This is a genomic window from Streptomyces javensis (genome assembly GCF_039525925.1).
GTDB lineage: Bacteria > Actinomycetota > Actinomycetes > Streptomycetales > Streptomycetaceae > Streptomyces > Streptomyces asiaticus.
This window is the reverse complement of the sequence record NZ_BAAAIF010000032.1, coordinates 57,672-109,841: the sequence shown is the minus strand read 5'-3', so window position 1 is coordinate 109,841 and position 52,170 is coordinate 57,672. Positions and strand designations below refer to the sequence as shown.

Below are 52,170 nucleotides of genomic sequence, written 5' to 3'. Positions count from 1 at the left end.
GGGAGGCCGTGGTGCCGGGCGCGGCTGGGCCGTCGGTGGCGCAGGACGGGCCCGGCGCCGGGCCGCGGGTGCGGGTGGAGGCCGAGGGACGGCCCGGGGCCGGGCCGCCCGGTGAGCTGTCGGGCGCGGTGGTGCGCGAGTACGGCCCCGCGCCCGCGCCCGCGCACGGAGGCGGGGGCGGGGACGACGGTCCGGCGGGACGGGGACGGGGCGTACGGCTGACGGTCGAGGTGGGCGTGGCCGACTCCGATGGCCTGCTCCGCACCCTGCTGACCGCCGACCCGCCCTGGCACATCCGCGCGGTGACGGCCATCGACGACAACGACCCCCAGGAGCCCGCCCGCGGGGCGAAGGAGAAGGCATGACCGCGCTGCTGCGCTATCAGGCGGCCCTGCTGGCCCGCTCGCACCGCTGGCTGCCGCCGTTGCTGCTCTACGGCGCGTTCCTGGGGATCGGGGTGCAGAGCGGGCAGCCGATCCTCGACTCGCTCGGCTACGCCGCCGCCGCGCTGCTGCCCGTCGCCGCCTGGCTGGTGCGGGTGTGCGTCACCCAGGAGCCCGCCGCGGCCCGCGACTGCGCCTCGGCTGCGGTGGGGCCGGGCCGGGTGCACCTCGCCTCGGTGCTGACCGCGCTGGGCGCGGCGCTGGTGCTCGGCACCGCCGGGACGCTGTTCGTCGCGGCGGTCAGCGATCCGTACACCGCGGATCACCTGCACGAGATCCCCGTGCCCGAGGCGACCGTCTCCGGGCTGCTCACCGCGGTCGCGTGCGCGCTGCTCGGCACGGCCGTCGGCGCGCTGTGCAACCGGCCGCTGCTGCGCCGCCCCGGCTGGGCGATCCCGGCCACGCTGCTCGCCGCGCTGCTGGTGTCGGTGGCCGGTGCCTCGCCCGCGAACGCCGCGGTGTCGGGGCTGGTCGACGGCTCGCACAGCGGCACCGTGCCGATGCCCCTGCTGCCCCTGGCCCTGACCGGCGCGGCCGCCGCCGGGGCGACCGCGCTGGCCTGCGCGCTGAGCTCCCGCCGGTCGTAGGGTTCGGGTCATGGACGACCGTAAGGACCTTGACCGTAAGGACCTTCCCGAGGGCCCGCCGTACGCCGACTGCGTGCAGTGCGGCGAGCCCACCGAGTACCCCGCCGCGCGCCCCGGAGCGACGCTGTGCCCCGTCTGCGAATGGCAGGAGGCCCAGCGCACGGCGTGCTCCGGCTGAGCGCTCGCCGGAAGTGCCCTGACCTGCCGTCGATCGTCTGCGGCGCGGTCGTGGCTGATCGCGCCCACGCGGCGGAGCCGCATAGCGACACGGCCCCGCGCCCCTTCGGGGCGCGGCCGAACGTCCGCCGATCTGCTTGGCGCGCTGTCCGGACACAGGCGCTAGCGGCGCCAGGGCCCCGTCACCGCGAACGTCGTGCCCGGGGTGTAGCAGTTCACGTACATCGTGCGGCGGTCCGGTGCGAAGGTGACGCCCGCGAACTCACCCCACTCCGGCTCCTCCGGTGTGCCGATGTTCTGCCGCCCCCGCGCCATCGCGTAGACCTCGCCGCGCCGGGTCACCCCGAAGACATGCTGCGCGCCGTTGCCGTCCTCGCAGACCATCAGGCCGCCGCTGGGCGCGAGCGTGATGTTGTCGGGGGACTCGCCGGGGAGCTGGACATCCGTCTCGGGGCCGAAGACGATCACCAGCGTGAGGCGCCGCCGGTCGGGGTCGTAGCGCCAGATCTGGCCGAAGTGGTCGGCCGCCGAGCCGTCCGCGCTCTTGGCGAAGCTGGAGACGAAGTAGACCGACGTACCGCCCCAGTAGCACCCCTCCAGCTTCTGGGCGTGGGTGATGCCTCCGGCCCCGAAGTCCTGGAAGCGGATGGGGGTTTGGCGGGCCAGCGGATCGGGGACGTCCACCCACTCGACGCGGTCGAAGGCGGTCCCCGGCTCCTGGATGGTGGACAGGTCGGGCACCCCCGGCACCCGTAGCGCCTGAAGCTCACCGCCCGCGCGCAGCGAGCCGATGCCGCCGAGCGGCTTCTTCGGCCGGAAGCGGTAGAAGAGCCCGAAGGGCTTCTCGAAGGCGTCTTCGGTCTCGTAGACGACGCCGCTGCGCGGATCGACCGCGATGGCCTCGTGCTGGAAACGGCCCATGGCGGTGAGCGGGACGGCGCCGGTGCGGCGCGGATCGTGGGGGTCGACCTCGAAGATGAAGCCGTGGTCCTTGGTGTAGCCGTTCGTACCGGCCCGGTCCTCGGTTTCCTCGCAGGTCAGCCAGGTGTGCCAGGGGGTGGGGCCGCCCGCGCAGTTGACCGCCGTGCCCGCGATGGCCACCCGCTCGGACAGCACGTGGTTGCCGGAGTCGAGCTCCAGGGCGGTACAGCCGCCCAGGCCCATCGGGTCGTAGGTGAGGCCCTGCACGGCCGGGACGCGGATCGCGGCGTCCGGACGGTTCTCGTGGTTGCGGACCAGATGCGTACGGCCGCGGTGGCCGCCGGCGCGGCCCGGGAACGCGGCCATGCCGTCGCAGTGGCTGGGGACCTTGCCCTCGCCGGAGCGGAGTTCGTCGCCCTCGCGCGAGAGCACCCGGTAGCGGAATCCCTCCGGGAGGTCGAGCAGTCCGTCGGGGTCGGGGACCAGGGGGCCGTAGCCGTCCCGGCCGAGTGGTGGGGAATCCGGTTCGGCGGCCGCGGCCGTCCCGGCGAAGAGCTCGGAGACGCTGCCGGTGAAGGCGATCGAGGCGATGGTGGCCCCCAGCGCGCCGGTGCGGCCGAGAAGCTGACGTCGTGTCGCTGACATGCGGTAACTCCCTGCTGGCGGACAGAGAAGATGACCGGACGTGTGTATCACGCGCGCGAGCGCGCGGGAACCATTCGATCAGGATGCGCGTCGATCAGCGATGCGTCTCGATCAGCGATGCGTCTCGATCAGCGATGCGCGTCGATCAGCGATGCGCGGGAACCATCCGGTCAGCGCTCGTGCGACGCGTCGGCCAGTCCCTTCGCGTCCCGGGCCAGGGCGGTGAGCCGGGATATCGCCCGGAAGTACTTCTTCCGGTAGCCGCCGCTCAGCATCTCCTCGCTGAAGAGCTGGTCGAACGGCACCCCGGAGGCCAGCACCGGCACCTCGCGGTCGTAGAGCCGGTCCGCCAGCACCACCAGCCGCAGCGCGGTCGACTGGTCGGGGACCGGGGTGACCCCGGTCAGGCAGACGGCCTGGATGCCGTCGCACATCGCGCCGTAGCGGCTCGGGTGCACCTGAGAGAGGTGGTCCAGCAGGGCGGGGAAGTCGTCCAGGGAGGCGCCGGGGACGTGGTGCGCGGCCCGGGTGACCGTCTCGTCGGAGTGCGGCGCCGGGGCCGCGGGGAGGCCGCGGTGGCGGTAGTCCTCGCCGTCGATGCGCAGCGTGCGGAAGCGGGCGGACAGCCCCTGTATCTCGCGCAGGAAGTCGGCCGCGGCGAACCGGCCCTCGCCCAGCTTGCCGGGCAGCGTGTTGGACGTCGCGGCGAGCGCCACGCCCGCCTCGACCAGCTTGCCCAGCAGCGTGGAGACCAGGACGGTGTCCCCCGGGTCGTCCAGCTCGAACTCGTCGATGCACAGCAGCCGGTGCCCGCTCAGGGTCCGCACGGTCTGCTGGAAGCCGAGCGCGCCGACCAGGTTCGTCAGCTCCACGAAGGTGCCGAACGCCTTCAGCTCGGGGGCGGCCGGGGTGGCGTGCCAGAGGGAGGCCAGCAGATGGGTCTTGCCGACGCCGTAGCCGCCGTCGAGGTACATCCCGCGCGGGCCGCCGCTCGCGGCGGGCTTGGCCTCCCGGCGGAACCAGTGCCTGCGGCGCCCGCCCTTCGCGTCCGCTTCGCCCCCGAGCCGGGCGGCGAAGGCTCTCAGCGCCTCGACCGCCTCGGCCTGGCTGGGCTGGCCGGGGTCGGTGATGTAGTTGTCGAAGCTCACGGTGGCGAAGCGGGGCGGCGGCACCATCTCGGCGACCAGACGCTCCGCCGGAACCTGCGGCGCACGGGCGGTGAGGGCTGCTGGGGCTTCGGTGGCTTCGGCGGCTGTACGGCCTGCCGAGCCGGATGCGGTGGTTGGTGCAGACACGGATGTCCAGGGTAGTCGCTCTTCACCCGACCACTGTCCGAGAGGGAGGCATGTCACACTGCGGCCTATGCGACGCCTGTTCCCCGTGCCTGTTCCCGCGCCTGCCGAAACACCTGCCGAAACGTCCGCCGCGACGCCTGCTGAAACGCCCGCCGAAACGCCCGCCGAGGACCGCGAATGGGCCCTTGACGAACTGGCCGACGCCTATGCGTACCCGGAGCCGCCGCACGGCCCCTCCGGCGCCTATCTGCGGGCCAACATGGTGTCCTCGCTGGACGGGGCGGCCCATCACGACGGCCGGTCGAAGCCCCTGTCCTCCGACGCGGACATGCGGATCTTCGGGGTGCTGCGCGGGCTCGCCGACGCCGTGGTCGTGGGCGCGGAGACGGCGCGCCGCGAGGGCTACCGCCCGGCGCGCGCCCGGGAGGCGTTCGCCGAGCGGCGGGCGGCGCTCGGCCAGTCGCCCGCGCCCGCGATCGCCGTCGTGAGCGCGAGCCTGGACCTGGACTTCTCGCAGCCGCTGTTCACCGAGCCGCTGGTGCCGACGATCGTGATCACGGGCGCGACGGCCGCGGGGGCGCGGCTCGAAGCGGCCCGTGCGGCGGGGGCCGAGGTGGTCTTCGCCGGGGCGGGGCCCTCCGGGCGGGTGGACGCGGCGGCGATCGTGACCGCGCTCGCGGAGCTCGGCCACACCCGGCTGCTCACCGAGGGCGGCCCCACGCTGCTGGCGGAGTTCGCGGCGGCCGGGGTGCTGGACGAGCTGTGTCTGGCGGTGGCCCCCCTGGCCACCGCGGGGGACGCGAAGCGGATCATGAACGGCCCCGTGCTGGGGGAACCGGAACGCTTCACTCTCGCTTCCGTGCTGGAGGAAGCCGGGTTTCTTTTCACCCGCTACCGTCGGATTTACCAATAACTCATAAAAACGTCTGTAAACCCGCGAATGGGATTGCGAAGGAGAAGGGCATCCGCCGTGTTCACGAGCGTATTGATGATTGAGAAGCCCCTGACCCCCGCCGACGTGGAATTCGTCACTACCCTGCACGGCGATGACCCGATCTCCTTCGTCGTCCTGATGCAACCCCGGGGGAGCAAGGACCGGCTGCTGCGCGCGATCGACGACATCGCCCTCGGCGAGCTGGAGCAGGCCGCCCAGGAGGGGGAGGAGCCGGAGGGCAAGGAGGCGCTGGAGCCCGCCGAGCGGGCGCTGACCCACTCGGTGGCGGCGCTCGAGGCGGCCGGGAGCCGGGCCCGGGGCCATGTCGTCCAGCGCCATCCGCTGGAGGTGCTGCGCGGAGTGGTGGAGGAGACCCGGGCGGATGAGGTGATCGTGCTCACCGCCCCGCACTTCGTGGAGGAGTTCTTCCACCGGGACTGGGCCTCGCGGGCGCGCCACAAGGTGGGGGTGCCGGTGCTGAAGCTCTTCTCGCACTCGGTGGACGAGGACCAGCCCTCGGCCGGCGGCTGAGCCGCGGTCCCGGCCCCACTGGTCATCGGCTGAGCCGCGGTCCGGCCCCGGCCCCGGCGGTGATCGGCAGAGCCCCGGCCCCGGCCTCGGCGGTCCTCGGCTGAGCCCCGGCCCCCGACCCTCGGCCCGCCCCCGCGGCCATCGGCGGGGGCGGGCCGCCGGGGGTGCGAGAATCGGGCCGACAGCACACACCGCGAACCAGGGGAGACCCGTACATGGCACCGGCCGGCACCGCCTCCGACACGCTGGATCGACCGCACTTCATCGGCATCGGCGGCGCCGGGATGTCGGGCGTGGCGAAGGTCCTCGCCATGCGCGGCGCGCGGGTCTCGGGCAGCGACACCAAGGACTCGCCGATCGTCGGGGCGCTGCGTGAGCTCGGCGCGACGGTGCACATCGGCCACTCCACCGAGAACCTCGCCGCCGACGCCACCAGCGTCGTCGTCTCCAGCGCCATCCGCGACGACAACCTCGAGCTGGTCACGGCGCGGGAGCGCGGCATCCCGGTGGTGCACCGCTCCGACGCGCTCGCCGCGCTGATGGACGGCTCCCGGCCGATCGCGGTCGCGGGCACCCACGGCAAGACGACCACGACCTCGATGCTGGCCGTCTCGCTGCGCACCCTCGGCCTGGACCCGTCCTACGTCATCGGCGGCGATCTGGACGCCCCCGGCTCCAGCGCCCTCCACGGCGACGGCGAGATCTTCGTCGCCGAGGCCGACGAGAGCGACCGCAGCTTCCACAAGTACGCGCCCGAGGTGGCGATCATCCTCAACGTGGAGCTTGACCACCACGCCAACTACGCCTCGATGGACGAGATCTACGAGTCGTATCAGACCTTCGTCGGCCGGGTCCGGCCCGGCGGCGCGCTGGTGATCTCCGCCGACCACCCCGGCGCCCGTGAGCTGACCGCCCGGGTCGGCGGGCGCGACGGACTGCGGGTGCTCACCTACGGCGAGGACGCGGGCGCGGACGTGCGGGTCCTGGCCATCGAGCCGCACGGGCTGACCAGCGAGGTCACCGTACGGCTCGCGGAGTCCCTGGGCGGCGCCGAGCTCACCTTCACCGTCTCCGTCCCCGGCCGCCACTACGCGCTCAACGCCGTGGCCGCCCTCACCGCGGGCGCCGCCCTCGACGTCCCGGCCGTCGAGCTGGCCCCCGCCCTCGCCTCGTACACGGGCGTCAAGCGGCGGCTCCAGCTCAAGGGCGTCGCGGCCGGGGTGCAGGTGATCGACTCCTACGCCCACCACCCCACCGAGATCGCCGCGGACCTCGAGGCGATCCGCGGCGGCGCCGGGGAGGGCCGGGTGCTGGTGGTCTTCCAGCCGCATCTGTTCAGCCGCACCCAGGAGCTGGGCACCGAGATGGGCCAGGCGCTCGCGCTCGCCGACGCCTCCGTGGTCCTCGACATCTACCCCGCCCGCGAGGACCCGGTCCCCGGCGTCACCAGCGCCCTGATCATCGACGCCGCGGCCCGTCACGGCGCGGATGTGACCGCCGAACACGACCGGAACGCGGTGCCCGAGCTGATCGCCGGAATGGCGAAGCCCGGTGACCTTGTTCTCACCATGGGCGCGGGCGATGTGACGGACCTCGGTCCGGAGATCCTCGCCCGTCTGAAGAGCCCGGAGAACTGAGGAGGTCCGTCCCCATGGCGTACGAGATCGACAAGCCGGAGGAGCAGTGGCGTGCGGAGTTGACTCCGCAGGAGTACCACGTGCTGCGGGAGGCCGGTACCGAGCGTGCCTTCACCGGTGAGTACACCGATTCCAAGGCGGTCGGCGTCTACGCCTGCCGGGCGTGCGGAGCGGAGCTCTTCCGCTCGGAGACGAAGTTCGAGAGCCACTGCGGCTGGCCCTCGTTCTACGACCCGGCGGACAGCTCGGCCGTGGAACTGATCGAGGACCGCTCGCACGGCATGGTCCGCACCGAGGTGCGGTGCACCCGCTGCGGCTCCCACCTGGGCCATGTCTTCTCGGGCGAGGGCTACCCCACCCCGACCGACCAGCGGTACTGCATCAACTCCATCTCGCTGCGGCTGAGCCCCGAGGAGAGCTGAGCCTCCGGCTCATTGCCGTGAGCCGCAGCGCAGCACGGCGGCGGTCTCGGGCGGCAGTCTCAGCATGCCGTCCGGGCCCGGCAGCTCGATCCGCCGCCAGGCGGCCACCACCTCGGTGACCTCGCCGGTCCGGGGTCCGAGCCAGGTCTTGACCGGCCGGTCGCCCGGGTTGAGCAGGACCCGCAGCGGGCCGCGCTGAAAGCTGAAGCAGCCGTCCGAACCGGAGGACAGGCCCGTGTACGACCAGGTGGGGTCCGTCAGGGCCGGTTCGGTGCGGCGCAGCGCGATCAGCCGTCGGTACCAGTCGAGCAGCGCCCGGTGCGGCTCCCGCTCCAGCTCCCGCCAGTCGAGGCAGGACCGCAGCCGGGTGGCCGGGTCCTGGGGGTCGGGCACGTCCCCCGCCGCCCAGCCGTGGGCGGCGAACTCCCGACGGCGGCCGGACCGCACCGCCTCGGCCAGCTCCGGATCCTGGTGGTCGGTGAAGTACTGCCAGGGTGTGCGGGCACCCCACTCCTCCCCCATGAAGAGCATGGGGGTGAAGGGCGCGCACAGCACCACGGCCGCCGCACAGGCCAGCAGCCCGGGGGAGAGCCGGGCCGAGAGCCGGTCGCCGACCGCGCGGTTGCCCACCTGGTCATGGGTCTGGGCGTAGCCGAGCAGCCGGTGCGCGGGGGTGGTGTGGGTGTTCAGCGGACTGCCGTGGCGGCGGCCCCGGAACGCCGAATGGGTGCCGTCGTGGAAGAAGCCGCCCATCAGCGTCTTGACCAGGGCCCCGGGCCCCTCGGCGGCGAAGTCGGCGTAGTAGCCCTGCCGCTCACCGGTGAGGAAGGTGTGCAGGGCGTGGTGGAAGTCGTCGTTCCACTGTGCGTGCAGACCGTGGCCGCCCGCCTCGCGCGGGGCGGTGGTGCGCGGATCGTTGAGATCGGACTCGCCGATGAGGAACAGCGGGCGCCCGGTGCGGGCGGCCAGCGCGTCCACGGCGCCCGACAGCTCGGCCAGGAAGTGCCGGGCCCGGGTGTCGCGCAGCGCGTGCACCGCGTCCAGCCGCAGCCCGTCGAGGCGGAAGTCGCGCAGCCAGGCGAGCGCGCTGCCGATGAAGTACGCGCGCACCTCGTCGGAGCCGGGCGCGTCGAGGTTGACCGCCGCGCCCCAGGGGGTGTGGTGGGTGTCGGTGAAGTACGGGCCGAAGGCCGGGAGGTGGTTCCCGGAGGGGCCCAGATGGTTGTGGACCACATCGAGGACCACGCCGAGGCCGTGCCCGTGCGCGGCGTCCACGAAGCGCGCCAGCCCCTCAGGACCGCCGTACGGTTCGTGCACCGCCCAGGGCGCCACCCCGTCGTACCCCCAGCCATGGGTCCCGGGGAACGGGCAGACCGGCATCAGCTGCACATGGGTGATGCCCAACCCGGCCAGGTGCGGCAGCTGTTCGGCCGCCGCGTCGAAGGTGCCCTCATGGGTGAAGGTGCCGATGTGCAGCTCGTAGAGGACCGCGCCGGGCAGCGGCCGCCCGAACCACCCCCGCTCCCAGCGGAAACGGGAGTGGTCGACCACCGCGCTCAGCCCCTCCGGGCCGTCCGGCTGGCGGCGGGAGCGCGGATCGGGGAGCGGCGGGCCGTCGTCGAGCGCGAAGCCGTATCGCGTACCGGGCCCGGCCTCGGCCTCGGCCCGCCACCACCCGGCGCGGCCCGGGTCGGGCTCCATGGGGCGGTCCCGCCCGTCCACATGGAGCCCGACCCGCTCGGCGTGCGGCGCCCACACCTCGAACAGCACTGGCGTCTCCTCACCTCGACCTGGCTACGGTCCTCGACCTGACTCCGGTCCTCGACCATGCTGCGGGACGCGGCGCCGGCGGCGCAGCAGGACGGCATCGGTCAGTGGCGGGGATCGGTCGGTGGCGGGGATCGGTCAGCGGCAGGGCGACATGGAGCGCGGTCAGACGAGGTCGATGCGCTCCTGGGTAATGGGGTACCCCGCCCTGGCGAAGTGGGCGGCCATGGGCAGGTTGGGCTGGTCCGTCGCCGCCACGATCTTCGTGGCCCCCCGTTCCACCAGGTCGTGGGTGCACTCCACGAGCAGGTCGTACGCGTAGCCGTGGCCGCGCTGCTCGGCGACGACCCCTATGAAGCCCACGCACGGGCCCGACGGATTGTGTGTGGGCACCTGGATGCCGACCACCTCGCCCTCGGGCGTCCAGGCCAGCCGCCGCCACTCGCGCGGCGACGGACACCAGGAGAAGTAGTCCATGAGCTCCCGCACCGCGGCGTCGGCCCCTCCTCGTTCGATGGCGCGGCGGTCGTGGGCGTCGAGCGAGCCCGGCATGATGCGGCGCAGCACATCCTCGATCGCCGCGTCATCGGGCTCCGGCCGGAACTCAAGACGCCCCGGGCGGGCGGGCAGCCCGCACTCCGGCGTCCACTCATAGCGGTAGCGCTCGACCAGGGGCTCGAACCCGCCCGCCACGGCGGCGTCGACACGGGCCCGTGCGGCGGCCCGTACCTCGGGCCGGTCGCGCCAGCCGGCCGGGACCAGCAGGCTGTACTCGGCGTGCAGCGGTGCGGTGCGCAGCAGTTCGGCGGCGGCGTCGGCCTCGCCCTCGGCGAAGTCGAACCAGTCCAGGGCGATGGGCGCGGAGTCCTCCGGCCCGGCCCACCACGCGGCGCGGGCCACGACCCGCCCCTCGCGCAGCGCCACCCAGGTCCAGTCGGGGCGGTACTCGCCGCCCTGGCCGACGGTGGCATAGGTGTGACCGAGGGCGCCCCGGCCGACGAGCGCGGGCACATGCAGGTCATGGAACAGCTGGGCGTCGCCCTCGGTGAGGGGACGGATGACCAGATCGGTCATGGAATTCCTTCCAGGAGAGTGATGCGCTCCCGGTCGGATGCCATAGCGGCAGCTGCCTGATCGAACGAGGTGTGATCAGACGCGGGTACGCCCGGGGGACAGGGGGCGGGAGCGCGGAAACGTCGTGAGGTCCATTGCTCTCGCCTCCTTCCTCGATCAAGGGCGTGCCCGCACTCTATGGGCGCCGATGTCTCCGTGTCCACGGGGTTTTTCGGGTCAACGTCTTCCGTGCGGGGCCGGTCTGCCGCCCGCGAGGGGGAAGGAGCGGCAGACCGGCGCGCAGGATGAGGTGCACCTGACAGATCAATGAGCGGGTCGGAGCACCTGCGTGGACCGGTGTGAGACGCAGACTAGTGCACCATGCAGATCGGCGCGGCCGTTGTGTCAGGAGAGCCGCCGCCGGCCGTATAGCCGAAGGTCGTCGACGCCCCGGTGGCCAGTGAACCGTTCCAGTCGGCGTTGGTGACCGAGGCCGAGGAATCGGTGGTGGACAGCTTGCCGTTCCAGACGCTGTCGATCCGCTGCCCGGACGGCACCGTCCAGTCGACCATCCATGAGGAGATGGGCGTGGCACCGGAGTTGGAGACCGTCACCTCGGCCTGGTAGCCGCCGTTCCAGGTGCTGGTCACCTTCTGGGTGGCGGCGCACGAGGCCGTCGGCGGGTTGCCCGGCGGGTCCGTGGGGTCGCTGCCACCGCCGCCGCTGCCGGCGCCGGGGACCGTCACCTCGCCGTTGCCGCCGTCGAAGACCACGTCGGAACAGCTGTAGAAGGTCTCCTGGCTGTCCGAGCGCGTCCACACGGTGTAGATGATGTGGCGTCCGCTCTTGCCGGAGGGCAGGTTGGCCGTCCAGGTGTACTTGCCGTCCACCGTGCCGACCTGGCCGGACAGCGGCGGGTTCGTCACCGTGTTGAACGGCTGGTCCTCCAGGTCGTTCCAGGTGAGCGGCTTGGTCGGGTCGATGGGGCTCTTGGTGACGTAGCTGCGGAACGACCCCGGGTGCGCGGCCCAGGCGTTGTACGAGAACTGCATGGACTTGCCGGACGTCAGATGGGTCACCGGCCAGTCCTTGCTGCCCAGGTCGAAGCCGGAGAAGTCATAGACGGTGGCCGCGCCGCTGCACAGGTTGCCGTCCGGGATGAACCCCTTGGTGCGGCCCGCGCCGTCCGAGCGGAGCACCGCGAACCAGTTGTAGAAGGGTGTCGCGCCACTCTTGTCGTACGCGGCCTTGCACGCCGGGTTGGTCGGCTTGACCTCACCGGTCGAGGACAGGCTGTACTTCCAGCAGAGATAGGTGCGGCTGCCCGGCGCCATCGGTGCGCCGTGTGCGGAGGCGCTGCCGCCGGAGAAGAAGACGAGGCCCAGGGCGGGCAGGACCGAGAGCAGGACCAGAGTTACGGACCTGCGCGCGCGGGAGCCGCCCGGCGGGCGTGCGGATGAGGCGAGTGCCAGTGATCGTCGAGGCATTGCGCGTGCTTTCCCTTCGACGTGAACGGGTCAGGAACCGTCGGCGTGGGAGCGCTCCCAATTTCTTGGTGAACGTAGCGCGCCCCCGGGCAGCTGTAAATGCTTCAGGACATGAAGGCCGCAGGCTTTCTGGCGGGCCGTCAGGCAGGATGGTGAATGGACCGTTCCGGTAGGGCTGTCAGATCCGGACCAGCAGCGCCACCGGAAGCCGGGACAACAGCTCGTCCAGCGCCGCCGGGCCCTCGGCGGTACGCCCGGTCAGCAGGTCCCGCCAGCGGCCCGGTGGCAGCGGCAGCCGGGTGGCGCCCCAGCCGCCCGCCTCCGCCAGCCGCCGCGACAGCCGGGTGACCACGGTGACGGCGCCGCCGTGTGCGCCGTCCGTGCTGTCTGTGCCATCCCTGCCGTCTGCCCGTAAGAAGGCCACGCAGTGCCCGGCGGACGGACCGGAGGCGAGCAGCGGCGTATACGTACTCCCGGGGCCGAACCACTCCGGACGCTCCCGTCGCAGGTTCAGCGCCGCCCGGGTGAGCAGCGGCTTTTCGGCCGACGGGCCGTCCGCCGGTTCGCCGTCCAGCTCGGGTGGGCGGCGGTTGTCCGGGTCGACGAGGGCCATATAGACGCGCTCGGTGCCCATATAGAGGTCGGGAACGCCCGGCATGGTGAGCTGGAGCAGGGCGGCGCCGAGCGCGTTGGCCCGCGCCGGTCGGTCGAGTTCGGCGCCGATCGCGGCCCATGCCGACGCGTCGGCCGCGCAGGGCCCGGCCTCCAGGAAGGCGGTCACCTCCGCCTCGTACGCCGCGTTCTGCTCCGTCCACGTCGTCCGCAGCCCCGCCTCGCGCACCGCCTTGAGCACGGCCGGGACCAGCCGTTCGGCGTCCCCGTGGCCCAGTGCGAGCGCGGTCTGCCAGGCCGTCCAGGCCAGGTGCGGATCGGGGGCGGCGGCTGGGGCCGAGCGGGTCAGCTCCTCCACCGTACGGGCCCACCAGCCAGGGCATTCGGTGAGCGCCGCGAGCCGGGCCCGGGAGTCGGCACTGCGCTTGGTGTCGTGCGTGGAGAGCACCGTGCCGGTGGCGGGCCAGTCCCTCAGGCGCCGGGCCGCGAAGGCGTGGAACTCCTCGGGAGCCACGGCCGGCCGCCCCGGATCGCCGCCCACCTCGGCGGCCGACAGCAGCGGGGCGTAGCGGTAGAAGGCCGTGTCCTCGACGGACTTGGCGCGCAGCGCTGCCGCCGTCTGGGCGAAGCGGGCGCAGAAGTCGCGGTGGTCCGGGCCGTCCCCGAGCCCGCCCAGCGCCGCGTCCCGCACGACCCGCACCACCTGGGCCTCCTGCGCCACCGTGAACGCCTCCCGGGCGTCCGCCGCCGCCGAGCGCAGCATCACCGCGTCGCCGTCCGACGCGGGTGGGCCGCCCACGGAGACGTACGGACGGTAGACCGGCAGCCGCACCAGCAGCTTCCGGATCGCCGTGCGCAGCGCCCAGGGCGCGTGGTCGCGCAGCCGGGGATCGGCCGCGCAGATGCGCGCTGCGGTGCGCGTCAGCCGCTCCACCTCGGCCGCCAGCTCATGCGTGACCACCTCATGGGCGGCACGGCGGACCGTGGCGGCCCAGTCGCCGCCCAGGTCGGCCGGGGGAGCGGCGAACGCGCGGTAGAGGGCGGTCAGCTTCTCCAGACCGTCCGGGTCCACGAAGAGCCCGTCGATGTGGTGCAGCGCGTCATAGCCGGTGGTCCCGGCGACCGGCCAGGTGGTGGGCAGCGGCTCGTCCCGGGCGAGGATCTTCTCGACAACGGTCCAGCGGGCGCCGCCGTCTCCCGCCGCCGCGCGCACCGCACGGTCCAGCCGCCGCAGATACCCCTCCGGGTCGGCGAGCCCGTCCGGGTGGTCGATCCGCAGCCCGTCCACGACCCCGTCCCGCACCAGCTCCAGCAGCGTGGCATGGGTCGCGGCGAACACCTCCGGGTCCTCCACCCGCACCGCGATCAGCTCGGAGATGGTGAAGAACCGCCGGTAGTTGAGCTCGGTGCGGGCCAGCCGCCACCAGCCGAGCCGGTACCACTGGCCGTCCAGCAGCTCGGCGAGCGGCAGCCCCTCGGTGCCGGGCCGCAGCGGGAAGGCGTGGTCGTAGTAGCGCAGCGTCCCGTCCTCGACCCGCAGCCGGTCCCACTCCTCGCCGAGCGGACCGCCGAGCACCGGCAGCAGCACCTTGCCGCCGTGGGCCCGCCAGTCGATGTCGAACCACCGCGCGTACGGCGACTCCGGCCCCTCCCGCAACACCTCCCACAGCGGGGCGTTGAGCCGCTCGGGGGCGGGGGCGGCCATATGGTTCGGCACGATGTCGACGATCAGCCCGAGGCCGTGCGCCCGTGCCGTACGGGCGAGTGCGCGCAGCCCCTCCTCGCCGCCCAGCTCGGCCCGGACGGCGGAGTGGTCCACCACGTCATAGCCGTGGCTGGAGCCGGGCACCGCCTCCAGCACGGGGGACAGATGCAGATGGGAGACGCCGAGCGAGGCCAGGTACGGCACCGCTCGCTCCGCCGCCGCGAAGGGGAAGGCGGGCTGGAGCTGAAGACGATAGGTGGCGGTGGGTGTGCCGGGGTCAGCCGTCATATGAACGTACGTACCCACCAGGCGCGCCCCACCACAAAAAGGACATCTACTTGAGGGTTTCGATGACCCTTCGGGGTGAAGGCGCCAACGGGACGATGGGGTCGTTGGGGGAGCGGGAAGCGGCCGCCCGAATGCGGGCGACGCCCGGGCCGCCCGGCACCTCTTGCGGATATATATCGAGCGTCGATATATTCTCGATGCATGACGCGAAAGAATCCGTCTCTGACAGAGCCGCAGTTCTTCATCCTCGCCGCGCTCATGGACGGGCCGTTGCACGGCTACGGCATCATCAAGGCGGCCGAGACGGCCACTGACGGGCGGCTCCGGATCGCCGTCGGCACGCTCTACGGCGCGCTGGAGCGGATGGAGCGGGCCGGGCTGGTGGCCACCGACCACGAGGAGATGGTGGACGGGCGGGCCCGGCGGTACTACCGGCTGACCGAGGACGGCACCGAGTTGCTCGGCCAGGAGGCGCTGCGGATGCAGCAGGCGGCGGCTTTCGTCATCGGACGCTCACGGAATCGTGGGGTGGCGGAGGCATGAACCGTCTCCTGCTCGCGGCCTACCCCGCGTCCTACCGTTGTCGGCAGGGAGACGAGTTGCTGGCCTGTCTGGCCGAGGCGTATCCCGGCCGCGCCTGGCCTCCGCCACGGGAGATCGTGTCGTTGGTGCGCGGCGGGTTGGGGGCCCGCGCCCGTGCCGTCGTGGACGACACGGCACGGCCGTGGTGGCTGGACGGCGTTCATCTGGCGGCCCTCGCCCTCGCCGTGTTGGCACTCGTGCCGTACTTGCAGGACGTCTGGCACTGGACCCTGCACATCGATCCCGGCCGGCAGGCCATCTCGTTCCACTTCTCCGGCTGGTACCCGTGGGCGGAAGGGCCCGGAACGAAGACGCGACTGCTGCCCTACGGACTGCTGCCGCTGGTCTGCCTGGTCGCCCTGCTGCGCGGCAAGGCGTGGCTCGCGCTGCCGGCCGCGGCGGCGATGGTCTACGCCGGTGCCACTTTCCGCAGCTCCACCCTCTTCGGCCACGAAGGCAAGTACGGGCTGGGCTACTACGGGCTGGGCTCCCCGATCACGGCCCATGACCTGGCGCTGTCGGTGACGCTGTGCATCGCGTGCGCCGTGCTGGCGGTCTGTCGTACTGGCCGGCTGCGGCGTCACTCGTTCCGCTGGCTGGTGCCCGTGGTGCTCGCCATGTTCGTGGCCGGGAGCCTCCAGCTGACCGCTGTCAGTCCGGCCTTCCAGCGCGGCCTGTTCACCCTCGAAGTCGCCGCGTTGATCGCCGCGTGGGCGGCGACGGCCGTCACCGGCGACCGCCGGTGGCTGATTCCCGTCGCGGCCGTCGCGTTCATCCGTACGCAGGCGATCGTCGCCCGGCCGGACGGGTTCATGAATTCCCTGCCGACGCTGGTGGTCCTCGTCCTCCTGATCGCGCCTCTTCCGGCTCTGGCGATCGCCGCTCAGCGCAGGCAGGACCATTCGCTCGCCGGATAGCGGATCAGCACCGCGCACGAGGCACACGAAGAAGGAAAGCGATGACTCAACACGACAGCTCGACCCTGCCCGCACACCGCCCGGCCACCTCCGGCCAGACCCCGGAAGTCCGCGCCGTATCCGGCCCTTCGAGTACAAACGTATCCGGCCCTTCGAGTACAAAACGGCCGTGGATACCGCCTCTGCTGTACGCCCTCGGACTCCTGGCGATGTACCTGTTCGCCGTCTACACCCCGGTCGGACAGCGGGCCGAGAACGGGATCTTCAACAGTTCGGAGCCCGGCTCGCTGGATGCGTGGTTCTACCCCTTGTCGGGATCGGAGTTGGACTCGACGCCTATGCCGCCGATGGGGGAGAGCGCCGAACCCACTCTGATGGTGGGTCTGGCCGTCCTCGTGGTCCTCGCCCTGGTGGGACGGTACTGGTGGCCGGGGTGCGCGGCGCTCGCAATCGTCGTTCTCACCGCCGGGGGCGGCGAGGTGCTCCACAAGGTCCTGCCCCGCCCCGACCTGGTGAACGCCCGCGAGAATCTCGTCTTCCAGGGCTTCCCCAGCGGGCACGCGACCGTCCCCGCCGTGCTGACCCTCGCCGCCGTCCTCGTCGTCGCTCCTCGCATCCGCCCCTACGTCGCCGCGATCGGTGTGCTGTGGCTCGCCTGCGTCGCCTCCGCCTCCGCCACCATGGGCGGCCACCGGCCCAGCGACGTGCTCGGGGCGACCCTGATCGCCTGCACCTGCTCCACCCTCGCGACCTGGCTGCTGCCGCTGCTGCCGCGCGCCGCCGCACCAGACGTCATGCCGATCCCCCGTGCGCTGCCCGCCGTCGTCCTGGCTCTGTCGGCGGCCCTCGCCCTCGTCTGCGGCGCACGGGACGACTCCCTCACCCGGTCACTGACCTCCGGGGCGACGGGGTTCGTGTGCGTGGCCCTGGTCTGGTATGCCGCAGTGACACTGCCCTCGCGGCTCGCGCAGACCGCAGGCCGCGCCCCTCGGCCCAGGCGGGCCCCGGACCTATAAGCCCCTACGCCGGCCGCTGTAGCACCATCAGGCTGCGGTCCACCAGGGTCAGCCGGTCGCCCGCCGCCACCTTTGGTCCGCTGCCCGGCTCCACGCCCTCCGGTACCGCCGTGTCCACGATGAGCTGCCACTGCTTGCCGTGGTCGATGGGGACGACGAAGTCCAGCGGCTCGTGGTGGGCGTTGAAGAGCAGCAGGAACGAGTCATCGGTGATCCGTTCACCGCGCGCCCCGGGTTCGGAGATCGCGCTGCCGTTGAGGAAGACCGTGAGGGACTTGGCGTGCGCCGCCTGCCAGTCGCGTGGGGTCATCTCCTCTCCCTCATGGGTGAACCAGGCGATGTCCGACAGCTCGTCATGGGTGCCTTCCACCGGCCGCCCGTGGAAGAAGCGGCGGCGCCGGAAGACGGGGTGGTCGCGGCGGAGCCACACCAGTGAGCGGGCGAAGCGCAGCAGCTCCAGGGCCGAGCGGTCCTCCCATTCGCCGTCCTGCGCCTTGGCGTGATCGGGCCAGCGCACCCAGGACACCTCGTTGTCCTGGCAGTACGCGTTGTTGTTGCCGCCCTGGGTGCGCCCGAACTCATCGCCGTGGCTGAGCATCGGCACGCCCTGGGAGAGCATCAGGGTGGCGATGAAGTTGCGCATCTGGCGCTCGCGCAGCGTCCGCACCGCCGGATCGTCGGTCTCGCCCTCGACACCGCAGTTCCAGGACCGGTTGTAGCTCTCGCCGTCCTGGTTGGACTCGCCGTTGGCCTCGTTGTGCTTCTCGTCGTAGCTCACCAGGTCGCGCAGGGTGAAGCCGTCATGGCAGGTGACGAAGTTGACCGAGGCCAGCGGGCGCCGCCCGTCACCCTGGTAGAGGTCGGAGGAGCCGGTCAGCCGGGAGGCGAACTCGGCCAGCGTCCTCGGCTCACCGCGCCACAGGTCCCGAACGGTGTCCCGGAACTTGCCGTTCCATTCGGTCCACAGCGGCGGGAAGTTGCCGACCTGATAGCCGCCCTCGCCGACGTCCCAGGGTTCGGCGATCAGCTTCACCTGGCTCACCACCGGATCCTGCTGGACCAGGTCGAAGAACGAGGACAGCCGGTCCACCTCGTGGAACTGCCGGGCCAGCGTCGCCGCCAGATCGAAGCGGAAGCCGTCCACATGCATCTCGGTCACCCAGTAGCGCAGCGAGTCCATGATCAGCTGGAGCACGTGCGGGGACCGCATCAGCAGGGAGTTCCCGGTGCCGGTGGTGTCCATGTAGTACCGGCGGTCCTCGGTCAGCCGGTAGTACGAGGCGTTGTCCAGGCCCCGGAAGGAGAGCGTGGGGCCCAGGTGGTTGCCCTCGGCCGTGTGGTTGTAGACCACGTCCAGGATGACCTCGATGCCCGCCTGGTGCAGCGCCCGTACGGCCGATTTGAACTCCAGCACCTGCTGGCCCCGGTCGCCCCAGGAGGCGTACGCGTTGTGCGGGGCGAAGAAGCCGATGGTGTTGTAGCCCCAGTAGTTGGCCAGCCCGGCGTCGGCCAGCCGGTGGTCGTGGACGAATTGGTGCACGGGCATCAGTTCCAGCGTGGTGACGCCCAGCTCGGTCAGGTGTTCGATGATCGCCGGGTGGGCGAGCGCCGCGTAGGTCCCGCGCAGCTCCTCCGGCAGCCGTGGGTGGCGCATGGTCAGCCCCTTGACGTGCGCCTCGTAGATGACCATGCGGTGGTAGTCGGTGCGCGGCGGGCGGTCGTCGCCCCAGTCGAAGTACGGATTGACCACCACCGACGCCATGGTGTGCGGGGCGGAGTCGAGGTCATTGCGCTTGTCGGGCCGGCCGAAGTGGTAGCCGTAGACCTCCTCGCCCCACTCGATCCGTCCGCTGACCGCCTTGGCGTACGGATCCAGCAACAGCTTGGCGGAATTGCAGCGGTGGCCGAGTTCCGGTTCGTACGGGCCGTGGGCCCGGAAGCCGTAGCGCTGCCCCGGCATGATCCCCGGCAGATAGGCGTGGCGCACGAACGCGTCGGACTCCCGCAGCTCGACCGCCGTCTCCGAGCCGTCGTCGTGCAGGAGGCACAGCTCGATGCGGACAGCGGCCTCGGAGAACACCGCGAAGTTGGTTCCGGCGCCGTCGTAAGTGGCGCCAAGGGGATAAGCCTGTCCCGGCCAGACCTGCATACGTCGACTCTTCCACTTCTTCTCCGGGGGCCGCGAGCACCTCAGGCACCGGACGGAACACGACCGACCCTGCATCCTTTCCCAACTGCCGGGAGCCATCCGCTCTTTCGGCGGAACTTCCTCAAAAGTGAGGCAACCTACGGCCATTTCGGTTCGTCCTACCGGGTGACCCGACGCATACGCGTATCCCGCTATGCGGTCCGATAAGACGACAGGGGGGATTGGGGGAGGATGTGCGCAAGGTGATGCACCGCCACCTGGGCAAGGTGGTGGCAGGCGCGGCCGTGGCGATCACCGCCACGGCTGTCTTGGTCGGCGTGACGCTTCCGGGGAGCGCGTCCGGTGAGGAAGGCTCGGGTGGGGGACCCCAGAGCTCCTCGGCGGAGCAGGGCCAGGCGGCCCGGCAGCAGCCCGGAGTGGTGGAGGAGGCGCCCGAGCAGGGCAGATCCGGCAGCGGCCGCGATCCGCTGACCGACGACGAGATGAAGCGCGCCCAGAGCCTCGCGGCCGGGCGCGATTTCCGTATGAGCAGCGAGGACGTCAAGGGCGCCAAGGGCCCTGAGCGGCTCTCCACCGACCTCGCGGAGCTGAGCCCCGACGAGGTGGGGGCCGCCGACCCGCCGCGCCGCGCCGAGGTGACCTACTACGACTACAAGGACGACACCTACGTCACCAAGACGGTCGACCTCGGCAGCGGCAAGGTCACCGGCACCGACACCCAGCACGGGGTGCAGCCGCCGCCCAACCGCGACGAGGTGATGGAGGCCGTGCGGCTGCTGATGGCCGACAAGCTGGGCGAGGGGCTGAAGAAGGACTTCAAGGACGCCACCGGCAAGGCACTGACCCGACCGGACCAGCTGACCGCCACCGGCTTCGTCTACCGCGCGGGCGAGGGCAGCAACCCCGGTCCGGCCTCGGTCCAGGACTGCGGCAAGCACCGCTGCGTACGGCTGTTCACCCGGGTGGTGAACGGCCCCTGGATCGACACCCGGCAGATGGTGGTCGACCTGAGCGCCCACAAGGTCACCAAGCTCGGTTAAGGCCCGGTCCCAGCGTCTCGCACACCTCTCAACGCCCTATCACAGGAGTCTCCCCATGCCTGACAGCAGGCTCCGCCGCGCCCGTGCCCGGGTCGCGGCGGCCATCGGCGCCTCGGCGCTGCTCGGCACCGTGGCGATCGCCGCCGGGCCGGTCGGCAGCGCCCAGGCGGCCCCGCGGACCGCTGCCGCGGCGGACTGTAGCGCCCCGTACAGAATCGAGCAGAAGCTCGACGGCGGCACCACCTGGCGGATGTGCTGGCACTACGAGAGCAACGCCGGGCTGGTGCTCGACGACGTCTCGTACCAGCCCAAGGGCGAAAGCGCCCCGATCAAGGTGCTGACCTCGGCGAAGCTGGGCCAGATCCATGTGCCCTACGACGACGGCAGCAATGAGTACGACGACCTCACCGGACAGGGCTTCGGCCAGGGGCTCCAGCAGCTGGATCCGGCCGAGTGCCCCGGCGGCACCATCAAGACCGTGCGGGTGCCCGACGCCTGGGACCCCGATCACCCGAATGTGAAGGGCCTGTGCGCCACCACCCGGGCCCGCGGCCATGCCTACCGCATGGGCCAGGGCGGCTTCGGAGCGGGCAGCGAGAACAAGGTCTACCAGCTCCAGGGCAAGGACCTGCTGGTCTACACCGTCAACCAGGTCGGCTGGTACGAGTACATCACCGAGTGGCGGTTCGCCGGTGACGGCACCATGACCATGCAGGTCGGCGCCACCGGCACGCTCTCCCCGATGGACTACGACGCGGGCGACGGCCGCGGCTGGCCCATCGGCAAGGGCGCCAAGGACTACGCCACCAGCCATGCCCACAACGTCTTCTGGCGGCTGAACTTCGGGCTGGACGGCTCGCCCAAGAGCAAGGTCGAGCAGTACGACTCCAAGACCACCGCGACCTCGGGGCGGATCCCGAAGACCAAGACCACCCGCACCAAGGTCACCAAGGAGCTGGCCGGTGACGCGGCGGCGGCGCGGTGGTGGCGCGTGGTCAGCACGAAGGGCAAGAACAAGGACGGCCATCCGCGCAGCTACGAGATCGTTCCCGGCCACACCACCAAGTACCAGGGACGTAGTTTCACCAAACACGACGTCTACTTCACCGAGTACAACAAGTGTGAGCAGTTCGCCAGCAACAATCTGCGCAACTGCGGCGCCGGTGCCGGTAAGAGCGTCGACAAGTGGGTCAATGGCCAGACCCTCAAGCACCCGATCGTGTGGGTCAACATCGGGTTCCATCACATCGCCCGGGATGAGGACCAGGAGCCGATGCCGCTGCACTGGCAGGGCTTCCAGCTCTCCCCGCGTGATGTCACCGCTATGAATCCCCTCACGCCGCCTGCACTGTCCGGACACAACGGCCATACAGAAGAGGAACGTTGACCTGATAGGCAGGACCTGAGTGTCGCACCGCCCCCGCCAGCGCAGTAGTCTGCGGTGATCGTTGGACGGGGGCGGAAGGCGGTGCACAGGTGAGCTCGGGCGGGCTGGAGCTGCCCCCCGGTGACGGAGGTCCCGGGGGTGACGGCTCCACCGACGCACCTCCCGGCGCGGTGTCCCTGGTGCGGCCGATGGAGATCGGAGCGGAACTGGACTGGGGCGCCGACGCCTGGAGCGAGGTGCGCACACGCGCACGCCGGGCCGGGCGGGCCTATATCTGGCTCAACCTCGTGGAACAGCGGCTGCGCGCCGTCGTCAGCGCCGTGCTGCGGCCCATCTACGAACCGGTGCACGGCGAGGACTGGGTCATCGCCGCGGCCGGCCCCGCCGGGCAGGAATGGGTGCAGCGGGCGGTCGCCGTACGCGAGGTCAGCCGGCGCAAGGGCTATCTGCTCGACCCGGCCGACGACAATGTCGTCAGCTTCCTGACCCTGCCGCAGCTGCGGGAGCTCCTCGTCCAGCACTGGCCGTGCTTCGAGCCCTACCTCGACGACCGCCGCGAGGTGGAGCTGGCCCTGGACGAGCTGGAGGTCTCCCGCAACGTGGTCTCCCGCAACCGGGCCCTGTCCCAGACGGTCCTCGCCCAGGCCGAGCGGGCCTCCGCCCGGCTGCTGGAGATCCTCGGCAGCGGCACCGGCTCCCCCTCCGCCGAACGGCTGCCCATCGACGCCGTCGAGGACCTCGTCGGCGACCGTTACGCCGATGTGGTGGGCGTCCATTCCGACCGGGTCCGGCTACAGCGCCAGCTGCCCGCCGAGGACCTCTTCGGCAACGCCCGCCGCCTCGACGCCGTCGGCATCGGGCTCAACCTCCTGGTCCAGAACTACTCGGGCCGCCGACTGGTCCGGCTGGCCGAATCCGGCTGCCGGGCCCGGCTGCTCTTCCTCAACCCGGCGAGCAGCGCGGTGCGCCGGCGCGAGCGCGAACTGGGCCTGAAGAAGGGCGAGATGAGCCGCTCGGTGGAGATGAACATCCTCCATATGCGGCGGGTGCGCGCCCGGCTGCGAGACCCGGACGCGTTCGAGATCCACGTCTTCGACGAGACCCCCCGCTTCACCGCCTACCTGGTCAACGGCGACGGCGCGGACGGCCTCGCGGTCGTCCAGTCGTATCTGCGCAAGGCCCGGGGCATGGAGGCCCCGGTCCTGGTGCTGCGCGGCGGCGGACGGGGCCGCGATGTCGTCCGCGAGGGCGCGGCCGAGGAGGGCGAGGGCGGGCTCTTCGGGACCTACCGCGAGGAGTTCGAGAGCGTCTGGGCGGACTCCCGGCCGGTGTCCTGAACGGACGTCATGAGCCGGTGCCCTGGTACGGGGGGCGAAGGGCGCGGGCGGCCCACCGGCCCTCGGTGCGGCTGATGTGCACCGGGTGGTCGAAGCACTTGGTGATGTGGTCCGTGGTCACCACCTCCTCCACCGCACCCGCCGCCAGGCACTCCCCGGTGCGCAGCAGCATGGCGTGGGTGGTGCTGGCGGGCAGCTCCTCCAGGTGGTGGGTGACCAGGACCGTGGCCAGTTCGGGGTGGTCCCGGCGCAGGGTGTCCAGGCTCTCCAGCAGCTGCTCACGGGCGGCCAGATCCAGACCGGTGGCCGGTTCGTCGAGCAGCAGCAGCCGGGGGAGGGGCATCAGCGCCCGGGCGATCAGCACCCGGCCGCGCTGACCCTGCGACAGCGTCGGCCAGCGCGCGTCCAGCTTCCCGCCCATGCCGAGGGTGGTCAGCAGCCGGTCGGCCCGGTCGCGCTGGTCGGGGGTGGGGCGGTGGCGGGGGACCGGCTCCACGGTGTTGGTCAGCCCGGTGAGCACCACGTCCCGCACCCGCAGGGGGGAGCGCAGCGGATGCCGGGGGTCCACATGCCCCACGAACGACCGCAGCTCCCGCAGATCCACCCGCCCCAGCGTGCGGCCGAGGACCTCCACCGTGCCGCGCGTGGGGTGCACCAGCGCGCCCGCCAGGCTGAGCAGGGTGGACTTGCCCGCGCCGTTGGAGCCGAGCAGCGCCCAGTGCTCGCCCTGGTGGACGGTGAGCGAGATAGAGCGCAGCAGCGGGGTGCCGTCGCGCACCACATCCACCTCGCGCAGCCTGAGTACGGGGACGGCCGGGGCGGTCACGGGGCCGCCACCTCCTTCTTTTCACTGTTGTCGCTTTTGATTTCGCTTGTGTCGCTGTCGCTGTCGCTGTCGCTGTTGCTGCCGAAGAGCTCCATGACGGCCTCGAGATGGGAGACCGTGGCCGCGATCGCGGCGTCGGCGTCGCCGCGTGCCAGCCCGTCCAGCAGCTCGGCGTGGGCGCACGACACATCGGGCAGGGCCGGCTCGTGGCTGACCATCTCCACCAGCGCCTCGCGCAGCACCGGGAGGACGGAGGTGAGCAGGCCGAGCAGCACGGCGTTCCCGGACAGCTCCACCACGGTCCGGTGGAAGGCCAGATCGGCGTCGATGAAGGCGGCCGGATCGCCTCCGACCCGCTCCTCGCGCAGCGACAGGTGGTCCCGCAGCCGCCCGATGTCCTCGGGGCGGATGCGTCCGGCGGCCAGCCGGGCGGCCTCGACCTCGAGGGCGCGGCGCACCTCGTACACCTCGCGCAGCCGGGCCCGGCGCAGCAGCCGCCGCATATCGCCCTCCCCGGCGGGGGCCGGGGGCTGCGCGGCGTAGGTGCCCGAGCCGTGGCGCACCTCGACCAGCCCGTCATGGGCCAGCAGACGTACGGCCTCCCGTACCGAGGAGCGGCCGACGCCCAGTTCGGCGGCGAGCGCCACCTCGTTGGGCAGCCGCTCGCCGGGCCGCCAGCGGCCCTCGGCGAGCATCGTGCGCAGGGCGCTCTCGACCCGTGGCACCACGGGCCCGTGCCGCAAGCGTGCCGTCTCCGCCGCCACCGCGCCGCCTCTCCCTGAACGATCAACCGAGGACGGCGGGGACTCTAACACAGAGTCCTCAGACGTCTGAGGACTTGGTCCGGCGCACCGGCCGTTGTCAGTGGTGCATGGGAAGGTGGTGCACACATGGGGGAAGTACGACAAAGGGAGGGGCGGCCATGGGCTGGCACCGGGGGTTGCTGATCGGATTCGACCTGGAGACGACGGGCACCGATCCGCGCACGGCACGGATCGTGACGGCGGCCGTGGTCGAGGTGAGGGGCGGGGAGCCGGTCGGGCGGCGCGAGTGGCTGGCCGACCCTCAAGTGCCCATCCCCGAGGATGCCGTGGCGGTGCACGGGATCACCGGTGAGCGGGCGGCGGCTGAGGGCAGGCCCGCGCGCGAGGTGGTCGAGGAGGTCGCCGAGGTGCTGGTGGCCCACTGGCGGGCCGGCGCCCCGGTGGTGGCGTACAACGCGGCGTTTTATCCACGCACTCCACACGCGTCTCAAGTGTCTCGTCTCGCAGGGCGTGCCAGGGATCTGCTGCGCCTTGAACCGGTCGACCGCGCGCTGGCGCCCAGCTGCCCCACCGGAGTGCTGTGATGAGCTGGACCAGCGATTCGATGGTGGCCTTCGATCTGGAGACCACGGGCACCGACATTGAGACCGACCGCATCGTCACCGGAGCACTCGTCAGGCTGGATCCGGACGGGAACCCAGCGGAGGAGCGGACGTGGCTGGTCGACCCGGGAATTCTGATCCCTGCGCAAGCCATAGCGATTCACGGCATCACGACTGAGCATGCCCGCAGGCTTGGAGCCCCGACTGCTTCCGTAATCACAGAGATCACGCAGGCCATTACCGAAGTTCTCCGCTCTGGGACGGCGTTGGTGGTCATGAACGCGCGGTACGACCTCTCCCTTCTGGACCGTGAATGCCGACGGCACAACGTCACTCCGCTCACAGAGCGGCTGGAAGCGACGCCTTCTCCGGTCATCGATCCCTTGGTGCTGGACAAGCACGCAGACCAGTATCGGAAGGGGCGGCGCAATCTTCAGGCACTCTGTGCCCACTACGGGGTGCCGCTGGATGATGCGCATAACGCGGCAGCGGACGCAGCGGCTGCCGCTCGGACGGCACGCAGACTGGGTGAGAAGTACTCGTCCATAGGATCGCTGCCTCTCGCGGATCTCCATGATCTTCAAGTCGGTGCGGCGGCCGAGCAGGCTGCCTCTCTCCAGAGGTATCTGCGTCGTACGTCGGATGCGACCGCCTACGTGGAGTCGGCATGGCCGGTGATCCCGTTCAGTCGCGAGGAACTTGGTCCTCTGACGCGAGGCTAGCCGGACGAGGGCGAGGATGCGGACGCCGATGCCGACGGTGCGCCGGGTGCTGGCTCCGGCGGAGTGTCGGGCAACTCGCGGATACGGGGGATCGGCGAAGGCAGCACCCAGACCAGGCACATCACGGCCCCGGCCGTTGCGATCCACAGTGTCGGGCGTAGCCCGACAGCCGTGCCGAGTACTCCTCCCGCGAGCGCGCCCAGCGGGCGCACGCCGTGGGTGAGGGTGCGGTAGGCCCCGTTGACGCGGGCGCGCAGGGCGTGGGGGATGAGGGCCGTTTGAAGTGAGCCCAGCGAGATGTCGACGATCATCGCGCCCACGCACGAACCAAATTCGGCGAGGAAGAGGAGGCTGAGGACGAGCGCGTCCGGCCCGTCCGCGAGGGGTACGAGCAGCAGCGGGACTGGGAAGGCCGCGAAGCCGATGACGACGGCGGGCCCGACGCCGACGCGGCGCACGAGACGGCCAGTGAGGGCGGCACCGACCAGCCCGCCGATCGCGCCGACTCCGAGGACCGACCCCAGCACGCCTGCGCTCAGGCCGAGTTCGGTGGTGGCGTAGAGCACGAAGAGCGTGTGAAAAATGAAATTGAAGAACTGAACCGTGGCGGATCCGGCGAACGTGGCCCGCATGACGCGCGAGCGGAAAATCCACCGCAGGCCCGCGGTGAAGTGTCCTTTCGCGGGTGGCACAGCCGACGGTTCGACGGGGGTTATACGGGCCAGGCAGCAGGCGGAGGCCAGATAGGTCACCGCGTCAGCGAGGAGCGCGAGCGGCGCGGTGAACAACTGGACGAGGAGACCGCCGGCGCTGGGACCCGCGACGAAGGACATGGCCCGGCTTCCGTTGACGAGGGAGTTGCCCTCGACATAGCGCTCGGCGGGGATGAGTGAGACGAACAGGATGGTGTTGCAGACGTCGAAGAGGACGGTCAGTGCGCCGATCCCCAAGGCGACCGCGTAGAGCTGCGTGAAGGTAAGGGCGTCCAGGGCGTACGCGATGGGAACCGACACGATGAGCAGGGCCCGCGCGAGGTCCGTGGTGATCATGACGCGGCGGCGGTGCGCTCTGCTGTCGGCCCAGGCGCCCGCGGGAAGAGAGAGCAGCAGGGCGGGCATCAGCTGGGCCGTGGCGAGCCAGCCCATCTGGGCGGCGTCGGCGTGGAGGGCGAGGACGGCGACGAGAGGGAGGGCGATCTGGGATATCTGGTCGCCGACCAGGGAGATGCTCTGGCCGGTCCAGTAACGGCGGAAGGAGCGCTTGCGCAGGAGGTCGGGGACGGCCGCGGATAAGCGGCCCGAGGCCGTCATCGCGGGCCGCCCGCGCTGTCCGGAGCGATGGAAGTCTCCTCGTTGCCTGCGCCGGGCCGTTGCGGCAAGGGAAAGGCGGCCCGGACGATCTGGACGAGCCGTACGCCCTGGGGGCGGGCGGCCGGGTCGCCCTGCCGGTCCTCGTAGGGGCGCAGTAGACGGTCGAGTTTTTCGCCGAGGTCAGCGAGCTCCTCCGCCGTCAGGTAGAGCACTTGGTCGCCGATGTGCTCGGCTTCCTGCCACTCGCGCGGTAGATCGTGGCGCTCTTCGATGGCGCGGGTGATCAGCTCGAAGTAGCGTTCGGCGACCGCAGTTTCCAGTGCCCTGCTGGCCTCTGCGACGGCAGGGTCCTCGGAGTAGTTGGGCCACTGAGTGAAGCGTGCAGTGGCCCGCCAGGGTTTCTCGCGGCCTTGGCCTCCCGGCGCGACCTCGACCAGCCCGTACTTTGCGAGCATCCGCAGGTGGTACGAGCAACTGGCGACGGATTCGCCAGTGAGCTCGGCCGCGCGGGTCGCGGTGAAGGGGCCTTCGGTACGGAGCAGGCCGACGAGGCGCATGCGGGTGGGATGGGCGTAGGCGCGCAGAGCGTGAGGGTCGGTGAGCTGGGCCGTGCGAGCAGGGGCTCCCGGTGGCTCGTTCTTCTGACTGTTCGACATGTTGTAAAGGTATCTTTAGAAAGATTCCTTTACAACATGTGCTGTGGATGGTTCTGGGCCAGCTCAACGTCGGTCGATGCGGGTAACCCGGTCATGATGGCTTGAGGCTTGAGAGAGGCGCTGGTTCTCGAGCGTGAGGAACTGAACCTGCTGTGCGAGGACGTTGATGGAGGACCGGAGCTCCCGCACCTCGCGCGTGTGCTCCTGGCGAAGCCCACGCTCGGCTGCTTTCAGAGACTGGACCTCCTGCCGGAGGGACGCTGAGGGTGTGGCTGCGTCTTCTCGTTCGGCTACGAGGTTTCGGAACTCCGCCAGAACATGGGGGTAGCGGTAGGCGCTGGCTCTGCTGACGTCGGCTTCAACGGCGAGTGAGGCGACGGTGAGGGAACCGTCACTACGGGTGGGCTCTCCGCGGAGCAGACGCTCGGACGCCGCCTTGAGGGCTGCTTCGATGGGTTCAGCTGTGGGCACGGTCGATTCCCTCGATCACTCTGATGATGTCGCTCGTGTGCCCTCGCAGAGCCGTGCGCTGGAGATCGGAGAGTCCGACGAAGGTCAACGCACGCTCGGTGTCGCTGCGTGCCGCTTCCCACGCTGGGCGATGACGGGTCGTGATGGTCGAGTTCGCACAACGCTCGGGACGGCAATTGTTGAGCAAGGGCCGGTCCTCAGTGCCTGCGGTTCGGCACAGGGCGGTTTCAGGTTGGTAGTAGCAGTCGTTCAGAGTCCCGACGTGCAGAGTGTGCGCCGAGGCCTTGAGCATGGCGTGGAGGCGCCGCTCATCGACCACTCTGCCGGGGAAGTCCTGCAATTCTTCCTGTACGCGGGCAAACTCGTTGTCGGTCCGTGCACCCCCTGGAGCGGTCGAGCGCACCCCGGCCTTGAAGTCGTCGTAGCGTTCCACGATGTCGGCCAAGCGGGCCAGGGCCTCTTCGGCGGCGACTTCCGCGCGGAAACCGGAGGGCGAAGTCCCTGCGTAGCCCTCGAACATGGCTACGGAGAGGTGCTTGTACTGGACCATCCCCGCGACGGTTCCGTACGGACGGTGAGCGATGTGCCATGCCACGGTTCTGCGGAACTGGCGCGTTGTGAGATTCCACGGCTCTCCGTCGACATCGGGTACTGGAAAGCCGATGCCCGCGCAATGTGCCCGGAACGCGTTGAGGTTCTCATTCATCCGGTTGGCGGAGATCGTCGAGTACGGGCGACCAGCGACCGGTCGGCAGAACAGCAGGTCACGGTGGGGCAGGCATTCCAGGACTTCGATGGCCTGCGCGACGGGCTCGATGACCACCCAGCTCTCCGGCGCCCCTCGCCCGCCCTTGACGAGTTGCGATCGCACTTTGTGCCTGACGACGACGCCGTCCGTACTCCGTTCGGTGAAGTGACAGCCGTCTCGGAGTTCCTTGACCTCGGAGTCGCGCATTCCGGACAGATAGGCGATGAGGATGTAGCAGGCGGCTCGCAGGAGCCGTTCCTCATGGGGGACTGCGGGAGGACTGAACCTGTCCCGCCAGGGGCGCCCGGTCTGCGGATGCGGAGTGATGGGTGAGTCCATGCCGCCAGGCTCAGGTCCGAGCCGCTCCAGTGCCCTGACGATGTGGTCATCGTAGGAGCCGCCTGCTATATCCCGCCCCGCCCTCGACTTGCGCATGATGTACGTGTAGGCGGGTGAACCGGCCAGGTGCGGTTGGAGACCGGTGCCGTCCAGAACCGGGACCCCGCGCCCGCCTGCCGCGAGACTGTCGAGATAGCGGTCCAGCCGTGCGAGAGACAGTCCTTGGATCTCGCTGACAGAGGCCTGCAGTTCCGTCAATTCGGCGCGTGCACTGATGATGTCCGGTGCTGCGGTACGTACGTAGAACAGGGCGGCCTGTACCAGCGGGGCGATGACCCTCGGCGGGATCCGGGGAGTCTGGTTTTCGTGTCTACTCACCGCCCGGCCGCCGATGATGCGGGAGAGGGGGCGGCCGTTCCACGGATTGATCTCCAGCGCGTCCGATGGCATGCCCTCTGCCGCGAGGTGGAGGCGTGGGATGACCTGGAGGCGATGGCGCAGACTGCTCGGCATCAGTTCTTCGCCGTGGCAGTGAAGCAGATAGGAATCGAGAACCGGCTGTGTCACGGTGTCCAGGCGAATCCCAGCGTGTTCGGTGTCGAGAAACCGGAAGAAACACCGCAGATTCCACCACTCCGCCGCCACTGTCGAGATGGAAGGAAGCGCACCACGAACCGGGTGTGTGTTGAGTCTCCAGAAGAGAAACTCGCGCGCGGCCTCGCGCCGGGTGGCATCACTGAGTGACTCGAAGTCGATGAAGAACTCGCTGGCGTAGCGGTTCCCCGCGTGCCCGGCGACCGCGAGATCCCAGAAACGGTCCCCGAATTGCGGCATGAGGGATGGATCGGCGGCGAGAGGTCGTCCGGACAGAACCGGTGTCGTGTCGGCAGGGCGGTTGGCGCCATGGCCAAGTGGTAGTGGCTGGGCGGGCATCAGTGGCCTCCCAGTAGGTTGTGGGGCAGGAACAGCAGAGGCTCGGAAGACTCGGCGATTGCCTTGGCGCTGAGCACGTCGCCCTTGCTGAACCGCGGGACGATCAGTTGCAGAATCTGATGGTGAACCTTGCCAAAGCGCGCTGCCCACTCCGCTGCGGGCGTCTTGGCCCGTTCAGCCTCAATGTGGTTGAGGAAGGCCAGGATGGCTGGGAGTTTCCTTCGGGTGATCACGGCGTTGCTGCACCCCAGACAAGAGAAGAAGGAGACGGGACATGCCTTGCCCTTGATGCCGAAAGGCGAGTCGAAGAAGCTGCGACAGGACGACAACCACAGGTCGGATTCGCCGGACAGAAGTGGCGGCAGCTCCTCGGCGGAAACGCCGAGTGACTCCCATGCGTCCGCAGGATGTTGTGTGAGCCTCTCTTCCTCCTCTGGCGTCAGCACCACGGGAGTCTGGGCGTCAGCGAGTGCGTCCTGCAGGCCGTCTGCCACGGCCTGTTCGTGCAGATTGCGCAATGAGGGGATGTCTGCGTAGTGCGCTGCGGCGATGTCCGGTGAATGCCCCTGCACGAACGCCGACATCCTCCCGCCAGTTACCTTGTAGACAGCTGCCTTGTACGTCTTGCGAAGCCGGGAAAGGCGCAAGTCGACGGGCTTCCCCCCGTCAGTGAGCCGGTGTGTCGACACGAAGCTCCGCGCCACGCTCGACGCAGATCCAGCGCTGAAGCCGGCGGACAGAATCCCGTCCTTCGTCCGGAACTGCCACAGCGCCGATGAGCCCGTGGCCTCTCTGACAGGGGCAGTGATTCGCAGGGCCAAGCGCAGCAGCCCGCCGGGCGAGTTGGGCGAGCCGTCCCGCACCCGCATCGTGTTCCACTCCTTGCCGTGCCGACGCCGCTTGAGGTATTCGACCTGTACATAGCCCCGGTTGGGATTCTTCAGGCAGTCGGAGGTCAACTCTCTGGCCGCTTCCACCTCCATGCCGCTATCGAGGCAGAACAGAAGAAGCAGGGCGAACAGGTCGCGGCTGGTCGGATACACTAACGGTGCGAGACGGCCGGGAGTATGCGCATCAGCCAGCGCCGTGCCGACCAGTTGGGCAAGCTGCTGCCGTGTAAATGTTCCTTGGCTCCGGTGGATCTCCCACAGCACATTGGCGTCGGAGTTCCAACCCGCCATCCGTGGATCCTGCCCCTGTGCCAGGAGTGCCGGCCCGTCAAGCGTCAGGCGCCGAACTGCATCGTCGACATCGGAACGTGCAGCAGTGCGCAACTGCTCGACGATGTGCGGTGAATAGGCGTCACGAGGTGTGTACGAGCCCACCGGACCGGCAGAGGTATGGGAGAGCCGCCGGAGCATGGCTGCAGACAAGCCGGATTCCTTGTCGCTGAGGCGGCGCAAGATCCAAACGATGTCGGCGATACGTGAGTACGGCGTCCTGGAAGACTCCGGATGCCTCTCTCGAAGGTGGCTCTCGAACCCGTCGAGGTGACGCGGGAGGAGGTCATTCACTCGCAGTTCCACGCCTTCCGTGGAGTCCAGCCAGCGTGCCCATTCCAGGCAAGAGCGTGCGCGATTCCGGAGAGTATGTGGGGATCCAGTCCCCTGGCCTACGGTGCATGACACCGCCAGCTCGGCACCCAGCGTGCGCAGCAACCGCTGCTGCGGCTCGTGGGTCCAGTCCACGACAGCCATCCGGTCGTCCGAGAACGTGACCTCGATCTTCAGGAGCCCGAGCGTGGTTGGAGTCTGGTCAACGGTCTGGAGCACGGGTGCGTTCAACCGAGCCCGACGTCGTCCCCGGGTTACCACGCGCTCGCTCCCTGTGTCTGCGACACCTGAGTCGCCGTGTCCGCGACCTCGGACGTCCAGGCGTCCACCGCACCATCGATCAATGCCTGAGCCTGGTCGGTGCAGTCGAGGTAGATGTACGTCGTGGTGATCGAGGAGTGCCCCAGCAGGCGGCGCAAGTGATCGAGCGGGTCGCCAATGATCCGGCGGTACACGCCGTCGGCCACCTCATGCCTCTCAACCGAGCCGATCTGTTCATGGATCAGCGCAGACAGTAGATGCACGGCGAAGGTGTGCCTGAGCACATGGGGTGTGGCGGCGACGTCGATCTCGTACGTACGGCATCTCTCCGAGGCCCGCACGAAGACGGACTCCCAGGCCGACAGGGACACAGGCCGAGCTTCCTGGCCCAGCCATACGCACGCCGGCCCGACGGGATGGCCCTGCTCGTCAACGAGGTAGAGCCGGGAGCGGACCGCTGGCGGCACACGTGACCAGGGAACTTTTCGGAGCCGGCCGTCCTTCGAGGGCATCCGCACACCCCGCCGGTCGGCTTGACTTCCGAGCACCGCACCGGCTGGCAGTGGGCAGCCTCGGGCGCGCCAGCGGTCGAGCATCAGGGAACGCTCGATCTCTACGTAGTCGGCCACCGCGCGGAGGACACGGTTCGGCAGCAGGACCCTGCGTCCCTTGTCCCGTTTGGCGGTCGGCGGCGCCAGGTCGAACGGCACACTCTTCATACCCCTCTGGCTGTCCAGAGTGGGGAGTTCCGGCCAGCAGAGCGACGCGGCCTCCTCGATACGCAAGCCTGTGGTGACCAGCAGCTCCGCCATGACGACGTTCCGCTCCGAGTTACGGCCATGGAAGGACAAATCGGCGGCTTTGGTCGGCAGTTGACCGCGCAATCCGACATCGCGGAAGGCCGCGTAACGGGCGACAGACAGGAACTTCACGTTTCCGCGCTTGGCGGCCTTCTCTGCTGCACGGTTGTTGCGGACTTGCACCTGCTGTCCGGAGCCGGTGCGCCGTGAGCTCTCGTAGTACTTGAACGGCGTCCGCTCGATCAGGGCCTCGTCCACGGCCCATGTGTAGAACTTGTCCAAGGCGGCGACGCCCCGGTTCCAGGTCGAGGCTGAGACGACCTGTGTCGGGTCGGGAGAGACCCGCCGGGCCTGGTGGAAGGCCGTCACGTCGTCACGCTCGGCTTGCCATACGGTCTTGCCGCGATGCTCGAGGAGGAACCGCCCCCACGTCAGCAGATCGAGAGCGTACGCCCGCCACGAGTTCGCCGACCGCACCCCGAGGGTGGGCAAGGACCACAGGAAGCGGTTCAGGTGTACGTCGTAGCTGCCGTCATCGCTGAGGATGAACGGTGCCCCGGCATGCAACCCGTGCCGTTCGAGCGCTCTCTGTGTATCGGTGACCCCGGCCGCTTCCAACGCTCCCGGGTCGGTGAAGAAGATCTCCATCTGATCGCACCCCCTGGCCGATCAACGACGACAGAGGTCGTGAGACACGGTCGTGCGTGGATAAGGCGTTCGATCTCAGCCTGCTCGCCGCCGAGTTGGGGCGGCACGGGCTGCGCCCGCTGAGCGAGCGGCTGGAGGGCGCGGATACCGGCCCCGTCGTGGATCCGTACACGATAGACCGCGCCGTCGACCGCTACCGCAAGGGCAAGCGCACGCTGGAGGCCGTCTGCGGGGAGTACGGGGTGGTGCACGACCGCGCCCATGACGCCGGTGCGGACGCGCTGGCGGCGGTGCGGGTCGCCTGCGCGCTCGCCGAGCGGTACGGCGAGGTGGCCGGGCTCGAGCTGTGGGACCTCCACCGCAAGCAGGTGGGGTGGTACGCCCACTGGGCGGCCGACTTCCAGTCCTGGCTGCGCCGCAAGGGCACTCCGGACGCGGTGGTGGACGGTGGCTGGCCGCTGCGGGAGGCGGGGGCGGTGGTGGGGTAGCGGCCCACTGGGCCGGGGGAGTGGCCCACCGGGCTGGGGACCGGCCCACCGGGGCTGGGGCAGCGACCGCCGGGGCTGGGGTAGCGACCACCGGGCGAATATCGGAGCGCGCCGCACCGATGAGTTTCCGACGGAGGTCCGGTCCGTACGGGTAAGGGGGACGGACCACGGACTCGAGCGAGGAGAAGACGACCGTGACCGATGAACAGAGCACCATGATCGATTTCGGGCCCACCGCCCAGCGGGTGACGGCGCTGCTCAGCGGCGTCACGGACGAGCAGCTCAGCGCGCCCACACCGTGTGGCGCCTACTCGGTGGCCGATCTGCTCGACCACTTCATGGGGCTCGCCCTCGCCATGCGCCACGCCGCCGAGAAAACCACGGCCGCGGCGGGCCCCGCCCCCGGGCAGGGGTCGGCCGACAAGCTGGACCCCGACTGGCGGCAGGAGCTGCCGCGCCGCCTGGAGGCGCTGGCCGTGGCCTGGCGCGAGCCGTCCGCCTGGCTGGGCACCACGGAGGCCGGGGGCGTCACCATGCCCGCCCAGATGATGGGCATCGTGGCGCTGGACGAGCTGGTGATCCACGGCTGGGATCTCGCCCGCGCCACCGGCCAGCCCTACGACTGCGATCCCAGCAGCGTCGAGACCATCATCGGATGGCTGTCGGCGGTCCCGGACGAGGAGCGCCCCGAGGAGTTGTTCGGCCCCAGGATCCCCGTCCCGGCCGACGCGCCTCCGCTGGACCGCGCGATCGCCTTGAGCGGCCGCGACCCGGGGTGGCGCGCCTGAGCGAATTGCTCAGAACGTGTGCCAGCGCACCGCCGTGTCGCCCTCCCGCAGGGAGGCGATGCGACGGGCGAACTCGGCGCGGGCCGCCGGGTTGCCCGGGGCGTGCTGGGAGACCCAGGCGCAACTGGCGGTCTCGCGCGCGCCCCGCAGCACCGCGCAGCCGGGCCACTCGCGGACGTCCCAGCCGTACTCCGCCACGAACGCGTCGTACTCCGCCGCGCCCAGCCCATAGCGGTCCCGCGACAGGGCCATCACCACCAGATCGTGCTCGCGCAGATCGTGCGAGAAGGTCTCCAGGTCCACCAGCACCGGGCCGTCCGGGCCGATGTGCACATTGCGCGGCAGCGCGTCGCCGTGGATCGGGCCGGGGGTCAGGCGCGGGGTCAGCTCCTCGGCGGCGGCCGCGAAGTCGTCCCGGCGGGCGCGCAGATACGCCGCGTCCGCCGGGTCGATCGCGTCCCCGGCCAGCCGCAGCCAGCGCTCGACCCCGCCCAGCAGCTCGCGGCGCGGCAGCGGAAGCGGCGCCGGGTCGCCGGGCGGGTCGGGCAGGGCGTGCACCATCCGCAGCAGCGCCGCGAGATCGCGCGCCCCGGCGGGGCGCACCGGGTCGGGAAGCCGCTGCCAGTACGTGACGAGATGGTTGGCGAACGGAAGCGGCTGCTCGGGGCCGAAGCGCCGGTCCGGGCGGACCGCGGGCAGTCCCTCCCGGGCGAGCCAGTCGGCGATCCTCAGCTCCCGGGCGGCCCGGTCCCACACCTCCAGGTCGCGGCTGATCCGGACCACCAGGGAGAGGCTGTCGACGGCGAAGACGGCGTTCTCACCGAGGGCCAGCAGCCGGGCCTCCGCCGTACCGGCCCGGTAGGGCGGCAGCGCGGCCGAGAGCACCGCCCGCGCCCGCTCCTCCGTGAACGCGACCTCCGCCACCGCCATGCCCCTTGTCCTCGCCTGCTGTTCTCGCCCGCCGCTACTTCTCCTGGCCGACGGCCAAGTCTCGCATCGAGCCGTGCGCGACGTGCCGTACCGACCGCCACATCGACTGTCGCAGGTAGAACCGCTTGACTGCACCGCCCGCCCTCCGCACGATGACGTGGGCTCTCCCACCCGGACCGCCCTCCCACCGCGTCCGAAGGGGGCCCCGCCGTGATACCCGCGACCGCCGACCCGGCGCCCTCGGACCCGGGCTCCGCCAAGGGCCGGGGCTCCGCCAAGGCCCCGGGCGACCGCATGACGGGCCGTCAAGGGAGCGCCCACGGGGCGTGGTTCCTGGTCCTGCCCGCGCTGATCCCGATCCTCCTCCTCAGCGTCGGCCCGCTCCTCTACGGCATCGCGCTCGCCTTCACCGACTCCCAGGCGGGCCGCACCGACCCCACCCAGTGGATCGGGCTGCTCAACTTCCAGGACCTGCTGCGCGACACCCTCTTCTGGGAGTCCTTCCGGATCGGCCTGGTGTGGGCGGTGGCCGTCTCCGTACCGCAGTTCCTGCTCGCACTCGGCCTCGCGCTGCTGCTCCACCAGGACCTGCGGTTCCGCTGGCTGTCGCGGGCGCTCGCGATCGTCCCCTGGGCGATGCCGGAGGTCGTGGTCGGCATCATGTGGCGGCTGGTCTACCACCCCGACGCGGGGGTGCTGAACGAGACGCTGGGCACCCACCGCGACTGGCTGGGCAGCCTGTCCACCGCGCTGCCCGCCGTCGTCGTGGTCGGCATCTGGGCACGGCTTCCGCAGGTCACGGTCACCCTGCTGGCCGGGCTCTCGAATGTGCCGCGCGAACTGCACGAGGCCGCGGCCATGGACGGCGCCGGTGCCTGGCGCCGCTTCCGCGCCGTCACCTGGCCCGCCATCAGGCCCATCGCCCTCGCCATCAGCGCGCTCAGCTTCATCTGGAACGTCAACTCCTTCGCCCTGGTCTACGTCCTGACGGGCGGCGGGCCCGGCGGCCGCACCCGGCTGCCGATGCTCTTCGCCTATGAAGAGGCGTTCCGCTACGGCCAGTTCGGCTACGCGGCGGCGATGGGCTGTGTGCTGGTGGCGGTGGTCTCCATCCTGCTGGCCGTCCATCTCGTGGCCCGGCTGAAGGGAGACGACGAGGCATGAGCCCCCGCCCCGGCGCGGTGCGCCACCATCGAACCGCCGTGCGTCGCAGCTCCACCCCTGGGCGTCGCGGCCCCACCCCCGTGCGTCGCGGCCCCACCGCCAGGCGCCGTGCGGCGCGCACCGGCCAGTACCTCGCCCTCCTCGGCTATCTGGCCTTCCTCGCCTTCCCCCTGCTGTGGCTGGTCTCCACCGCGTTCAAGCCGCCGCGCGAGCTGGCGAGTCTCCACCCGGGCTGGATCCCCGACCATCCCACCCTCGACAACTTCCGCCAGGCGTTCGATGAGCAGCCGCTGCTGCGCTCCGCGGGCAACAGCCTGATCGCCTCCCTCGCCGCCGCGGTCATCACCGTCGTCATCGCCACCCCCATGGCGTATGTGATGGCCCGTCACCACCGCTCCGCGCTGTCCCGGGCGGCCACCGGCTGGATCGTGGTCAGTCAGGCCTTCCCCTTCGTCCTGGTGATCATCCCGCTGTTCCTGGTGCTCAAGGAGGTCCGGCTGATCGACTCCCTCTCCGGGCTGATCATGGTCTATGTGGTGTGGTCCCTGCCGTTCGCCCTGTGGATGCTGGCCGGGTACGCCCGGGCCGTACCGCGCGAGCTGGAGGAGGCCGCGGCCGTGGACGGCGCGGGCAGACTGCGGGTGCTGGTCTCCGTCACCATGCCGCTGCTGACCCCCGGCATCGTGGCCACCGCCCTCTTCGCGTTCATCACCGCCTGGAACGAGTTCTTCTTCGCGCTCGTCCTGCTCAAGTCGCCGCGGAAACAGACGATGCCGATCATCCTCACCCACTTCATCGGAACCGAGGGCGTCGCCGACCTCGGCCCGCTCGCCGCCGCCTCACTGCTGGCGACGCTGCCCTCGCTCGTGCTGTTCGCGCTCATCCAGCGCCGGATCACCAGCGGCACCCTGGCCGGGGCGGTGAAGCACTGATGCGCCGCCGCACGCTGCTGGCCGCGTCCGCCACCGGGGCGCTGCTGTCCGGCTGCGCGCCCGAGCGGCGGCGGGCGACCGGTGGCCGTATCACCCTGCGCTTCCAGTCCCTGGCCTGGCAGCAGGAATCGGTGGCGGCCAACAAGCAGCTGGTGGCGGAGTGGAACGCGGCCCACCCCGACATCCGGGTCGAGTATGTCCAGGGCAGCTGGGACGGCGTCCACGACCAGCTGCTCACCTCCTTCGAGGGCGGTGAGGCGCCCGACATCATCCATGACGCCACCGACGACCTCGCCGACTTCGCCTACGGCGGCTATCTCGCCGATCTCACCGACCTGCTGCCCCGCCGGCTCAAGGACGAGATCCCGCCCCGGACCTGGCAGACCGCCACCTTCGACGGCGGCATCCACGGTGTGCCGTTCCTCCAGGAGCCGCGCGTGCTCATCGCCAACCGCGCGCTGCTCGAGCGGGCCCGGGTGCGGATCCCCACCGCCGAACGCCCCTGGAGCTGGATCGAGTTCGAGGACGCGGCCGAGGAGCTGACCCGGGACGGGACGTACGGCGTGGCCTGGCCGCTCAAGGAGCCCGTCTCCGCGACCCTCAACCTCTCGCTCTCCACCGGCGGCAAGGTCTTCCACCGGGGCCCGGACGGCAAGGTCACCGTCCGGTTCGACGCCGCCGACCAGCGGGTGCCCCGCGTCATCCACGACCAGCTGGGCGGCGACCGCACCGCCGCCCGGACCACCCTCGGCATGGGCGGCTCCGACACCCTCCCCGGCTTCTTCGGCGGGAAGTACGCGATGGTGCCGCTCGGCTTCTCCTACCGTCAGCAGGTCGTGCAGCAGGCGCCCAAGGGGTTCGCCTGGACCGTACTGCCGTCCCCGGCCGGGCCCGGCGGCGACCAGCGGCAGGGGGTCAGCCCGCAGACGCTGTCCGTCGCCGCCGACAGCCCGTACCAGCGGGAGGCCGCCCGCTTCATCGACTTCTTCCTGCGCCCGCCGCATATGGTGCGGCTCGCCCGGGGCGACTGGATGCTCCCCACGGGCCGGGCCGCGCTGCGGGACCCCGCCCTGCGCACCCACCGCCACGGCTGGGCCACCGGCACCGCCCTGGCCGGGCAGCTGCGCCCGGCGCCCGCGCAGACGGTGCGCGGCTACCCGGAGTGGAAGGACAAAGTGGCCACCCCGGCGCTACAGGAGTACTACAGCGGGGCGATCGGAATGGGGGAGTTGCGGGAGCGGCTGGTCGACGACGGGAACCTGGTGCTCGCCCGCTACCAGCGGTAGGACCCGCCGCGCCGCCGAGGCACCTGGTCCTGCCATGGACCCGGTCCTCCCAGCAGACCATTACCCCCTGGCAAAGGTTGCCCTTGCCCGGTCTTGTCTCTTCCCTTAACGGTTTCTTACTTTCAGGTGAACTCGTGTCTAACGCCAGAAAGATTGACCATGCCCCGAGACATACCGCCGCTCGCCGAGGTCCGCCGGATCACCGAGAAGAAGCGAGACGCGTGGTGGACCGTCATGCTCGTGGACCCGGTGGCCACACCGCTGGTCCGCTGGATCGCCAGGTACACCCGGGCCACCCCCAACCAGCTCACCTGGGGTGCGTTCCTGGTGGGCCTCGGCTCCGCCGCGTGCTTCGCTCAGGGCGACTGGAGATGGCTGCTGCTCGGGGCCGTGCTCTACCACGTGAGCTTCATCTTCGACTGCATGGACGGCAAGCTGGCCCGGCTGACCGGCACCGGCTCGGTCTTCGGGGCCTGGCTGGACTTCGTCTTCGACCGGATCCGGGTGCTGGTGTGCTCGGTCGCCCTGATGGGCGGCCAGTACGCGCGTACGGATGACGTCCTGTACCTGTGGCTGGCGCTGGCCGTCGCCTCCCTGGACGCGCTGCGCTACATCGACTCGCTGGAGATCTTCAAGATCCGGCACGGGATGCGCAAGCAGATAAAGGCGCGGATGCGGGCGGCCCGCAAGGCCGAGAACCAGGCCGAGCTGGCCTTCATGGAGGACCTGCTGCGGGAGAACCCCGAGGCCGACCTGGAGACGGATCGCGACACGGTGGCTCCCTTGGAGCCCGTCGCTCCGCAGGAGCCGGTGGCGGTCCTGGAGGCCACGGCGATGCTCGAGGCCACGGCGGCGCTGGAGGCCACGGCCGCCCCGGTTTCGGCCCAGGTACCGGCCCCGCGCCGCCCCGCCGTCGTCGATCTGCACCAGGAGTTCCGGCGCCGCTTCCCGTGGTGGGTCCGGTGCCGGAACTTCCTACAGCGCCACCGCATCCGCGCTCATCTCATCAGCGGTATCGAGTTCCAGATGGGCGTGTTCATCATCGGCCCGGCCGTCGACGCGGTGGTGGCGACGACCGTCGTATCGGGTGTGCTGCTGCTCGTCTTCGAGCTGGCCATCATCTACAAGTTGCTGTTGTCCACCCGGGACTTCACCCGCACCATCAACTCCTTCGGGACGGCCGAAGAACGCGTTCCGGCCGCCACCTCGGTCAGCTCCTGAGCGAGGATCAGCCACTGCTCCGGCGTCGCATACGCCACCACCACGTCCCGCTCCAGCCCGGCCGCCCGGAACGCCCGGTCGAGCGCGCGGGCGGGGCAGGCCCGGCGCAGTGACGCGTACAGCGAGCCACCGACCCCGGTGAAGCCCAGCTCGACCAGGTCCGCGTAGACGGACCGGGCCACCGGGTCGGTGAGCAGCGGCCGCGGCCGCCGCGTCAGCCGCAGGATCCCGCCGTCCACCGCGGGCACCGGCCGGAAGGCGGACCGTGCCACCCGCCCGCACAGCCGCCACTCCACCTCCGGCCACGACCGTACGGTCAGCAGCGACCAACGGCCGTAGTCCCCGGTGCGCTTACGGGCGTACTCCACCTGGGTGAGCAGGGTCGCCGAGGTCAGCCCGGGCACCGCCCGCAGTGCCCAGGCCACGATCTCGGCGGTACGGGCGTAGGGCACGTTGCCGACGAGCGCGAACGGCTCGCGCGGCGGCGCCGCCTGGAGGAAGTCCTGGTGCACGATCCGGACCCGTGGACCGCGGGCGAGCCGCTCCCGCAGCCCCGGGATCAGATGCCGGTCGATCTCATAGCTGATCAGCTCACGGCAGCGCGGGGCCAGCGCCTCGGTGAGCGCCCCCTTGCCCGCGCCGACCTCCACCAGGAGATCGCCGGGCCCGGGGCGGGCGGCGCGTACGACGCGGGCGACGGCGCCCGGGTCGACGAGGAAGTTCTGCCCGTACGCACGCCTCGCGCGGTCGCGTTCGGTGCGGCGCGGTTCGCCACCGCGCTGGGCATGGGGATGGTGTCGATTGCGGGCCACGGCCACGGTCCTTTCGGAGCCGGGCGGGCGGCAGCAGCGCGGAACGGGCCCTGCCGCCCGTCCCGGAACGAGTGATTCCTGGACTGGCGGGGGCCCTGGCCGAGGGGCGTGGACGGGTGAGATCAGCTCTCGGTGGGAGAGCGGGGGGAAGTCCGGCGGGTCAGCCGCTCAGGTGGCGGAACCACCTCGAGCGCGAACCGCTCACGGACTCGGGGAGACACCGGGCGCGTCCGGGCCGGCCAGGGCACCGGGGCCGCGCCGCGGGCGGCGGGCAGGCATGAGAAGGGCGCACGCACACGCCACCCGGGCACAGCCACGAGTGATGCGGGTGAACACGCCGATGCCGGGACTTCCGCCCATCGGTGTACTCCTCCCGTGCGCGCGTACGCGAAAGGACGCGTATGCGGATCTCCGCCGTATCCCCGCACCGTAGGGACGGGTGGGGACACCCCGCAACGCCTTTTCCGCCCGACACCCCCACCCCGGAACACCGAACCGGTCACACGGCCCGGAGGCCATGTGACCGGTCGAGGGTGGTCAGGGTGCGCGGGACGTGGTCGTCAGACCCTCGCGTGCCGGGGCCGTTCGTCCGCCTCCGGCCTCGGGGAGGCGCCCACCGGAGTGCTGGGCCGCGGGGCCGGGGCGGGCTCGTCGTGGGCGAGGTCCGGGAGCCACCCCAGCCACTTCGGCAGGTACCAGTTGCGCTCGCCCAGCAGCGACATCACGGCCGGGAGCAGCACCCCGCGGATGACGGTGGCGTCGATGAGGACCGCGGCCGCGAGGCCCACGCCCATCTGCTTCATGGACTGCATCGACAGCGTTCCGAAGATGGAGAAGACCGCGACCATGATGACGGCGGCGCTGGTGACCACGCCCGCCGTCGTCACCACGCCGTGCACCACCGCGTCCTTGGTGGTGCGGCCGGCCAGCCGCGCCTCGCGGATCCGGGAGACCACGAACACGTGGTAGTCCATGCTCAGCCCGAACAGGATCACGAAGAGGAACAGCGGCAGCCAGGACACGATCGCGCCCACGCCCTCCGCCCCGACCAGCCCCGCGCCCCAGCCGTGCTGGAAGACCGCGGTGAGGATGCCGTACGCGGCGCCCACCGACAGCAGGTTGAGCACGATGGAGGTCACGGCGATGGTGAGCGACCGGAAGGACATCAGCATCAGCAGGAAGGCGAAGACCACCACGAAGGCGAAGACCGGGGTGACGGCCGAGCCGAGCTTGTCGTTGAAGTCCTTGGAGGAGGCGGTCGAGCCGCCGATCGGGGCGTCCACGCCGTCCACCGCGCCGAGCGTCGCCGGGCGCACCTCGTTCCGCAGCACGTCCAGGCTCTTCTCGGCCTTGCCCTCGTCCGAGCCGCCGATCAGCGGGACCTCCACCACGGCCACGTTCTGCTTGTGGTGGACGGTCACCTCGACCGGGCCCTTGGAGGCGCCCTTCGCCACGGCCTCGGTACGGAAGCGGGCGAGGGCGTCGCGCACCGGCGCCGCGTCGATGTCGTCCGCCTTCACCACGACCCTGGCCGGGTCGGAGCCGCCCGGGAACGCCTCGTCGATGTGGTTGTACGCGTTCACGACCGGCAGCCGGTCGCCGAACTCCTGGTCCATGGTGAGGTTCGCGGTGTTCATCCCCACCGCGGGGAGGGCCAGCGCGATCAGCGCGCCACCGGCCAGGGCCAGCGACAGCTTGGGGCGGCGCAGCACCGGGCGGAGGACGGCGCGCCAGATCCGGCTCTCGGTGCCGCCGCGCCGCTTGGCGCGGCCCAGGAGCGGCACCCGGCCCTTCTCCACCCGCTCGCCGAGCAGCGAGAGCAGCGCGGGCAGCACCGTCACCGAGCCGACCATCGCCACCGCGACCACCATCAGCGTGGCGAGCCCCATCGCCTTGAACTCCGCGATACCGGTGAAGAGCATGCCCGCCATCGCCACGATCACCGTGACGCCGGAGACCAGGATGGCGCGGCCGGAGGTGGCCGCCGCCACCCGCAGCGCGGTCTGCGCGTCCCGTCCCGCGGCGCGCTCCTCGCGCTCCCGGCGCAGGTAGAACAGGCAGTAGTCGACGCCGACGGCGAGCCCCACCAGCAGCATCACGGAGTTGGCGGTGTCGCTCATGTGCACCCAGTGGCTGACCATCGCCACCAGACCGGTGGTGGCCAGGAACGCGGTCATCGCGAGCACCACCGGCAGCAGCGCGGCCACCAGAGCGCCGAAGACGATCAGCAGGATGCCGAGCGCCACCGGCAGCGCGGAGTACTCGGCCTGGGTGAAGTCGTCGCCGAACGCGTCGTCGAACGCCTTCTGACCGCTGGCGTCGCCGAACTCCTCGATCCGCAGGTCCTGGTGGCCGTCCCCAGCCTTGTCCACCGCGTCCAGGACCGGCTGGATGTGGTCGGCCGCCTTCTCCGCCTCGCCGCGCATCTCGAACTGCACCAGCGCGGAGCGCCGGTCCGCGGAGATGGTCTTCGTCTCGTACGGGGAGCGGAGGGCGGTCACCTGGCCGGTGTCGCGCACGCCGGCCAGCACCGCGTCGACCGCCTTGCGGAAGGCCGGGTCGTTCGCGGTGAGCCCGCCGCCCTTCGCCTGGATCAGTACGGTTTCCCCGGCCGCGTCGTCGATGCCCGCCTCGTCGAGAATCTTCGAGACGCGCCCGGACTCGCCCGGAACCTGCTCGCTCTCCGTCACATCGACCCGGCCCGTCATCGAGCCGACGGCCAGGGCGAGGATGACCAGCAGCACCCAGCTCCCGACCGCCGCCCATCGGTGACGGGCGCTCCAACTGCCCGCGCGGGCGGCTATCCCGCGCGGCCTCTCCAAGCGGCCTGTGTCCGCCACGACATCCCCTTATGCCCTGGTGGCGGACCGTCCCGCCACTCGCCCACGACGCTAGGCCGTGGCGTCCGGCCGACCCATCCTGCTGACCGGTGAACCGTCCGGTGGTTCCCTCCAACCGCAGAAGGGGGGACAGCCCTACCCTCCCTGATGCGGGCCCCTTACACGCAAAAGGCGCTGATGTCCTGGTCGAAGTGGGCCCGGTGCGCAGAACGTTGCCTATGTCACACATGGGTGGGGATCTTGAATTGACCCGTACTCATCAGTCAGGGTTTTGTCAGAACCGGAGTGGCCCCAACACACGCCGGATCTGCCGCACTTGAGGGATCGGACGCGATCCGGGGTGCGGATTCCCCCCACAACCGCACGAGGAGGAACCCTCGTCATGGCAGTTCACAAGCAGCGCAACGCGCGTCGACTCGGTCTGGCCATAGCCGCCGCGACCGCCGTCACCGCCGGTGTCTTCGTGGCCGTTCCGGCCGGCGCCACCACCGCCCAGCCCGCCGAGGGCACCGTCTACGGCACCCAGTCGAAGAACGCCGTGGACGGCAGCTACATCGTCATGCTCAAGGGCGGCAAGAGCATCAAGGCCGCCTCGGAGGGCAAGGACCTCGCCGAGCAGTACGGTGGCAAGCTGCGCCGCAGCTACGACTCCGCCATCAACGGCTTCTCGGCAGGCGGGCTGTCCGACACCGAGGCCAAGCGGCTGGCCGCCGACCCGTCGGTCGCCAAGGTGGTCCAGAACCACCGCTACACCATCAAGGGCACCCAGGAGAACCCGCCGTCGTGGGGCCTGGACCGGATCGACCAGGAAGACACCCAGGGCGACAAGAAGTACACCTACCCCGACAGCGCGGGTGAGGGTGTCACCGCGTACGTCATCGACACCGGTGTCCGCACCAGCCACAAGGACTTCGGCGGCCGCGCCACCTCCGGCTTCGACGCGGTCGACAACGACGACAGCGCCGACGACGGCAACGGCCACGGCACCCACGTGGCCGGCACCATCGCCGGTGCCGAGCACGGCGTCGCCAAGAAGGCCAAGGTCGTCGCGGTGCGCGTGCTGGACGACCAGGGCTCCGGCACCACCGAGCAGGTCGTCGCGGGCATCGACTGGGTCACCGAGAACCACGAGGGCCCGTCGGTCGCCAACATGAGCCTGGGCGGCACCCCCGACGAGGCCCTCGACGCGGCCGTGCAGAAGGCCATCGACTCCGGTGTCACCTTCGGCGTGGCGGCGGGCAACGAGTCGGCCGACGCCAGCCAGAGCTCTCCCGCCCGGGTGAAGGACGCGATCACGGTCGCCTCCAGCACCGACCAGGACGAGCAGTCCGACTTCTCCAACTACGGCGACGTGGTGGACATCTACGCCCCCGGCTCGGACATCACCTCCGACTGGAACACCGGCGACGACGCCACCAACACCATCTCCGGCACCTCGATGGCCACCCCGCACGTGGTGGGCGCCGCCGCCGTCTACCTCAGCGGCCACCAGGACGCCAAGCCGGCCGACGTGTCGAAGGCCCTCACGGACGGCGCCACGGCCGACAAGATCTCCAACCCGGGCGACGGCACGCCGAACAAGCTGCTGAAGGTCGTCGAGTAAGCCCAAGCAAGCCTCACCCGAGGCTCATGCAGGTGAAGTGATCACCCCAGGGGCGCAACCGGCCGGCCGGTTGCGCCCCTGGGCGTTGCTGGACGCAGTTCGGGTTCTGCCTTCTGACGAGGTGACCGAGGTGCCGGGACCCGGCGTCAGCCTTCCAACTCGCGGCGCACGGCGTCGAGATCCAGGTCGACGGTGAATTCTCCAGCGACGTCGACGGAAGCCTTGCCGGTAACCGTGGCCACCTCGCGGTAGGTGTCCCCGTCCAGTGCGTGCACCACCACGCACAGATCCGGTTTCATCTCGACTCGCCAATAGGCGGGCACCTTCGCCTGAGCGTAGAGGGCGGGCTTGAGGATGCGGTCGGCCGCTCGGTTGAAGGGCGAGACGATCTCCCCCAGAAGTACGGCCGCGTCGAGAGGCGCGGCCAGTGTGCCGCGTGGGACGGCGGCACGGTCGACAACCGCGATGTCGGGGATGAACAGTCTGGATTCCCCCGTGACGTTCACCGCCTCGCCCGAGCGGAACGGTGCACCGGACCGAGCCAGGGCGATCTTGATCTGGCTGTGCAATGCGGATGACACGGTCTGGTGGTCCCAGTCGGGAGCAGGGGACATCATGAGGACACCGTCCACGAGTTCAAAGCGGGCGCGTGCCGGATGCTCCGGGAGTGCAAGGACGTCCTCGACCGACCAGGGGCCTTCGTGATCGTCGACTCGCGTCTCAGCGACGCTCATGATCGCCACCACCGCTTCCTCGTGTTCCTTGGCTCCAGCATGGCACGCAGCTCTGACGACTGCCGACGCTTCCAGCCCGAGCCGTGAGGTGGCGGCCAGAACGGGTGAATATCACCCACAGGAGTGAGACGAACACTCAGCGATGGCGAGCGTGTCCCGCTACGGGAGCACCTGGACCGTGTCGCCCACCGCGCGTTCGCCCGTCGCGTCGGAGGTGACGTTGGCGAGACGGCCGTTCACGGCCATGGCGGTGGAGCCGCCGCCGTCCAGGTTGAGGGCTTGGACGGCGCCCAGGGAGCGCATGAAGCGGGCGGCCTCCTCCAGCGTGAAGCCCTCGCTCACGCCGGGCTGCCGACCGTCCACCGTGGCCAGGATCAGCCGCCCCTTCGCGTCGAGCCCGGCCATCGTGCGGGGCTGCCGGACGTTCGACCAGGCGTAGCCGAAGGAGAGGTTCTCCGGGTCGAGGGTGCCCTCGGTGGCGACGTCGATGGCGATGCGGCCGTCCTTCACCAGGGTGGGGGCGGCGCTGACGACGCTGTCGTCGGAGTCGAGCCGGACCCGGCGGCCGGTGGTGTCCCGGACGACCTCCTCCAGCGCGATCCGCTCGCCCTGCCGGGCGTGGGCCGTCAGCCAGTCGGACGCGGCGCCGATGCCCTGGAGCACGGAGCCCCCGGCCGGGACCGTACCGCCGCGCGGGCCGGTGGAGACCACACGCCCGTCGGCGTCGAGCACCACCTGGGTCCCGGGTCCGGTGGGCAGCGGTGCGCGGAACCTCGGGGTGAACTTCACCAGGTCGTCGGCCTCGGAGCAGGTCAGGTCCTGCCGGGGCAGCTCGGTCGGAGTGGCCCCGGGGCGGCCGCAGTTGCGCACCTTGCCGGGCACCCGGTTGATGCCCTGCACCGCGTACGTGGACGAGCCCGCCCGCGCCGTGACCGTGCTGGTCAGGTCGGCGATCCGGGCGTGCCGACCGCCGTCCGCGAGGATCAGCGCGGCCCGCGAACCGGCGGCCATCGACTCCAACTCGCCTTTGTACGCGGCGATTCCGGCCATCGTGCCCTGGACGCCGTCGGCGTCGGAGGTGACGAAGAAACCACCGTTGACGGCGACCAGGGAGTGGCGCTTCGCGGCGACCGAAGAGGTCGTCTCGCGGTCCGCGACGCTGATGTCGTGCGTGGCCGCCACCGTGCCGGTGAACCGGGCCGGGTCGATCACGGCAACGTGCACGCTCTCCCGGTCCGCGGGCCGCTGCCCGTCGTAGCCGGTCCACTCCGCCACCGCCGTGAACCCGGCCGCGGCGACCTTCTCGCGTGCGCCCTGCGCCTCGTCGGAGGTGCCGTACGATCCCACCCGCACCCGCCACCCCATGGTGCCGCGCGGGGTGTCCGCGTACGCGGGCCAGCCCACCCGCTCGACCCGCGGCTCGAACCCGGCGTCGCGCAGCCGCCCCGCCGTGGCGTCCGCCCAGGCCCGGTCGCCCAGCGGCGCGGAACCGGGCCCCTGCACGGTGACCGTCCAGCTCGGCTTCGCGTCCGCGTCCCGGAGCACCCCGGCCCGCACCTGCACCCCCGGGGCCACCGCCTCGGTCGTCCAGGATCCGGTGTCCGGTGCCGCCTGCGCCGGGGGCTGGATGACCGCCAGTACGACGGCGGCCCCCAGCGCAGCCCCCATCCGGGTGCCCAGGTTCCGGCGAACGGTGCTCTCTTCGTTGCGCATGCCCGGCAGTCCAGCGCCGCCGTGGGGCCGTGCCGACACGCAAGGAGGGCGGCCCGCGGAACGTACGGTGAACGGCCGGGGAGAGGGGCCGAGGGCCACACCGCCCCTCGTGGCTACCGCCCCAGGTGGTCCAGTGCCCCTGCCTTGGCGGCGCGTATGAAGGTTCCGAGTCTGCCGGGTGTGGTGGTGAGGGTGTCGGCGGGGGTGTCGCTTTCCCGAATCCGTATCTCACCGCCCGCCGCAGCGAGTTCAACGCAGTCGTTGGTCTCGCCGGGCCCGGAGAACGACGACTTCCGCCATGTCATCGGCTTTTCCATGATCCTGCCCTTCACAATTGCCGCATGATGGTGTGGATGAAGTCCTGAGATTTTTCCGCCGACAAGGAGAAGGCCAGGGCCTTGTCGAGAAATACGCGATACCGCGCGAGCTGCGACTCCGCATCCAGCAGGATGGGGCCGTGCGGCACATCGATGTGTACGGTGTCCAGCCTCGGCACTGAGCCGTAGGCGTAGAGCACGGGCGTCCCGGCGCCGCCGAATCCTTCCGCGTCGAACGGAACAACTCGTACGGTGACCCCGGGGCGCTCGCCTTGTTCAAGCATGAAGGCAAGTTGTTGTCGTGCGACCTCCCGGTCGGCGACGAGTGTCCGCAGAGCAGCCTCATGAACGACTGCCTCATACGGGGGAGGCGAACCGCTGTCGAGGACCTCCCGCCGTCGCATACGGAACGCGACCAGCGCGTCCAATTGGCGTGTTGACGGCTGGGGAACCCCGTAGGTCATGAGAGCACGCGTGTAGTTCTCCACCTGGAGGAGCCCAGGGATGTAGACACCTTGGAAGGTGCGCAGACGGCGAGATCGATGCTCCAGTTCGGCGAGATCCAGGGCCGCGTGTGCCAGGATTCCCCGGTACTCCTCCCACCATCCCTTGTCACGTTCCGCGACCATGGCGGCCAACTCGTCGATCAGTGCGTGGTCGAGGCAGGCGTAATGCGTCGCCATTCCACGCAGTCGTTCCTCGCTGACGCCCGTCCGTCCCGCCTCCACGTGGCTCATCTGGGCGGATGTCGTTCCGACCCGCTCGGCTGCTTCTCGGGCGGTCAAGCCCGCCGCTTCGCGCATCTTGCGCAGTTCGATGCCCAACCGCACTTGGCGTGCCGTGGGTTGGCTTCTCACCGCCATGCCCGCCGCCTCCGAACTCTCGACAATCCGACAGGCGTTCGTTCTGTAGCTCTGTCGGCCCCCAATGCTCGCCACAAAGTTGTGGCGACCACAACTTTGTGGCGTACTTTACGTGACGCGCTCATCACGCAGCGGTGAGCGGTAGCCGAAGCTTACTGCGCCCGTGGAGGCCCAGATGGAGACACCGCACTCCCCAGAACCCTTCGACAAGGAACTCTGCGACCTCGTCCTCGCCGTCGCGCCCAGGATCTTCGCCGTCGTCCAGGAGTGCGAGGTGCGGCCCGGCCTGAAGGACGGGTGCGTCGCGGCGTGGGGGGTGGCCTTCCATGAGGGTCCCGTCCACGTGATCACGGCCGACGGCACCGGCCAGATGGTTCTCAACTCGCCGGAGCGGGCGCTTCGATGGTTCACACGAGGCGGTGATGAGGACGGCGTGACGGCGAGGCTGGTGTGGCTCAGCCGGTCGGGAGGCGCCACTTTCGACCACGCCGAGGCGGCTTGAGCGCCCTGGTCATGGTCTATGGGCGACTGCACGGATCGATAGGCTGCGGAGAGTTACCCGCTCCGGTCCGTAGCAGGAGGCAAGCATGTACGTGACCGACTTGGAGCTGTCCGGCGTCCGAGGGTTTCACGGTCACCGGGCGGCCCGATTGCGATTCCCGCGACGTGAGGATGGCAGTTACGCGGGCTGGACCGTGCTTGCCGGGCGTAACGGCTCGGGCAAGACAACGGTGTTGCAGGCCCTCGCGTTGGTGCTGCAAGGTCCGGCTGTCACCCACGCGTTGTTCAAGGACGCCGGGGACTGGGTGACGCGAGGGGCGCGCAAGGCGGTCGTCGAGGCGACGGTGGTCGGGCCGGAGCACGTGGACGCCCGGTGGGTCAGCGACGACGATTCCCTTGCGGAGCCGTTCCCGGAGATGGGAAGTGTCCGGCTGGTCTGGGACCGGGTGACAAACCGCGGTGAGAGCAGCGTCCATCTGCGACGCCCGAGAACGACGAAGGCGTTCCAGCTCCAACGCACGGCTGAATCCGGGCCCTGGCGGGAAACCCCGGAAGGATGGCTGTGCGTGGGATACGGCCCGTACCGTCGCCTCGACGGTGGGGCTTCCGCGCGGTCCGCGGCCGGTTCCGAGCGCGCGGCGCGACTGGCCTCGCTGTTCGAAGCGGATGTATGTCTGGCCGAGGGCGTCAGCTGGTTGGTGGATCAGCATCTCAGAAGCCTGGAAGGCCGTCGCGGCGCGCGTGAACTCGTCGGCGCGGTGAAACTGCTGCTCGCGGACGGACTGCTGCCGGACGACCACGAGGTGAAGCAAGTGGACTCCGACGGACTGTGGGTGAACACACCTCGCGGTGTGCTGGCGCTGAGCGGGATGAGTGATGGCTACCGCTCCGTGACCGCACTCGTTGTGGACCTGGTGCAGCATCTGCACAGCGCTTACGGAGAACTCCGGATCGAGGACCGTGACGGACACCCCGTCATCGCCCTGCCTGGTGTCGTGCTCATAGACGAGGTCGACGCGCATCTGCATGTCAGCTGGCAGAAGCGAATCGGTCCGTGGCTGAAGCAGCACTTCCCGGAGATCCAGTTCATCGTCACCACTCACAGTCCGTACATCTGCCAGTCCGCCGACCTAGGTGGGCTGATCCGGCTGTCCGGTCCAACCGAGGAACGACCGCCTGAGGTGGTCGACGACGAGCTGTACCAGCGGGTGGTCTATGGCAGTGGCGACGACGCGGTGCTTTCGGACCTCTTCGGAGTGGATTCGCCGTACTCCGATCGTGCGGACGAACTGCGGCGACGGCTGGCGGCCATGGAATTCCGGGTGCTGGATGGCCAGGCGAGCGAGGCGGAATTGGCCGAGTACCGCCGACTGAGCACCCAGTTGAACAGCTCTCTGTCGGCGCGGGTGAGTGAAGTGGCCGCTCATCTGGGGCGTGAGGAATGATTCGATTAGAACGGCCACCGCTCGACGATCAGACGGTGAAACTGCTCGTGCGAGCGCATGAGCGCCTACCGGATGCGGGCCTCACGGAAGCTGTCGCCCGGAAAGCCTGGAAGGCGGCCGGCGGCACCCGCGAACGCGTAGCCATGGCCCTCCGCGCTATGGCCAGCGGGATCGAGCGTTGTATGTACTGCTCGGAGAGTCTCGGCACGGCCATCGATCACTTCGAGCCTCTGAACCACGCTCCTCGCCGGGTGTTCGACTGGTACAACCACCTCCTCGCATGCTCCTTCTGCAACTCGCACGCCAAGGGCGGCACCTTCCCCAAGGGCACCGCCACCGGGGAACCACTGCTCATCGACCCCACGGCGGAAGAACCGGCACATCATCTCCGGTTGTCCCTCACCAGCGGTGAGTACCACTGCCTGACCCCGAGGGGCTGCGCCACCATCGATGTCTTTCAGCTCAACCGGGGGCCGTTGCGCAAAGGCCGACTGGACGCTGTCGGTCAGTGCCTCGACACCCTGGCGGGCTGCGCCGCCCTCCTGGCGGCGGACGACACGGCCGGTGCACGGAAGCGCATGCTGAGACTGCGACGGCAGCCCCTTGCGGATGTTCTGCAAGAGCTTCGGCGCATCGCGGACCGGCCCTCGGCAGCCGTGGTCCTCGGGGACGAGGCTGCCCTCGAGGCCCTGCGCGCCTTGTACGGACAGCCGGTAGCCAAGCAGGTGTTCATCCCTCAGCAGACTTCGCGGCACCAGCCGGACTGCCGGTTCTGGAAGACCGCCCCGTCCTAGGCGCTGAGCAGCACCGGGGGTGCCGTGCGGGCCTCGTCGTAGCGCGCCAGCAGCAGGCGGGCCAGCTCCGGGGCGGGGCCCAGGACGGGGGCCAGGAGGTCGGCGCCGGCGGCTTCGGCGCCGCTCGCGATGCGGTCGGGGAGGCGGCCGGGGGCGATGACGTAGGGGGCCACG

General features: G+C 70.5%; 45 protein-coding genes and 3 pseudogenes (1 of these 48 cut by a window edge). 25 read left to right on the top strand and 23 right to left on the bottom strand.

Annotation, left to right across the window (positions count from 1 at the left end; all coding sequences use genetic code 11):
• The 3 genes and pseudogenes from ABD329_RS26460 to ABD329_RS26450 form a co-directional block, all read left to right on the top strand.
• Positions 1-365, top strand: a pseudogene (locus tag ABD329_RS26460) (hypothetical protein); the annotation flags it as partial.
• Positions 362-1,030 (top strand): ABC transporter, encoded by a 669-nt coding sequence (locus tag ABD329_RS26455; protein WP_198281543.1) that lies wholly within the window; start codon positions 362-364, stop codon positions 1,028-1,030. The pseudogene ABD329_RS26460 and the gene ABD329_RS26455, both read left to right, overlap by 4 nt.
• A gap of 10 nt (positions 1,031-1,040) precedes the next feature.
• A complete protein-coding gene (locus ABD329_RS26450) occupies positions 1,041-1,208 on the top strand; it encodes a hypothetical protein (RefSeq protein WP_198281544.1) in 168 nt (55 codons plus the stop codon).
• A 161-nt stretch (positions 1,209-1,369) separates the two neighbouring features.
• On the opposite strand, the gene ABD329_RS26445 is transcribed toward ABD329_RS26450, so the two are convergent.
• Positions 1,370-2,773: a PhoX family protein gene (locus ABD329_RS26445; protein ID WP_198281545.1), complete on the bottom strand. Its 1,404-nt coding sequence runs from the start codon at positions 2,771-2,773 to the stop codon at positions 1,370-1,372.
• Positions 2,774-2,943: 170 nt separating this feature from the next.
• A complete protein-coding gene (gene zapE / locus ABD329_RS26440) occupies positions 2,944-4,068 on the bottom strand; it encodes a cell division protein ZapE (RefSeq protein ID WP_198281546.1) in 1,125 nt (374 codons plus the stop codon).
• 67 nt (positions 4,069-4,135) lie between these two features.
• Between zapE and ABD329_RS26435 the strand changes: the two genes are divergently transcribed.
• From ABD329_RS26435 to msrB, 4 genes are all read left to right on the top strand, one after another.
• The gene (locus tag ABD329_RS26435) at positions 4,136-4,981 is read left to right on the top strand and encodes a pyrimidine reductase family protein (RefSeq protein WP_344316995.1); all 846 of its coding nucleotides are present in this window, start codon (positions 4,136-4,138) and stop codon (positions 4,979-4,981) included.
• A 75-nt stretch (positions 4,982-5,056) separates the two neighbouring features.
• On the top strand, positions 5,057-5,533 hold the full coding sequence (locus tag ABD329_RS26430) for an indole-3-glycerol phosphate synthase (RefSeq protein ID WP_198282482.1): 477 nt from the start codon (positions 5,057-5,059) through the stop codon (positions 5,531-5,533).
• Between the two features lie 215 nt (positions 5,534-5,748).
• Entirely contained in the window at positions 5,749-7,170 is a 1,422-nt protein-coding gene (murC, locus tag ABD329_RS26425) for a UDP-N-acetylmuramate--L-alanine ligase (RefSeq protein ID WP_198277684.1), read from the top strand.
• Between the two features lie 14 nt (positions 7,171-7,184).
• Complete coding sequence (gene msrB, locus ABD329_RS26420; RefSeq protein ID WP_037949428.1) at positions 7,185-7,592, top strand: peptide-methionine (R)-S-oxide reductase MsrB; 408 nt, start codon at positions 7,185-7,187, stop codon at positions 7,590-7,592.
• 9 nt (positions 7,593-7,601) lie between these two features.
• On the opposite strand, the gene treZ is transcribed toward msrB, so the two are convergent.
• The 4 genes from treZ to treY form a co-directional block, all read right to left on the bottom strand.
• On the bottom strand, positions 7,602-9,362 hold the full coding sequence (treZ, locus tag ABD329_RS26415; RefSeq protein ID WP_198277685.1) for a malto-oligosyltrehalose trehalohydrolase: 1,761 nt from the start codon (positions 9,360-9,362) through the stop codon (positions 7,602-7,604).
• Between the two features lie 162 nt (positions 9,363-9,524).
• The gene (locus ABD329_RS26410; protein WP_198277686.1) at positions 9,525-10,433 is read right to left on the bottom strand and encodes a GNAT family N-acetyltransferase; all 909 of its coding nucleotides are present in this window, start codon (positions 10,431-10,433) and stop codon (positions 9,525-9,527) included.
• A gap of 350 nt (positions 10,434-10,783) precedes the next feature.
• Positions 10,784-11,899, bottom strand: coding sequence for a lytic polysaccharide monooxygenase (locus ABD329_RS26405; RefSeq protein ID WP_198277687.1), 1,116 nt, complete (start codon positions 11,897-11,899; stop codon positions 10,784-10,786).
• A 178-nt stretch (positions 11,900-12,077) separates the two neighbouring features.
• Positions 12,078-14,504 carry a malto-oligosyltrehalose synthase gene (treY, locus tag ABD329_RS26400; RefSeq protein WP_198277688.1) on the bottom strand — a complete coding sequence of 809 codons (2,427 nt, stop codon included), beginning with the start codon at positions 14,502-14,504 and terminating at the stop codon, positions 12,078-12,080.
• A gap of 201 nt (positions 14,505-14,705) precedes the next feature.
• Here treY and ABD329_RS26395 point away from each other — a divergent pair, with 201 nt between their 5' ends.
• The 3 genes from ABD329_RS26395 to ABD329_RS26385 are packed head-to-tail and all read left to right on the top strand — an operon-like array spanning position 14,706 to position 17,019.
• On the top strand, positions 14,706-15,047 hold the full coding sequence (locus ABD329_RS26395; RefSeq protein ID WP_198277689.1) for a PadR family transcriptional regulator: 342 nt from the start codon (positions 14,706-14,708) through the stop codon (positions 15,045-15,047).
• Positions 15,044-16,003: a hypothetical protein gene (locus ABD329_RS26390; protein ID WP_198277690.1), complete on the top strand. Its 960-nt coding sequence runs from the start codon at positions 15,044-15,046 to the stop codon at positions 16,001-16,003. Before ABD329_RS26395 ends, ABD329_RS26390 begins: the two co-directional genes overlap by 4 nt.
• Before the next feature lie 41 nt (positions 16,004-16,044).
• Positions 16,045-17,019, top strand: coding sequence for a phosphatase PAP2 family protein (locus tag ABD329_RS26385; protein WP_198277691.1), 975 nt, complete (start codon positions 16,045-16,047; stop codon positions 17,017-17,019).
• A 4-nt stretch (positions 17,020-17,023) separates the two neighbouring features.
• On the opposite strand, the gene glgX is transcribed toward ABD329_RS26385, so the two are convergent.
• Complete coding sequence (glgX, locus tag ABD329_RS26380; RefSeq protein WP_198277692.1) at positions 17,024-19,168, bottom strand: glycogen debranching protein GlgX; 2,145 nt, start codon at positions 19,166-19,168, stop codon at positions 17,024-17,026.
• A gap of 233 nt (positions 19,169-19,401) precedes the next feature.
• Here glgX and ABD329_RS26375 point away from each other — a divergent pair, with 233 nt between their 5' ends.
• From ABD329_RS26375 to ABD329_RS26365, 3 genes are all read left to right on the top strand, one after another.
• Positions 19,402-20,208: a Tat pathway signal sequence domain protein gene (locus ABD329_RS26375; RefSeq protein WP_309142744.1), complete on the top strand. Its 807-nt coding sequence runs from the start codon at positions 19,402-19,404 to the stop codon at positions 20,206-20,208.
• Between the two features lie 55 nt (positions 20,209-20,263).
• Entirely contained in the window at positions 20,264-21,595 is a 1,332-nt protein-coding gene (locus ABD329_RS26370; RefSeq protein ID WP_198277693.1) for a copper amine oxidase, read from the top strand.
• 89 nt (positions 21,596-21,684) lie between these two features.
• Positions 21,685-22,932, top strand: a complete 1,248-nt coding sequence (locus ABD329_RS26365) for an SAV2148 family HEPN domain-containing protein (RefSeq protein ID WP_198277694.1) — start codon at positions 21,685-21,687, stop codon at positions 22,930-22,932.
• A 7-nt stretch (positions 22,933-22,939) separates the two neighbouring features.
• On the opposite strand, the gene ABD329_RS26360 is transcribed toward ABD329_RS26365, so the two are convergent.
• Together ABD329_RS26360 and ABD329_RS26355 are read right to left on the bottom strand one after the other, a co-directional pair.
• Positions 22,940-23,758: an ABC transporter ATP-binding protein gene (locus ABD329_RS26360; RefSeq protein ID WP_344316993.1), complete on the bottom strand. Its 819-nt coding sequence runs from the start codon at positions 23,756-23,758 to the stop codon at positions 22,940-22,942.
• A complete protein-coding gene (locus tag ABD329_RS26355; RefSeq protein ID WP_246618770.1) occupies positions 23,755-24,501 on the bottom strand; it encodes a FadR/GntR family transcriptional regulator in 747 nt (248 codons plus the stop codon). Before ABD329_RS26355 ends, ABD329_RS26360 begins: the two co-directional genes overlap by 4 nt.
• Before the next feature lie 179 nt (positions 24,502-24,680).
• Here ABD329_RS26355 and ABD329_RS26350 point away from each other — a divergent pair.
• Together ABD329_RS26350 and ABD329_RS26345 are read left to right on the top strand one after the other, a co-directional pair.
• A pseudogene (locus ABD329_RS26350) lies at positions 24,681-24,986 on the top strand (exonuclease domain-containing protein); the annotation flags it as partial.
• 119 nt (positions 24,987-25,105) lie between these two features.
• A complete protein-coding gene (locus ABD329_RS26345) occupies positions 25,106-25,846 on the top strand; it encodes an exonuclease domain-containing protein (protein ID WP_198279432.1) in 741 nt (246 codons plus the stop codon).
• On the opposite strand, the gene ABD329_RS26340 is transcribed toward ABD329_RS26345, so the two are convergent.
• The 6 genes from ABD329_RS26340 to ABD329_RS26315 all read right to left on the bottom strand — a co-directional run bounded on the left by ABD329_RS26340 (position 25,843) and on the right by ABD329_RS26315 (position 33,565).
• Positions 25,843-27,156 carry an MFS transporter gene (locus ABD329_RS26340; RefSeq protein WP_198279433.1) on the bottom strand — a complete coding sequence of 438 codons (1,314 nt, stop codon included), beginning with the start codon at positions 27,154-27,156 and terminating at the stop codon, positions 25,843-25,845. The two genes, ABD329_RS26345 and ABD329_RS26340, sit on opposite strands and share 4 nt — an antisense overlap.
• On the bottom strand, positions 27,153-27,812 hold the full coding sequence (locus ABD329_RS26335; RefSeq protein WP_198279434.1) for a winged helix-turn-helix domain-containing protein: 660 nt from the start codon (positions 27,810-27,812) through the stop codon (positions 27,153-27,155). The genes ABD329_RS26340 and ABD329_RS26335 overlap by 4 nt, the downstream gene beginning before the upstream one ends.
• Before the next feature lie 63 nt (positions 27,813-27,875).
• Entirely contained in the window at positions 27,876-28,283 is a 408-nt protein-coding gene (locus ABD329_RS26330; protein ID WP_198279435.1) for a hypothetical protein, read from the bottom strand.
• Entirely contained in the window at positions 28,270-30,303 is a 2,034-nt protein-coding gene (locus ABD329_RS26325; RefSeq protein ID WP_198279436.1) for a hypothetical protein, read from the bottom strand. Before ABD329_RS26325 ends, ABD329_RS26330 begins: the two co-directional genes overlap by 14 nt.
• Complete coding sequence (locus tag ABD329_RS26320; protein WP_198279437.1) at positions 30,303-32,075, bottom strand: hypothetical protein; 1,773 nt, start codon at positions 32,073-32,075, stop codon at positions 30,303-30,305. The genes ABD329_RS26325 and ABD329_RS26320 overlap by 1 nt, the downstream gene beginning before the upstream one ends.
• A 35-nt stretch (positions 32,076-32,110) precedes the next feature.
• The gene (locus ABD329_RS26315; protein ID WP_198279438.1) at positions 32,111-33,565 is read right to left on the bottom strand and encodes a tyrosine-type recombinase/integrase; all 1,455 of its coding nucleotides are present in this window, start codon (positions 33,563-33,565) and stop codon (positions 32,111-32,113) included.
• 65 nt (positions 33,566-33,630) lie between these two features.
• Here ABD329_RS26315 and ABD329_RS26310 point away from each other — a divergent pair.
• Positions 33,631-34,053, top strand: a pseudogene (locus ABD329_RS26310) (3'-5' exonuclease family protein); the annotation flags it as partial.
• A gap of 194 nt (positions 34,054-34,247) precedes the next feature.
• Complete coding sequence (locus ABD329_RS26305; RefSeq protein WP_198282401.1) at positions 34,248-34,841, top strand: TIGR03086 family metal-binding protein; 594 nt, start codon at positions 34,248-34,250, stop codon at positions 34,839-34,841.
• A gap of 9 nt (positions 34,842-34,850) precedes the next feature.
• On the opposite strand, the gene ABD329_RS26300 is transcribed toward ABD329_RS26305, so the two are convergent.
• Positions 34,851-35,771: a phosphotransferase enzyme family protein gene (locus ABD329_RS26300; RefSeq protein ID WP_344316990.1), complete on the bottom strand. Its 921-nt coding sequence runs from the start codon at positions 35,769-35,771 to the stop codon at positions 34,851-34,853.
• 294 nt (positions 35,772-36,065) lie between these two features.
• On the opposite strand from ABD329_RS26300, the gene ABD329_RS26295 reads away from it, so the two are divergent.
• The 4 genes from ABD329_RS26295 to ABD329_RS26280 all read left to right on the top strand — a co-directional run bounded on the left by ABD329_RS26295 (position 36,066) and on the right by ABD329_RS26280 (position 40,374).
• The gene (locus tag ABD329_RS26295) at positions 36,066-36,935 is read left to right on the top strand and encodes a carbohydrate ABC transporter permease (RefSeq protein ID WP_198282465.1); all 870 of its coding nucleotides are present in this window, start codon (positions 36,066-36,068) and stop codon (positions 36,933-36,935) included.
• Between the two features lie 80 nt (positions 36,936-37,015).
• A complete protein-coding gene (locus tag ABD329_RS26290; RefSeq protein WP_198278244.1) occupies positions 37,016-37,867 on the top strand; it encodes a carbohydrate ABC transporter permease in 852 nt (283 codons plus the stop codon).
• Entirely contained in the window at positions 37,867-39,153 is a 1,287-nt protein-coding gene (locus tag ABD329_RS26285; protein WP_198278245.1) for an ABC transporter substrate-binding protein, read from the top strand. The genes ABD329_RS26290 and ABD329_RS26285 overlap by 1 nt, the downstream gene beginning before the upstream one ends.
• Positions 39,154-39,312: 159 nt before the next feature.
• Complete coding sequence (locus ABD329_RS26280; RefSeq protein WP_198278246.1) at positions 39,313-40,374, top strand: CDP-alcohol phosphatidyltransferase family protein; 1,062 nt, start codon at positions 39,313-39,315, stop codon at positions 40,372-40,374.
• Here the strand turns inward: ABD329_RS26280 and erm are convergent.
• Positions 40,275-41,186, bottom strand: coding sequence for an ErmE/ErmH/ErmO/ErmR family 23S rRNA (adenine(2058)-N(6))-methyltransferase (erm, locus tag ABD329_RS26275; protein WP_198278247.1), 912 nt, complete (start codon positions 41,184-41,186; stop codon positions 40,275-40,277). The genes ABD329_RS26280 and erm overlap by 100 nt on opposite strands.
• 560 nt (positions 41,187-41,746) lie before the next feature.
• Complete coding sequence (locus ABD329_RS26270; RefSeq protein WP_198278248.1) at positions 41,747-44,026, bottom strand: MMPL family transporter; 2,280 nt, start codon at positions 44,024-44,026, stop codon at positions 41,747-41,749.
• 382 nt (positions 44,027-44,408) lie between these two features.
• On the opposite strand from ABD329_RS26270, the gene ABD329_RS26265 reads away from it, so the two are divergent.
• Positions 44,409-45,629, top strand: coding sequence for a S8 family peptidase (locus tag ABD329_RS26265; protein WP_198278249.1), 1,221 nt, complete (start codon positions 44,409-44,411; stop codon positions 45,627-45,629).
• A gap of 146 nt (positions 45,630-45,775) precedes the next feature.
• Here the strand turns inward: ABD329_RS26265 and ABD329_RS26260 are convergent, their stop codons facing one another.
• From ABD329_RS26260 to ABD329_RS26245, 4 genes are all read right to left on the bottom strand, one after another.
• The gene (locus tag ABD329_RS26260) at positions 45,776-46,363 is read right to left on the bottom strand and encodes a Uma2 family endonuclease (RefSeq protein ID WP_246618604.1); all 588 of its coding nucleotides are present in this window, start codon (positions 46,361-46,363) and stop codon (positions 45,776-45,778) included.
• A 159-nt stretch (positions 46,364-46,522) separates the two neighbouring features.
• Positions 46,523-48,076 carry a phosphodiester glycosidase family protein gene (locus ABD329_RS26255; RefSeq protein ID WP_198278251.1) on the bottom strand — a complete coding sequence of 518 codons (1,554 nt, stop codon included), beginning with the start codon at positions 48,074-48,076 and terminating at the stop codon, positions 46,523-46,525.
• Between the two features lie 113 nt (positions 48,077-48,189).
• Positions 48,190-48,381 (bottom strand): DUF397 domain-containing protein, encoded by a 192-nt coding sequence (locus ABD329_RS26250; RefSeq protein ID WP_306420135.1) that lies wholly within the window; start codon positions 48,379-48,381, stop codon positions 48,190-48,192.
• 23 nt (positions 48,382-48,404) lie between these two features.
• Positions 48,405-49,256 (bottom strand): helix-turn-helix domain-containing protein, encoded by an 852-nt coding sequence (locus ABD329_RS26245; RefSeq protein ID WP_198278253.1) that lies wholly within the window; start codon positions 49,254-49,256, stop codon positions 48,405-48,407.
• A gap of 175 nt (positions 49,257-49,431) precedes the next feature.
• Here ABD329_RS26245 and ABD329_RS26240 point away from each other — a divergent pair, with 175 nt between their 5' ends.
• From ABD329_RS26240 to ABD329_RS26230, 3 genes are all read left to right on the top strand, one after another.
• Complete coding sequence (locus ABD329_RS26240; RefSeq protein ID WP_198278254.1) at positions 49,432-49,758, top strand: hypothetical protein; 327 nt, start codon at positions 49,432-49,434, stop codon at positions 49,756-49,758.
• 85 nt (positions 49,759-49,843) lie between these two features.
• Positions 49,844-51,202, top strand: coding sequence for an AAA family ATPase (locus ABD329_RS26235; protein WP_198278255.1), 1,359 nt, complete (start codon positions 49,844-49,846; stop codon positions 51,200-51,202).
• A 182-nt stretch (positions 51,203-51,384) separates the two neighbouring features.
• Positions 51,385-51,996 (top strand): HNH endonuclease family protein, encoded by a 612-nt coding sequence (locus ABD329_RS26230; protein WP_198278256.1) that lies wholly within the window; start codon positions 51,385-51,387, stop codon positions 51,994-51,996.
• Here the strand turns inward: ABD329_RS26230 and ABD329_RS26225 are convergent.
• Positions 51,993-52,170 carry the final stretch of a sirohydrochlorin chelatase gene (locus ABD329_RS26225; RefSeq protein WP_344316987.1) on the bottom strand. The gene runs 575 nt beyond the window's last position, so the window shows 178 of its 753 coding nt (coding positions 576-753); its start codon lies beyond the right edge, outside the window; its stop codon occupies positions 51,993-51,995. The two genes, ABD329_RS26230 and ABD329_RS26225, sit on opposite strands and share 4 nt — an antisense overlap.

Bases quoted from the DNA above. Each gene is read 5' to 3' on its own strand.
- ABD329_RS26445 (WP_198281545.1), bottom strand. From the start codon at position 2,773: ATGTCAGCGACACGACGTCAGCTTCTCGGCCGCACCGGCGCGCTGGGG.
- ABD329_RS26250 (WP_306420135.1), bottom strand. From the start codon at position 48,381: ATGACATGGCGGAAGTCGTCGTTCTCCGGGCCCGGCGAGACCAACGAC.
- ABD329_RS26405 (WP_198277687.1), bottom strand. From the start codon at position 11,899: ATGCCTCGACGATCACTGGCACTCGCCTCATCCGCACGCCCGCCGGGC.
- ABD329_RS26255 (WP_198278251.1), bottom strand. From the start codon at position 48,076: ATGCGCAACGAAGAGAGCACCGTTCGCCGGAACCTGGGCACCCGGATG.
- ABD329_RS26300 (WP_344316990.1), bottom strand. From the start codon at position 35,771: ATGGCGGTGGCGGAGGTCGCGTTCACGGAGGAGCGGGCGCGGGCGGTG.
- ABD329_RS26450 (WP_198281544.1), top strand. From the start codon at position 1,041: ATGGACGACCGTAAGGACCTTGACCGTAAGGACCTTCCCGAGGGCCCG.
- ABD329_RS26370 (WP_198277693.1), top strand. From the start codon at position 20,264: ATGCCTGACAGCAGGCTCCGCCGCGCCCGTGCCCGGGTCGCGGCGGCC.
- ABD329_RS26345 (WP_198279432.1), top strand. From the start codon at position 25,106: ATGAGCTGGACCAGCGATTCGATGGTGGCCTTCGATCTGGAGACCACG.
- ABD329_RS26260 (WP_246618604.1), bottom strand. From the start codon at position 46,363: ATGAGCGTCGCTGAGACGCGAGTCGACGATCACGAAGGCCCCTGGTCG.
- ABD329_RS26265 (WP_198278249.1), top strand. From the start codon at position 44,409: ATGGCAGTTCACAAGCAGCGCAACGCGCGTCGACTCGGTCTGGCCATA.
- ABD329_RS26390 (WP_198277690.1), top strand. From the start codon at position 15,044: ATGAACCGTCTCCTGCTCGCGGCCTACCCCGCGTCCTACCGTTGTCGG.
- ABD329_RS26455 (WP_198281543.1), top strand. From the start codon at position 362: ATGACCGCGCTGCTGCGCTATCAGGCGGCCCTGCTGGCCCGCTCGCAC.
- treY (WP_198277688.1), bottom strand. From the start codon at position 14,504: ATGACGGCTGACCCCGGCACACCCACCGCCACCTATCGTCTTCAGCTC.
- ABD329_RS26395 (WP_198277689.1), top strand. From the start codon at position 14,706: ATGACGCGAAAGAATCCGTCTCTGACAGAGCCGCAGTTCTTCATCCTC.
- ABD329_RS26325 (WP_198279436.1), bottom strand. From the start codon at position 30,303: ATGCCCGCCCAGCCACTACCACTTGGCCATGGCGCCAACCGCCCTGCC.
- ABD329_RS26430 (WP_198282482.1), top strand. From the start codon at position 5,057: ATGATTGAGAAGCCCCTGACCCCCGCCGACGTGGAATTCGTCACTACC.
- ABD329_RS26235 (WP_198278255.1), top strand. From the start codon at position 49,844: ATGTACGTGACCGACTTGGAGCTGTCCGGCGTCCGAGGGTTTCACGGT.
- glgX (WP_198277692.1), bottom strand. From the start codon at position 19,168: ATGCAGGTCTGGCCGGGACAGGCTTATCCCCTTGGCGCCACTTACGAC.
- ABD329_RS26230 (WP_198278256.1), top strand. From the start codon at position 51,385: ATGTACTGCTCGGAGAGTCTCGGCACGGCCATCGATCACTTCGAGCCT.
- ABD329_RS26435 (WP_344316995.1), top strand. From the start codon at position 4,136: ATGCGACGCCTGTTCCCCGTGCCTGTTCCCGCGCCTGCCGAAACACCT.
- murC (WP_198277684.1), top strand. From the start codon at position 5,749: ATGGCACCGGCCGGCACCGCCTCCGACACGCTGGATCGACCGCACTTC.
- ABD329_RS26385 (WP_198277691.1), top strand. From the start codon at position 16,045: ATGACTCAACACGACAGCTCGACCCTGCCCGCACACCGCCCGGCCACC.
- ABD329_RS26410 (WP_198277686.1), bottom strand. From the start codon at position 10,433: ATGACCGATCTGGTCATCCGTCCCCTCACCGAGGGCGACGCCCAGCTG.
- ABD329_RS26340 (WP_198279433.1), bottom strand. From the start codon at position 27,156: ATGACGGCCTCGGGCCGCTTATCCGCGGCCGTCCCCGACCTCCTGCGC.
- ABD329_RS26315 (WP_198279438.1), bottom strand. From the start codon at position 33,565: ATGGAGATCTTCTTCACCGACCCGGGAGCGTTGGAAGCGGCCGGGGTC.
- ABD329_RS26295 (WP_198282465.1), top strand. From the start codon at position 36,066: ATGACGGGCCGTCAAGGGAGCGCCCACGGGGCGTGGTTCCTGGTCCTG.
- msrB (WP_037949428.1), top strand. From the start codon at position 7,185: ATGGCGTACGAGATCGACAAGCCGGAGGAGCAGTGGCGTGCGGAGTTG.
- ABD329_RS26285 (WP_198278245.1), top strand. From the start codon at position 37,867: ATGCGCCGCCGCACGCTGCTGGCCGCGTCCGCCACCGGGGCGCTGCTG.
- ABD329_RS26240 (WP_198278254.1), top strand. From the start codon at position 49,432: ATGGAGACACCGCACTCCCCAGAACCCTTCGACAAGGAACTCTGCGAC.
- ABD329_RS26280 (WP_198278246.1), top strand. From the start codon at position 39,313: ATGCCCCGAGACATACCGCCGCTCGCCGAGGTCCGCCGGATCACCGAG.
- ABD329_RS26245 (WP_198278253.1), bottom strand. From the start codon at position 49,256: ATGGCGGTGAGAAGCCAACCCACGGCACGCCAAGTGCGGTTGGGCATC.
- ABD329_RS26335 (WP_198279434.1), bottom strand. From the start codon at position 27,812: ATGTCGAACAGTCAGAAGAACGAGCCACCGGGAGCCCCTGCTCGCACG.